This window comes from Bradyrhizobium sp. McL0615, from assembly GCF_049993905.1.
Lineage (GTDB): Bacteria > Pseudomonadota > Alphaproteobacteria > Rhizobiales > Xanthobacteraceae > Bradyrhizobium.
The window spans coordinates 5,240,503-5,296,842 of record NZ_CP188254.1; the positions used below are offsets into that span (position 1 = coordinate 5,240,503).

General features: G+C 63.8%; 53 protein-coding genes (2 of these 53 cut by a window edge). 23 read left to right on the plus strand and 30 right to left on the minus strand.

Annotated elements, in window-relative coordinates; translation table 11 throughout:
• The 5 genes from trpD to ACPPVP_RS24890 form a co-directional block, all read left to right on the plus strand.
• Positions 1-297: the 3' portion of an anthranilate phosphoribosyltransferase gene (gene trpD, locus ACPPVP_RS24870; RefSeq protein ID WP_426525372.1), read on the plus strand. 717 nt of this gene lie to the left of the window's left edge; 297 of the gene's 1,014 nt are visible here — the last part of the coding sequence; its start codon lies off the left edge, out of view; its stop codon occupies positions 295-297.
• A gap of 17 nt (positions 298-314) precedes the next feature.
• Entirely contained in the window at positions 315-1,136 is an 822-nt protein-coding gene (gene trpC, locus ACPPVP_RS24875) for an indole-3-glycerol phosphate synthase TrpC (RefSeq protein ID WP_426525374.1), read from the plus strand.
• A 3-nt stretch (positions 1,137-1,139) separates the two neighbouring features.
• A complete protein-coding gene (gene moaC / locus ACPPVP_RS24880; RefSeq protein ID WP_426525376.1) occupies positions 1,140-1,673 on the plus strand; it encodes a cyclic pyranopterin monophosphate synthase MoaC in 534 nt (177 codons plus the stop codon).
• A 105-nt stretch (positions 1,674-1,778) separates the two neighbouring features.
• Entirely contained in the window at positions 1,779-2,039 is a 261-nt protein-coding gene (locus tag ACPPVP_RS24885; RefSeq protein WP_426525378.1) for a hypothetical protein, read from the plus strand.
• Between the two features lie 286 nt (positions 2,040-2,325).
• Positions 2,326-5,049 carry a bifunctional diguanylate cyclase/phosphodiesterase gene (locus ACPPVP_RS24890; RefSeq protein ID WP_426525380.1) on the plus strand — a complete coding sequence of 908 codons (2,724 nt, stop codon included), beginning with the start codon at positions 2,326-2,328 and terminating at the stop codon, positions 5,047-5,049.
• 370 nt (positions 5,050-5,419) lie between these two features.
• Here the strand turns inward: ACPPVP_RS24890 and ACPPVP_RS24895 are convergent, their stop codons facing one another.
• Together ACPPVP_RS24895 and ACPPVP_RS24900 are read right to left on the minus strand one after the other, a co-directional pair.
• Positions 5,420-6,967, minus strand: coding sequence for a Do family serine endopeptidase (locus ACPPVP_RS24895; protein WP_426525382.1), 1,548 nt, complete (start codon positions 6,965-6,967; stop codon positions 5,420-5,422).
• Between the two features lie 1,107 nt (positions 6,968-8,074).
• Positions 8,075-9,070: a hypothetical protein gene (locus ACPPVP_RS24900; protein WP_426525383.1), complete on the minus strand. Its 996-nt coding sequence runs from the start codon at positions 9,068-9,070 to the stop codon at positions 8,075-8,077.
• A 139-nt stretch (positions 9,071-9,209) separates the two neighbouring features.
• On the opposite strand from ACPPVP_RS24900, the gene ACPPVP_RS24905 reads away from it, so the two are divergent.
• Together ACPPVP_RS24905 and ACPPVP_RS24910 are read left to right on the plus strand one after the other, a co-directional pair.
• The gene (locus tag ACPPVP_RS24905) at positions 9,210-9,380 is read left to right on the plus strand and encodes a hypothetical protein (RefSeq protein ID WP_426525385.1); all 171 of its coding nucleotides are present in this window, start codon (positions 9,210-9,212) and stop codon (positions 9,378-9,380) included.
• A gap of 232 nt (positions 9,381-9,612) precedes the next feature.
• A complete protein-coding gene (locus ACPPVP_RS24910) occupies positions 9,613-10,617 on the plus strand; it encodes a Bug family tripartite tricarboxylate transporter substrate binding protein (protein WP_426525387.1) in 1,005 nt (334 codons plus the stop codon).
• Between the two features lie 77 nt (positions 10,618-10,694).
• Here the strand turns inward: ACPPVP_RS24910 and ACPPVP_RS24915 are convergent, their stop codons facing one another.
• Together ACPPVP_RS24915 and ACPPVP_RS24920 are read right to left on the minus strand one after the other, a co-directional pair.
• Positions 10,695-12,029, minus strand: coding sequence for a S41 family peptidase (locus ACPPVP_RS24915; protein WP_426525389.1), 1,335 nt, complete (start codon positions 12,027-12,029; stop codon positions 10,695-10,697).
• A gap of 133 nt (positions 12,030-12,162) precedes the next feature.
• Positions 12,163-13,335 carry an NADH:flavin oxidoreductase/NADH oxidase gene (locus ACPPVP_RS24920; protein WP_426525391.1) on the minus strand — a complete coding sequence of 391 codons (1,173 nt, stop codon included), beginning with the start codon at positions 13,333-13,335 and terminating at the stop codon, positions 12,163-12,165.
• Positions 13,336-13,617: 282 nt separating this feature from the next.
• Here ACPPVP_RS24920 and ACPPVP_RS24925 point away from each other — a divergent pair, with 282 nt between their 5' ends.
• Positions 13,618-14,718: a rhomboid family intramembrane serine protease gene (locus ACPPVP_RS24925; protein ID WP_426525393.1), complete on the plus strand. Its 1,101-nt coding sequence runs from the start codon at positions 13,618-13,620 to the stop codon at positions 14,716-14,718.
• A 111-nt stretch (positions 14,719-14,829) separates the two neighbouring features.
• On the opposite strand, the gene ACPPVP_RS24930 is transcribed toward ACPPVP_RS24925, so the two are convergent.
• The gene (locus ACPPVP_RS24930; RefSeq protein WP_426525395.1) at positions 14,830-15,132 is read right to left on the minus strand and encodes a hypothetical protein; all 303 of its coding nucleotides are present in this window, start codon (positions 15,130-15,132) and stop codon (positions 14,830-14,832) included.
• Positions 15,133-15,260: 128 nt separating this feature from the next.
• Here ACPPVP_RS24930 and ACPPVP_RS24935 point away from each other — a divergent pair, with 128 nt between their 5' ends.
• From ACPPVP_RS24935 to ACPPVP_RS24955, 5 genes are all read left to right on the plus strand, one after another.
• Positions 15,261-15,884 (plus strand): HAD family hydrolase, encoded by a 624-nt coding sequence (locus ACPPVP_RS24935; RefSeq protein WP_426525397.1) that lies wholly within the window; start codon positions 15,261-15,263, stop codon positions 15,882-15,884.
• 11 nt (positions 15,885-15,895) lie between these two features.
• Positions 15,896-17,107 (plus strand): gephyrin-like molybdotransferase Glp, encoded by a 1,212-nt coding sequence (gene glp, locus ACPPVP_RS24940; protein ID WP_426525399.1) that lies wholly within the window; start codon positions 15,896-15,898, stop codon positions 17,105-17,107.
• Positions 17,108-17,319: 212 nt separating this feature from the next.
• Complete coding sequence (lexA, locus tag ACPPVP_RS24945) at positions 17,320-18,021, plus strand: transcriptional repressor LexA (protein ID WP_426525401.1); 702 nt, start codon at positions 17,320-17,322, stop codon at positions 18,019-18,021.
• A gap of 238 nt (positions 18,022-18,259) precedes the next feature.
• The gene (locus ACPPVP_RS24950; protein WP_426525403.1) at positions 18,260-18,679 is read left to right on the plus strand and encodes a hypothetical protein; all 420 of its coding nucleotides are present in this window, start codon (positions 18,260-18,262) and stop codon (positions 18,677-18,679) included.
• A 9-nt stretch (positions 18,680-18,688) separates the two neighbouring features.
• Positions 18,689-19,000, plus strand: coding sequence for a hypothetical protein (locus tag ACPPVP_RS24955; RefSeq protein WP_426525405.1), 312 nt, complete (start codon positions 18,689-18,691; stop codon positions 18,998-19,000).
• 7 nt (positions 19,001-19,007) lie between these two features.
• Here ACPPVP_RS24955 and ACPPVP_RS24960 read toward each other — a convergent pair whose 3' ends face one another.
• Positions 19,008-21,305 carry a ComEC/Rec2 family competence protein gene (locus ACPPVP_RS24960; RefSeq protein ID WP_426525407.1) on the minus strand — a complete coding sequence of 766 codons (2,298 nt, stop codon included), beginning with the start codon at positions 21,303-21,305 and terminating at the stop codon, positions 19,008-19,010.
• Between the two features lie 151 nt (positions 21,306-21,456).
• On the opposite strand from ACPPVP_RS24960, the gene ACPPVP_RS24965 reads away from it, so the two are divergent.
• Positions 21,457-21,717 carry a hypothetical protein gene (locus ACPPVP_RS24965; RefSeq protein WP_426525408.1) on the plus strand — a complete coding sequence of 87 codons (261 nt, stop codon included), beginning with the start codon at positions 21,457-21,459 and terminating at the stop codon, positions 21,715-21,717.
• 17 nt (positions 21,718-21,734) lie between these two features.
• Here the strand turns inward: ACPPVP_RS24965 and ACPPVP_RS24970 are convergent, their stop codons facing one another.
• From ACPPVP_RS24970 to ACPPVP_RS24980, 3 genes are all read right to left on the minus strand, one after another.
• Positions 21,735-22,139 carry a YybH family protein gene (locus tag ACPPVP_RS24970; protein WP_426525410.1) on the minus strand — a complete coding sequence of 135 codons (405 nt, stop codon included), beginning with the start codon at positions 22,137-22,139 and terminating at the stop codon, positions 21,735-21,737.
• Between the two features lie 133 nt (positions 22,140-22,272).
• On the minus strand, positions 22,273-23,955 hold the full coding sequence (locus ACPPVP_RS24975) for a glutamine--tRNA ligase/YqeY domain fusion protein (RefSeq protein WP_426525412.1): 1,683 nt from the start codon (positions 23,953-23,955) through the stop codon (positions 22,273-22,275).
• A 47-nt stretch (positions 23,956-24,002) separates the two neighbouring features.
• On the minus strand, positions 24,003-24,590 hold the full coding sequence (locus ACPPVP_RS24980; protein WP_426525414.1) for an NAD(P)H-dependent oxidoreductase: 588 nt from the start codon (positions 24,588-24,590) through the stop codon (positions 24,003-24,005).
• Between the two features lie 67 nt (positions 24,591-24,657).
• Between ACPPVP_RS24980 and gltX the strand changes: the two genes are divergently transcribed.
• Positions 24,658-26,085, plus strand: a complete 1,428-nt coding sequence (gltX, locus tag ACPPVP_RS24985; RefSeq protein ID WP_426525416.1) for a glutamate--tRNA ligase — start codon at positions 24,658-24,660, stop codon at positions 26,083-26,085.
• Between the two features lie 159 nt (positions 26,086-26,244).
• A complete protein-coding gene (gltA, locus tag ACPPVP_RS24990) occupies positions 26,245-27,549 on the plus strand; it encodes a citrate synthase (protein WP_426525418.1) in 1,305 nt (434 codons plus the stop codon).
• Between the two features lie 89 nt (positions 27,550-27,638).
• Here gltA and ACPPVP_RS24995 read toward each other — a convergent pair whose 3' ends face one another.
• A complete protein-coding gene (locus ACPPVP_RS24995; RefSeq protein WP_426525420.1) occupies positions 27,639-29,210 on the minus strand; it encodes a winged helix-turn-helix domain-containing tetratricopeptide repeat protein in 1,572 nt (523 codons plus the stop codon).
• A 440-nt stretch (positions 29,211-29,650) separates the two neighbouring features.
• Between ACPPVP_RS24995 and ACPPVP_RS25000 the strand changes: the two genes are divergently transcribed.
• Positions 29,651-30,055: a GFA family protein gene (locus ACPPVP_RS25000; RefSeq protein WP_426525422.1), complete on the plus strand. Its 405-nt coding sequence runs from the start codon at positions 29,651-29,653 to the stop codon at positions 30,053-30,055.
• Positions 30,056-30,227: 172 nt separating this feature from the next.
• Complete coding sequence (locus tag ACPPVP_RS25005; RefSeq protein WP_426525424.1) at positions 30,228-30,470, plus strand: hypothetical protein; 243 nt, start codon at positions 30,228-30,230, stop codon at positions 30,468-30,470.
• A gap of 150 nt (positions 30,471-30,620) precedes the next feature.
• On the opposite strand, the gene lpxB is transcribed toward ACPPVP_RS25005, so the two are convergent.
• The 19 genes from lpxB to ACPPVP_RS25100 form a co-directional block, all read right to left on the minus strand.
• Complete coding sequence (gene lpxB / locus ACPPVP_RS25010) at positions 30,621-31,784, minus strand: lipid-A-disaccharide synthase (protein WP_426538044.1); 1,164 nt, start codon at positions 31,782-31,784, stop codon at positions 30,621-30,623.
• 23 nt (positions 31,785-31,807) lie between these two features.
• Positions 31,808-32,665 carry an LpxI family protein gene (locus ACPPVP_RS25015; RefSeq protein WP_426525426.1) on the minus strand — a complete coding sequence of 286 codons (858 nt, stop codon included), beginning with the start codon at positions 32,663-32,665 and terminating at the stop codon, positions 31,808-31,810.
• Between the two features lie 19 nt (positions 32,666-32,684).
• Complete coding sequence (lpxA, locus tag ACPPVP_RS25020; protein WP_426525428.1) at positions 32,685-33,485, minus strand: acyl-ACP--UDP-N-acetylglucosamine O-acyltransferase; 801 nt, start codon at positions 33,483-33,485, stop codon at positions 32,685-32,687.
• 173 nt (positions 33,486-33,658) lie between these two features.
• Positions 33,659-34,012, minus strand: coding sequence for a hypothetical protein (locus ACPPVP_RS25025; RefSeq protein WP_426525430.1), 354 nt, complete (start codon positions 34,010-34,012; stop codon positions 33,659-33,661).
• Between the two features lie 82 nt (positions 34,013-34,094).
• Positions 34,095-34,730 (minus strand): histidine phosphatase family protein, encoded by a 636-nt coding sequence (locus tag ACPPVP_RS25030; RefSeq protein ID WP_426525432.1) that lies wholly within the window; start codon positions 34,728-34,730, stop codon positions 34,095-34,097.
• A 145-nt stretch (positions 34,731-34,875) separates the two neighbouring features.
• Complete coding sequence (fabZ, locus tag ACPPVP_RS25035) at positions 34,876-35,334, minus strand: 3-hydroxyacyl-ACP dehydratase FabZ (RefSeq protein ID WP_426525434.1); 459 nt, start codon at positions 35,332-35,334, stop codon at positions 34,876-34,878.
• Entirely contained in the window at positions 35,334-36,401 is a 1,068-nt protein-coding gene (gene lpxD / locus ACPPVP_RS25040; RefSeq protein ID WP_426525436.1) for a UDP-3-O-(3-hydroxymyristoyl)glucosamine N-acyltransferase, read from the minus strand. Before lpxD ends, fabZ begins: the two co-directional genes overlap by 1 nt.
• 128 nt (positions 36,402-36,529) lie before the next feature.
• Positions 36,530-39,097, minus strand: coding sequence for an outer membrane protein assembly factor BamA (gene bamA, locus ACPPVP_RS25045; protein ID WP_426525438.1), 2,568 nt, complete (start codon positions 39,095-39,097; stop codon positions 36,530-36,532).
• 172 nt (positions 39,098-39,269) lie between these two features.
• Positions 39,270-40,445, minus strand: coding sequence for an RIP metalloprotease RseP (gene rseP, locus ACPPVP_RS25050; protein WP_426525440.1), 1,176 nt, complete (start codon positions 40,443-40,445; stop codon positions 39,270-39,272).
• A 43-nt stretch (positions 40,446-40,488) separates the two neighbouring features.
• On the minus strand, positions 40,489-41,712 hold the full coding sequence (gene dxr, locus ACPPVP_RS25055; protein WP_426525442.1) for a 1-deoxy-D-xylulose-5-phosphate reductoisomerase: 1,224 nt from the start codon (positions 41,710-41,712) through the stop codon (positions 40,489-40,491).
• Positions 41,713-41,716: 4 nt separating this feature from the next.
• Positions 41,717-42,559 (minus strand): phosphatidate cytidylyltransferase, encoded by an 843-nt coding sequence (locus ACPPVP_RS25060; protein ID WP_426525444.1) that lies wholly within the window; start codon positions 42,557-42,559, stop codon positions 41,717-41,719.
• A complete protein-coding gene (locus ACPPVP_RS25065; RefSeq protein ID WP_426525445.1) occupies positions 42,556-43,311 on the minus strand; it encodes an isoprenyl transferase in 756 nt (251 codons plus the stop codon). The genes ACPPVP_RS25060 and ACPPVP_RS25065 overlap by 4 nt, the downstream gene beginning before the upstream one ends.
• 41 nt (positions 43,312-43,352) lie before the next feature.
• The gene (gene frr / locus ACPPVP_RS25070; RefSeq protein ID WP_426525447.1) at positions 43,353-43,916 is read right to left on the minus strand and encodes a ribosome recycling factor; all 564 of its coding nucleotides are present in this window, start codon (positions 43,914-43,916) and stop codon (positions 43,353-43,355) included.
• A gap of 67 nt (positions 43,917-43,983) precedes the next feature.
• A complete protein-coding gene (gene pyrH / locus ACPPVP_RS25075; protein ID WP_426525449.1) occupies positions 43,984-44,700 on the minus strand; it encodes a UMP kinase in 717 nt (238 codons plus the stop codon).
• Positions 44,701-44,735: 35 nt separating this feature from the next.
• A complete protein-coding gene (gene tsf, locus ACPPVP_RS25080; protein ID WP_426525451.1) occupies positions 44,736-45,689 on the minus strand; it encodes a translation elongation factor Ts in 954 nt (317 codons plus the stop codon).
• Positions 45,690-45,823: 134 nt separating this feature from the next.
• A complete protein-coding gene (locus tag ACPPVP_RS25085; protein ID WP_426525453.1) occupies positions 45,824-46,822 on the minus strand; it encodes a 30S ribosomal protein S2 in 999 nt (332 codons plus the stop codon).
• 327 nt (positions 46,823-47,149) lie between these two features.
• Complete coding sequence (locus tag ACPPVP_RS25090) at positions 47,150-47,491, minus strand: carboxymuconolactone decarboxylase family protein (protein WP_426525455.1); 342 nt, start codon at positions 47,489-47,491, stop codon at positions 47,150-47,152.
• A 120-nt stretch (positions 47,492-47,611) separates the two neighbouring features.
• Positions 47,612-49,168, minus strand: a complete 1,557-nt coding sequence (locus ACPPVP_RS25095) for an acyl-CoA synthetase (RefSeq protein ID WP_426525457.1) — start codon at positions 49,166-49,168, stop codon at positions 47,612-47,614.
• Complete coding sequence (locus tag ACPPVP_RS25100; protein ID WP_426525459.1) at positions 49,165-49,863, minus strand: TetR/AcrR family transcriptional regulator; 699 nt, start codon at positions 49,861-49,863, stop codon at positions 49,165-49,167. Before ACPPVP_RS25100 ends, ACPPVP_RS25095 begins: the two co-directional genes overlap by 4 nt.
• Positions 49,864-49,962: 99 nt before the next feature.
• Between ACPPVP_RS25100 and ACPPVP_RS25105 the strand changes: the two genes are divergently transcribed.
• Genes ACPPVP_RS25105 through ACPPVP_RS25125 form a run of 5 tightly spaced genes read left to right on the plus strand, consistent with a single transcriptional unit; the run spans position 49,963 to position 54,030 of the window.
• A complete protein-coding gene (locus ACPPVP_RS25105; RefSeq protein ID WP_426525461.1) occupies positions 49,963-51,147 on the plus strand; it encodes a lipid-transfer protein in 1,185 nt (394 codons plus the stop codon).
• 8 nt (positions 51,148-51,155) lie between these two features.
• On the plus strand, positions 51,156-51,611 hold the full coding sequence (locus ACPPVP_RS25110; protein WP_426525463.1) for a MaoC family dehydratase N-terminal domain-containing protein: 456 nt from the start codon (positions 51,156-51,158) through the stop codon (positions 51,609-51,611).
• Positions 51,608-52,024 (plus strand): MaoC/PaaZ C-terminal domain-containing protein, encoded by a 417-nt coding sequence (locus tag ACPPVP_RS25115; protein WP_426525465.1) that lies wholly within the window; start codon positions 51,608-51,610, stop codon positions 52,022-52,024. Before ACPPVP_RS25110 ends, ACPPVP_RS25115 begins: the two co-directional genes overlap by 4 nt.
• 17 nt (positions 52,025-52,041) lie before the next feature.
• Positions 52,042-52,869, plus strand: a complete 828-nt coding sequence (locus ACPPVP_RS25120; protein WP_426525467.1) for an SDR family NAD(P)-dependent oxidoreductase — start codon at positions 52,042-52,044, stop codon at positions 52,867-52,869.
• Positions 52,870-52,884: 15 nt separating this feature from the next.
• Positions 52,885-54,030: an acyl-CoA dehydrogenase family protein gene (locus ACPPVP_RS25125; protein WP_426525469.1), complete on the plus strand. Its 1,146-nt coding sequence runs from the start codon at positions 52,885-52,887 to the stop codon at positions 54,028-54,030.
• A 45-nt stretch (positions 54,031-54,075) separates the two neighbouring features.
• Here the strand turns inward: ACPPVP_RS25125 and ACPPVP_RS25130 are convergent, their stop codons facing one another.
• On the minus strand, positions 54,076-56,340 hold the 3' portion of the coding sequence (locus ACPPVP_RS25130) for a caspase family protein (protein ID WP_426525471.1). It continues 3 nt past the right edge of the window; 2,265 of the gene's 2,268 nt are visible here — the last part of the coding sequence; the start codon falls outside the window, past its right edge; the stop codon is at positions 54,076-54,078.

Genomic DNA, 56,340 nt, shown 5'->3' on the forward strand with positions numbered 1-56,340 from the left:
GACGACGGCAAGATCACCACGTTCGAGGTGACGCCGGAGGATGCAGGTCTCACGTGTTGCAATGGCGACGCGCTCAGGGGTGGCGATGCCGACGCCAACGCGGTGGCGCTCTCGAGCGTGCTCAACGGCAAGCCCAGCCCCTATCGCGACGTCGCTCTGTTGAACGCCGCGGCGGCGTTGATCGTGGCCGGCCGCGCCAAGGACTTGAAGGAAGGTGTCGCGATCGGCGCGAAATCGCTCGACAGCGGCGCGGCGGCGGCCCGGCTGAAACAACTGATCGCGGTTTCGCGCGGCTGACCGCAGGAGCGCCAGAGATGTCCGATATCCTGACCAAGATCGAGGCCTACAAGCGCGAGGAAATCGCCGCGGCCAAGCGGGCGCATCCGCTGTCCGAGGTCGAAGCCCGCGCCAAGGCAGCCTCGCCGCCGCGTGGTTTTCTGCGCGCGATCCGGGACAAGCTTTCGCGCGGCGACTATGCGCTGATCGCCGAGGTGAAGAAGGCCTCGCCGTCGAAGGGGCTCATTCGCGCCGATTTCGATCCGCCGGCGCTGGCCAAGGCCTATGAGGCCGGCGGCGCGGCGTGCCTCTCCGTATTGACGGATACCCCCTCCTTCCAGGGTCATCTCGACTTCATGGTGGCGGCGCGCGCGGCCGTCAATCTGCCGGTGCTGCGCAAGGACTTTTTGTTCGACACCTATCAGGTGGTGGAAGCCCGCGCTCATGGCGCCGACTGCATCCTGATCATCATGGACGCGCTCGACGACGCCACCGCCAGCGATCTCGAGGACGCGGCGATCGCGCTCGGCATGGACGTGCTGATCGAAATCCACGACCGCACCGAACTCGATCGCGCGCTGAAACTTCGCTCGCCGATGATCGGCGTCAACAATCGCAATCTGCGGACCTTCGAGACCACGCTGGCGACCAGCGAGGCGCTGGCGCCGCTGATCCCGCGCGACCGCCTGATGGTCGGCGAAAGCGGCATCTTTACGCCTGCGGACCTCGCCCGCCTCGAGCGCGTCGGCATGTCGACCTTCCTGGTCGGCGAAAGCCTGATGCGGCAGGCCGATGTGACCGCGGCAACCCGCGCTTTGCTGGCGCGCACCGATAACCCGCGCGCCACCGGGACCCGCTAGCAGATGGCCGACAAGACCTCGAAACACAAGGCGTCCAACGACAAGGCTTCCAAAGGCGGCTCCGCCCTCACCCATATCGATGCGTCGGGCGAAGCGCGGATGGTCGACGTCTCGGCCAAGACCGCGACCGAGCGTACCGCCGTCGCCGAAGGGCGCGTCGTCATGGGCAAGGCGACGTTTGAGCTGATCGTCTCCGGCAATGCCAAAAAGGGCGACGTGCTGGGCGCCGCCCGCATCGCCGGCATCATGGCCGCCAAGCGCACCTCGGAACTGATCCCGCTGTGCCACCCGCTGGCGCTGTCCAAGGTGAGACTCGACATCACGCCCGACAGAAAACTGCCCGGCTGCATCGTCCGCGCCACCGTCAAGGTCACCGGCCCCACGGGGGTCGAGATGGAAGCGCTGACGGCGGTGTCGGTCGCGTGCCTCACGATCTACGACATGATCAAGGCGGTCGAGCGCGGCGTTCGCATCGAAGGCATCCACCTCGTCGAGAAGATCGGCGGCAAATCCGGGCATTATCGCGCAGGACGATGAGCTGATCGGCCTCGCTATTGTCACGGGTGTGTGACCGTCGCAGCGAGGAATTCGCCCCGGGCTCGTGGGGTTGTCTCCTTCAGGACCTTCACGAGGAGGAATCCGATGTCGAGATACAGGTTTTTAGGCGCCGCGGCTGCGTTGGCGGTGATGACGGCACCTGCAACGGCCCAGCAGGTCATGGGCGAACCCGGCTATTGCGCGTTCTACTATCCAAACGCCAATTGCCAGAACAAGGGCCCGGGCAATCCCTATACCGGTGACTCCTGGCTGCGCCTCAACCAGGGCGGCTCCATGGTAGGCAGCCCTCAACCGGACCGCATCGTGAAAAAGCGTACGCATCGATCCCTGACATCCATGCAGTGACGGCGACGCCCGCTGTTGCGAATCCCCCAGCTCCCGCGACATCTGCTGTCGACCGGCGGACTGCCGCCTGATCCGCGGATTTTTTTCCGCGACCAAACCAAGCCGGTTCCATCGTCAAACGGCAGCCCCCCCCGTGGTTGCCGGCGGACCCCTCCGCCACCGCCTAATATTTCGTTAACCAGACTTCCTAACGTCAATTCCATCTCGGCGCGATATCGAAGCTACGGGCCGGGAGCTGAGAGAACTCCGCTTCCGGAAGTTCATTTCTCGGCAGCGATCGCGTTCCATGGCTTCGACCGGCACCACTTCGTTCAGGATTGCCTCCGCCTTTCGCGGCGGCCCGATCCGCTGGCTGATCGTGGGCGGCACGCTGCTGATCGTTGCGATCGCCATCGGCGCGACCGTCATGGCCGGCAATTTCCGCGAACGTGCGCTGCGCAACAGCGAACGCGAGCTGGAAAACACCGTGCTGCTGCTCGCCCGCCATTTCGACCAGCAACTCGAAGACTTCCAGGTCGTGCAGAAGGACCTGATCGCGTTCATGCGCTCCAGCGGGATTGCGACCGCGGAAAGCTACAAGCGCCGGATGTCCGGTCACGACATCCATCTGATGCTGAAATCCAAGATCGAGGCGCTGTCCTACGTCGGCGGCCTCAACATCTTCGACGCCGAAGGCAATTTGATCAACGCATCCGCCACCTGGCCGGCGCCACCGGTCAACGCGGCGGACCGCGCCTACTTCAAGACCTTCAGATCCAGCCCGCAATCGCCGGAGATGCTGGTCGAGCCGGTCTATAGCCGCCTCACCGGCGTCTGGACCACGGTAATCGCGCGCAAGGTCACCGGACCGAGAGGCGAATTCCTCGGCGTCATCGGTCGCGGCATCGAGCCCATCAACTTCGAAAGATTCTTCGCAACCGTGGCGCTCGGCCCGGGTGCCTCGATCGCCATGCTCCACAGCGACGGCACGCTGCTTGCCCGTTACCCGCATGTGGCTGACATGATCGGCCAGAACTTGAAGACCGGCCCGGCCGCCCAGCGGCAGATGTTCGAGCTGGCCCGCAGCACCTCGCGCCTCACCAGTCGGATCGACGGCGAGGACCGGCTGATCTCGTCCCGCGCGCTGACGAATTTCCCAGTCGTCATCGTCGCCACGACCACGACATCGGCCGCACTCGCGGACTGGCGCGAGCAGATCGGGATCCTGATCACGATCGCCGGACTTTCGGTGCTGGCGATCGCGGTCCTGCTGTTTCTCGTCGTCCGCAAGCTTTCGCATCAGCACCGCGCGTCCAAGCAACGGCTGTCGCTGGAAAAGCAACGCCTCGACACCGCCGTCAACAACATGACGCAAGGCCTCTTGCTGTTCGATGCGACGCAACATCTCGTCATCTGCAACAAGCGCTATCTCGAGATGTACGGCCTCTCGGCCGATATCGTGAAGCCGGGCTGCAGCTTCCGCGAGGTAATCGCCCACCGCAAGGACACCGGCTCGTTCGTCGGTGACATCGACCATTACGTCGAGGTGGTGATGCGCGACATCGCGCATCGGAACGCGATGGTCATATCGACACCCGACGGACGCTCGATCCAGATCGTCAACGAGCCGGTGCCGGACGGCGGATGGCTGGCGACCCATGAAGATATCACCGAGCGCCGGCGCGCCGAGGAACGCATCACCCACCTCGCCCATTACGACGCGCTGACCGAGCTGCCGAACCGCACCTTGTTCCACGAGCGGCTCAAGCGCGAATTGGTTCACGTCACGCCGGACCGGCAACTGGCGGTGCTCTATATCGACATCGACGAATTCAAGAGCGTCAACGACTCGCTCGGCCACATGATCGGCGACGAGCTGCTGAAATCGGTCGCCGCCAGCCTCGCTGGCTGCGCGCGCAAAACCGATTTCGTGGCCCGGCTCGGCGGCGACGAGTTCGCCATCATTCAGACCGGGATCGACGATATCGATGACGTGATGATGCTCGTCAGCCGCATCTTCCAGGCGATCCGCTCGCCCTATCAGTGCCTCGGCCATCAGGTGACCACCGACGCCAGTATCGGCATCGCGCTGGCGCCGCGTGACGGTTCCGATATCGACCGGATCCTGAAAAACGCGGATCTGGCGATGTACGCGGCCAAGGCCGCCGGCCGCCGCACCTATCGCTTCTTCGAAACCGACATGGAGGCCGAGGTCCGCGCCCGCCGCAGCCTGGAAATGGACCTGCGCCAGGCGCTCATTCACGGCGGCTTCGAGGTCTACTACCAGCCCTGTCTCGGCCTGCAGACCAACGCAATCACCGGCTGCGAGGCGCTGGTGCGTTGGCGCCATCCGCAGCGCGGCATGATTTCGCCCGCCGAGTTCATCCCGCTTGCCGAGGACACCGGCCTGATCAACCAACTCGGCGAGTGGGTGCTGACATCAGCCTGCAAGGAAGCCGTGAGCTGGCCCGGCAATGTCAGGCTCGCGGTCAACGTCTCGCCGGTTCAATTCAGGAGCGGCACGCTGGCGCTGAAGGTGATGGCGGCGCTGGCCGCATCCGGCCTCGCCGCCGACCGGCTGGAGCTCGAGATCACCGAGGCCGTGCTGATCCGCGACGACGAGGCGGCGCTCGCCGTTCTGCACGACCTCCGCGCCATCGGCGTTCGCATTGCGCTCGACGATTTCGGCACCGGCTATTCCTCGCTGAGCTATCTGCAGCGTTTTCCGTTCGACAAGATCAAGATCGACCGCTGCTTCATCACCGACATCGCCGAGCCGGAAGGCTCGTCCAGCATCGTGCAGGCGGTGGTGACCATCGCCGCCGACCGCCGCATGACGACGACCGCCGAAGGCGTCGAGACCGAGCAGCAACGCGATCTCCTGCGCGAACTCGGCTGTTCGGAAATGCAGGGCTATTTGTTCAGCCCGCCGAAGCCGGCGGCCGATATCAGGCCGCTGCTGTTTGCGGATCGGCCGGGCCCCGACGCGGTACAGCCGAGCCGGCGCAAGCCGGTGGCGCGGACGGCGTGAAGTGCAGGGCGCATGTCGGGGTCGCTTTGCAAGCTCTCTCCACGCAAACCATTCTCGGTCCAAGAGACAGATTTCTGATCACGATCATCCGAATACTCGACAAACCTCTTGTAGACCCAGCGCCCCCCACGGTTGCGCCGCCATACCATGCCCCAAACGAGCCGACCGGTAATCGATCGCCTCGGAATGATTATCCGCCAGAGATGCCAGGCATCGAACCACGCCTGTCCCAGACCCGAACGGACGGCAGAATGAGTATCGCTGCTGTTGGTCATTAGCGATCCGCGATATTCGAAGATGCTGAACCGGGCGTCGCGCCAACGGGCATGGCAGGCAGCGGCGAAAAGCCGCCGCCTGCCATTTGAGTTGCCTAGCCGTTTGCGAGCGGCACGGCGACGTAACGGGACGCGTCGCCCGAGCGAAGCCGCATCAGCACGCTGCTCTTCTTGTCGGCGCGCGCAGCTTCAAGCGCGTCGCCAACGTCGCCGGGCTTCGCGACGTTCTTTCCGGCAACCTCCAGAATAACGTCGCCCTTCTTTACCCCGCGATCGGCAGCCGCACTTTTCGGTTCGACCTTCGTGATGACGACGCCTTCCTTAGCCGCGCCGTCTGCCTTGTCCGCCGGAGCAAGCGTGAGGCCGAGGTGCGGAACGTCGGTACCCTTGCTCGAGCCTTTGCCCTCGCCTTCACTATCGGCCTTGGCTTGCCGATCATTCGGCAACTGGCCAAGGGTCAGGCTGACGACCTTGCTCTTGCCATTGCGCAGAACGTCCAGCTTGACCGTACTGCCAGGTGCAAAGCCGCCGATGATGCGGGCGAGTTCGCGGGCATCCTTGACCGACTGGCTATTTACCGCAGTGATGACGTCGCCCGCCTCGACGCCGGCTTTTGCTGCAGGTCCGTCCTTCTGCGGGTCAGCTACCAACGCACCCTGCGCTTGCTTCAAGCCCATGCCGTCGGCGATATCCTGAGTTACCGGCTGAACCTGAACACCGATCCAGCCGCGGCTGACGTTACCCTTGTCCTTCAGCTGAGCGACCACGTTCTTGACTGTCGTTGCCGGGATCGAAAATGCGATACCGACGCTGCCGCCGGATGGCGAATAGATCGCGGTGTTAACGCCGACGACCTCACCCTGCATGTTGAAGGCCGGGCCACCCGAATTGCCCTTGTTGACGGGCGCGTCGATCTGGATGAAATCGTCGTAAGGGCCGTTTCCGATGTCACGGCCGCTGGCCGAAACGATTCCGGCGGTTACGGTGCCACCGAGGCCAAACGGGTTGCCGACTGCAAGCACCCAATCGCCAATCCTGGCCTTGCCGGCCGAAAGCTTCGCAAACGCAAAATCCGAGCCGCCCTCGACCTTGATCAAGGCAAGGTCCGTCCGGGGGTCTGTCCCGACGACCTTCGCGGTGTAGGTCTTTCCGGCGTCCGTCGTTACCTCGACCTTGTCGGCTCCCTCAACGACATGGTTGTTGGTCACCGCGTACCCATCGGATGAAATGAAGAATCCGGAGCCCTGCCCCATCGTGCCGTGCCGGCCGTTACGTCCGGGATTTTCGCCGTTCGGGCCGCCGAACTCACGAAAGAAGCGCTCCATGGGCGAGCCCTGCTCGTCAGAATCGTCCTTGTTGCTGACGTCAGCGACCTTGTCCTTCATCGTGACCTTGACCGAGATCACCGACGGCTTCACCCGCTCCACCACATCGGCAAAGCCAAAGGGCTGCTGGGTGGCGCCCGATGCGGCGTTAGCAGCCTCGGCATGGGCCGCACTGCCAAAGACATCAATGCGATCGGGCGACGCGCTGAAGCCATACATCGCAAGCCCGGTCACGACCGATGCCATCAATGCCACTTTTCGTGCCGAGAACAGGGAACGCTTCCGCTGCCCGTGAGAAACAAGGTTACGTTGGTCCATCACAAAAAATCTCCAGGATGATGATTGAGCGCAAAGCCGCACGTCGCCGTAGATGGGGTTTCCCGCATTACACGATGCTGGCTTGGGAATTAATGTTTGGAAATGAACTTCCGAAATCGCCTAGCAGCCGGTGTAAAGTTTTTCGAGCGACGTTGTTATCGTCATTGCCAGCCACTCCATTCCTCGCTGAGAAGGAAGAACGGATTGCTTCCTTTCGCTCTTCGATCTATGGCGGACAAATCGTCGCTTGCGCTCCCTTGCGCAAACGCTTCGCGTTTGTTGCAGGCAGTGACGCGGAGAGTTCTTCGATTCAATCTTCAACCAGCCGAGAGGATATGCGTCCGCATTCCGCGATGGGAAAGCCCGGGACGCTTAAACGACGAGGCGGCGGATTACGCCTTCGGCTAATCCGTCCTGCGGTCGTGTCACTGTAACTCGTAGTTCAATTGTGAAATGGCACACAGACAAGAGTCGTTCGATCTGGTTGTGTTAGTTTGGTTGGTTGCCCTCGGTCGGCTTGGCCGGGAGCGTGTCACGCGGTCTCTAGAGCGGTTGTGCCATCAAGCACGCAACTCTGTTACGGGCCGTCCGTTTTCGTTTAAGGAGAATCGTCATGCGCGGTTTCAATCGCACGGCCACTGTGATGTGCGCCTCCCTTATTCTCGATTCCACCTTGAGCGGGTGAACCAAAGGTTTCGCGTGCGCTGAATAACCGCGTACAGGGATTTTCTGGGCCCCGCCGGCGACGGACGGGGCTTTTCCATTTCTTTTTTCTGCCCAGTGCTGACCGGCGGTGCCCCTGTGAAGAAGGACAGGGGTCATGTGGTACTTTTGGCCCGATTTAGCATTTGATCTTGTCAAGGGGCTGGTAGCCGGAGGTGCTTCTCTGGCGCTTCAAGCGGTCGCCCCTGCGACGCTTCGCGCCTTGAGGCGGTTTAGAGCACGTTGGTCCGCTCGGAAATCGGCAGGAAAGGCAGGCCGCAGCACCTCAGCAAGTGGCCCGCATGAGCCCCGCGATAAGCGGGGATAAACCAAAAGCCCGGATGTCGCTTCCGCCTTCGCTCCTTGAGCTACCGGCGGACAAGTCGCCCATCCGGGCTAAGCTTGCTAGAGCCGCGACTTCAGCGGCACCCGAAACGTCCGGAATCCCTCAAGCTCGGGAAACAGGTTGGCTACTTCGCGCGAGGCAAGCACGACGGCGGCCGGGACTTCGCCGCTGATCAGCCGGTCGATCGCGCTGGCTTTGACTTCGCTGAACTGGACTTCGGCGGCTCCCGCGGCCATCAGCGCGGCGCTGATGCGTCCGCTCGATGCGGATTGTTTCTCGGTGATCGCGATGCTCTTGTTGTTCAGGTCGGACAACGAATTGATCTCGGGGCGCGTCAGCACGAGCGCGACCAGATTGTCCTGATCATCGGGCGATGCGGCTGCGGTCTTTCCGATCTCCCTGGCCTTGTCGGACGCCTTGCCGGGAGCGGGCGCGGCCGGCGCGGCGGCAATATCGAGCGTCGCCGGCGGCGGTAGGGCGACCTCGGACTTCGGATCGGGCTTGACGTCGGATGTGGGTGCCTCGCCGGGCTGCGACGCGATGGCGGCTGCCTGCACCGGCTCCGGCTGGCCGGAGCTTTCCACCTTGGGCTCCGGCTTTTGAACTGCGGCGACGGTCTCACCCGCGGCATTTTCAGGGGTAACGGCCGCCGTGGCCGCCGGCATATCCTTCGCCGGCGCGGCGGGTGCGGGTTTGGCAACGGCGATCTTCTTGCTATTCGACGCCTTGTTGCCGGGCACCTTGCCATTCGACGCCGCCTTGCCGGCGTGCGGCGCGGTGCGGGCAGCCGGCGCGGCATGTTTTGCCAAACGCGGGCGGACCACGGGTTCAACCCGTTCGATTTCCGCCTCGCCCGGTACCGCGACGCTGATCTCGCGTTCCTCGTGACGCCGGGCAGACAGCGCCCGGTAAGACCAGTCCATGTAGGACTGGCACGCGCGGTTGCACGGCTGCCCGTCGATATAGATGACGCCGGGAGAATCGAGCGGATTGGCTTGGGTTCCCGTCGAACAGAGAAACAACATCAGGGCCGGCAAAGTCCATTTTCTCGACATGACTACTCCATTCGAACGCGCATGGTGTGCGCCCCGAGCTACGATTGGATCGAGATGGAGTTTCAAAAAAGAGGTCTTGTTGCCGGATCGTTGCGCTCATCCGGGCTATGCTTGCTGCAGTTAGTTTGTTGAGGACAAAATGAAGACTTACGAAGCAATGGTATGGGAAGACAATTTGGAGAAACCGGACCGCCGCGTGACTTTAGCTGCGGAAAGCCTGGACGATGCCAAAAGACAGCTTGAAGAAAAATTTGGTAAGGGCCACGTGTTCAACTTGCATAACGAGGAGGACGCGAAAAAGCCGCGCTAGCCGCGCCTCCGTGTGAATTTACGACGCATCGGCATCCCGTTCCAGGATCGTTCTTGCAGAACCAAAATCCCGGATATCGCTCCGCTCGTCCGGGCTACGCGCGCTGCGCCAGTATCCGGAAGGCCTTGTGTCATGACGATGATCCAGCCATGGATTAACCGTCCGCAACGCCATGATATGGATGTATTCTCGACTTGGGCGTGTCGCCGTCGCCTGCAACAGGGGTCATCGCATGGATGAATTGTCGCGCCGCAAGTTGGTGACGGTCGCCGCGATCACCATGGCATCCACCGTTACGCTCGCAGGCGCCTCGCTTATGTCGACCGCCCGTGCCGCTGACTTTCCGACGCGCTCCATCACGCTGGTCGTGCCGTACCCGGCCGGCGGCGGCGTCGATGCGATGGCGCGCGTGGTAGCGCAAAAGCTGTCGGACGCTTTCCGCCAGACCGTGACCGTCGACAATCGCGGCGGTGGCGGGGGCACCATCGGCACCCGCGCGGTCGCGCGCGCCGCGCCGGACGGCTACACGCTGCTGCTCGGCCACACCGGGACGCTGTCGATCAACCCAAGCCTCTACACCAGGCTCGACATGGATCCGCGCAAGGATTTCGCGCCGATCGGCCTCGTCGCCTCGATGCCGGTGGCCCTGCTCGCCCATCCGTCGTTTCCTGCGAAGACGGTCGCCGAATTGATCGCGCTTGCGCGCAAGGCACCGGGAACACTCAATATCGGCACGTCGCCGGTCGGCACCGGCGGTTACATGTGCGCCGAACTGTTCAAGGCCGAGGCCGGGATTGATATCGCGATCATCCCCTACAAGGGCACGGCACCGGTCATGAACGATCTGCTCGGCGGCCACGTGCTGGTCGCGTTCGGCGTGCTGCCGCCGGCACTGGGCAATATCGCGGCCGGCCAACTGCGCGCCATCGCCGTCACCAGCAAGACGCGCTTCTCGCTATTGCCGGACGTGGCGACTTTCGACGAGTCGGGACTGCCCGGCTTCGAAGCCGTGTTGCATTACGGGCTGCTTGCGCCGCACGGCACGCCACCTGAGATCATCGACATCCTCAGCGCCGAGCTGCGCAAACTCAACGACGATCCGGAGGTGCAGAAACGCATTCGTCTCGAAGGCGGCGATCCCCTCAGCTCGACGCCGGCCGAATATGCCGACGACATCGATCGGGAAGAAAAGAAGTGGAGCAAGCTCGTCCATCAGCTCGGGCTGAAGGTGGAATAGCGCCGGGTCTCCAACGCGCCACTGGTTCAGGCTTTGCCGATGGCGCGTCAAATTTCGCATTACGGTGTGTATGCACTCTAGTTCGGCACCGCCCGCTTCGCCATCGTCGGCGCGTTCGCGTTCACTGTCACGCCGCGCAGCAGGTTGAACGCCGCGTTCAGCGCCTTGTCGTCCTTCTCGTTCGGCGGGACCCAGGCTTGCGAGCCGGCCTGCTCGGCGCCGTCGGCTGCAAGGTGGCCGCGCATCGAGGATTCGCCCTTGAGTTCGGCACGGTTCTTCAGTTCATCCGGCACGTCCTGCAGCACTTCGACGTCGGGCGCGATGCCCTGGGCCTGGATCGAGCGGCCGGACGGCGTGAAGTAGCGTGCCGTGGTCAGCGCCAGCGCGCCATTGCCTGATCCGAGCGGGATGATGGTCTGCACCGAACCTTTGCCGAAGGTGCGGGTGCCGATCAGGGTCGCGCGCTTGTGGTCGCGCAGCGCGCCGGCCACGATCTCGGAGGCGGAAGCCGAGCCGCCGTTGATCAGCACCACCAGCGGCTTGCCCTTGGTGATGTCGCCGCCGCGCGCGGTGAAGCGCTGGGTTTCCTCCGCGGTGCGGCCGCGGGTCGAAACCACCTCGCCCCGCGACATGAAAGCGCTCGACACCGAAACGGCCTGGTCGAGCAATCCGCCGGGATTGTTGCGGAGGTCGACGACATAGCCCGCGAGCTTGTCGGCGGGAATATCCTTCGCAATGCTGGCGATCGCCTTCTTCAGGCCCTCGGTGGTCTGCTCGTTGAAGCGGGTGATCCTGATATAGCCGATATCGCCGCCGTCAGTCCTGTAGCGGACCGGCCGCACCCGGATGATCTCACGCATGATGGCGATATCGATCGGCGCGGCGGCGCCCTTGCGCGCAACCTTCAGCCGGATCTTGCTGTTGGCGGGGCCCTTCATCCGGCTCACCGCCTGTTCGAGGCTCATGCCCTGAATAACCTCGTCGTCGATCTGGGTGATCACGTCGCCCGACAGCATGCCGGCCTTGGCCGCGGGCGTATCGTCGATCGGCGTCACCACCTTGACGAGGCCGTCTTCCATCGTGACCTCGATGCCGAGCCCGCCGAACTCGCCGTGGGTGGTCTCCTGCATGTCGCTCCAGCCCTTCTCATTCATGTAGCGCGAATGAGGATCGAGCGCGGAGATCATGCCGTTGATGGCGCCTTCCATCAGCTTGGAATCGTCGGGCTTCTCGACGTAGCTGGTCTTGATCCGCTCGAACACGTTGCCGAACAAATTGAGCTGGGTGTAGGCGTCGGAACGGGCCGCGGCCTTTGCCGCCGCCACCAGACTGGTCCCCTGCGGTCCCGTCACGGCAACGGTCAGACACACACCCGTCACCGTGCCGAGAAGAAAGGCAAAATTCCTGCGCATGGTGGGGCGTCCCTTGTTTTTTCTGCGGACGCCCGAAGATTCCCGTGAATCGGCGCCCCTGTCCCGGCGCCACCAACTCACAATGGCTTTTTGGTCGGATCAAGGCACGCCGGCCCGGACCAATACGGCCTTGTCAGGAGGCTTTATCGGCTTCTTGCAGCCCGTTTTGCCAGGTCGAGGGCGGGGTTCCAAAACCGCGCTTGGCACGGGTGCCCAGCCAGTAGCCGAATTGCGGCGGAACGTTGCGGAATGCGCCCTCGACGCCGAGCTTGAGCGCGGCATCCATCGGCCAATTGGGATTGTTGAGGATTTCCCGGCCGACCGCGATCAGGTCGGCCTGGCGATCGCGCAGAATCTGCTCGGCCTGGTCGCCATGGATGATGAGACCTACCGCCATTGTCATGATGTCGGCATGGCGGCGGACATATTCCGACAGCGGCACCTGGTAGCTGTATTTTATTTCCTTGCCCAGGATCGGCGCCATTTCAGAGATGCCGCCGGACGAGCAGTCGATGACGTCGACGCCTCGCGTTTTCAGGATTTTTGCCAGCCGCGCGCTCTGCTCCGGACCCCATCCGGCGTTGTCTTCGACCGAGAGACGGACGAACAGCGGCTTGTGATCGGGCCAATACGTGCGCACGGCCTCGGTGATTTCGATGATGAAGCGCATGCGATTGGCTTCGGAGCCGCCATATTCGTCCGTGCGCGCGTTGGACCGCTCCGACAGGAATTGATGGACGAGATAGCCGTGTGCGCCGTGCAGTTCCAGCACATCGAAATCAGCTTCATGCGCGCGCCGCGCCGCGTTGCCCCAGGCCTGCACCAGGTCTTTCACCGCATGGCGTTCCAGCGCCTTCGGCACCGGCCATTTCTCGCTGTGGGCGACCGCGCTCGGGGCCACCGGCTGCCACGCGTCCCAATCCTCGATCTCAGGCGTCCGCTGCAATGGACGGTCGCCCTCCCACGGCCGGCTCGCGCGCGCCTTGCGGCCGGAATGGCCGAGCTGGATGCCGGCGACCGAATTCTGCTGCCTGATGAACTTGACAAGGCGGCCGAGCGGCTCGACGAAGGCGTCGTCCCAGATGCCGAGATCGCCGACCGTACCGCAGCCGCGCCGCTCAACCTTGGTCGATTCCACAACCACGAGGCCGGCGCCACCGGCGGCGAACTTGCCGGCGTTCATCAGGTGCCAGTCGGTCGGAAAGCCCTTCAGCGCCGAATATTGATGCATCGGCGGCACCACAATGCGGTTCTTCACCGTCACGCCGCGAATCGTCATAGGGGAAAACAGCAGCGTTTCGGACATGGTTCATTTCCTTGGGCTGTCGGACCTCGTTTCCCTTGCGGGCCGGTCTCTTGGGCGTAGAGAATATACGCGCCTGAGATGGTGTGAAGAGGTCTACCGAGGGGCAGCATTGCACGCCGGAGTAGCGAAGGCGCGCCGACTTGGTTAGGTTACCGCACCATCTGCCCCCGCCCGATCATGTTGCCCTCCGATGTCCATGTCCGACCTTTTCGACGCAACCGATCACCGGAAGCGGTTCGAATCCGTTCCCGCGCCATTGCATGAATTTCGGGGTGGCCGCAGATGAGGACAAGCGGCCTTGGTCAGGGGTTTTTCGAGATTCCCCATGCGGCAGTGTACACGCTGCTGACCGCAACCCTCGTCATCTCCGGCCTGCCCTTCATCCAGGCGGGCGGACCGAGCGCATCGGGCGAGCTATTGTACCGCTACGGCGCGATGTATTCGAGCGCGCTGGCGCGGCACGAATACTGGCGTCTGGTCGCTTACGGATTTCTGCATTTCGACTTCGTCCATCTCACGATGAACATGCTCTGCCTCGTGCTGTGGGGGGCGCATCTCGAAAAGCGCATCGGCTCGCTGTATTTCCTGATCGTCTATTTCAGCGCGATGATCCTCGGCGCGGTCATCGGAGACCTCACTTTTGCAGGCCCCTATCTCACGGTCGGCGCCTCAGGCGCGACGTCGGGTATTCTGGGAGCGCTGCTTTGCCTGTGGATCCTCGGCAAGGCCGGCCTCGATGCAAACTTCTTCGCAGTCAATATCGGATTGAACCTCGCGTTCGCCGTCGCCAACCCGAGGGTCAACTGGCGCATCCACCTTGGCGGGTTTGTCATGGGCCTTGTCGCCTGCGCGGTCCTCGACCTGATCGAAAAGATCAACGCGCGGCTGCTCCGCTGCAAATTCCCTGAATTCGTCAAGGTAAATCTGGCGATCCTCGCCTGCGCGGCAGCGATCTTGCTCTTTGGCAACCGGCTGTCGGCGGCAGCGGGTCCGGCAACGCCAACCATGGCGATCGCCTATGTTGTCGCGTGCTGTCTTGTCATCAAGCTTGCCGACACCGTGCTGTCGATGAAAAAGGGGCTTGCCGCCATCGTCGTTGCGCTGGCGCTGGCAAATGGCGCGTCCATCGGGCTCGGAGGCATGGTGTTTGCGGCACAGCTCGCTTCAAATTGTGCCACGCGCCGGCGGGGCGGATTCGCACCGATCCAGAGTTTTGTCGACGCAGCCTGTTCGAATCCCTGGCCGCCGATCGGGCTTGTCGCACTGGGCGCGGTTGCGCTGACGTACCTGATCTGCGCCAAGGCATTTCATCGCGGTATGGAAGACGTCGGATTTGTCGGCGCCTCGCTGCGCGCCGAGCGCAGCCGCCGTCGGGGGATCTGACCTCCGGGCCGAATACCGGCGACCGTGCGCTTCCGTTGCCGGTCGTTGCCTCGCATCCGGACATCATTGTCCCGGCACGGTGCCGGGAAGTGTCTTCTTATTATTATTTTATTATTGCTTTGCGGCGCCCTCGGCGGATTTGGCCTTCGGCTTGGCGGGCGGCGCCTTGGCGGCTGCTTTCGGCGGCGCGCTGTCGCTGCGCACCGTCCCCCACGGGTCTGTCTTCTGTTGTTCCGGTATGTTGCCGAGTGACCTCCGGTACGCCCGCTCGGCGTCCTTCTCGGCCGCGATTTCCGCTGGCGTCTTGGGTTTGTCCTCCTCGCCATATTTGGCGGGGCCCTTTTGGGCCAAGGCAGATCCCGTCAATAGCCCGATCACGGCGATGGCGCCCAGAACTTTGCCAACAGCTTGCATGCGACTACTCCCTGAAACAGGCGACAGCCTTAGCACAGCTTGCGCACGGGCTTAAGCGGCGGATTGGGCTTCGAAGCGAATCCCGGGGGCCCGTTGCTCAGCCCGGTCCAGTTTTGTAAACGATTGCCATGAATTTGCCCGCCCCCTCCTCCGTCGACGTCCTGCTGTTCGACCTCGGCCGTGTCGTGCTCGATATCAATTTCGATTCCGTAATGGCGAACTGGGCGGGGCACGCCGGCTGCGCGCCCGCCGACCTCGCCAGGCGTTTTGTCGTCGACAACAGCTTCAAACATCACGAGACCGGCCGGATCGACGACGCGGCGTTCTTTGCGGGCCTGCGCCAGTCGCTCGGCATCGGCCTCACCGACGCGCAGTTCCTGGAAGGCTGGAACGCGATCTTCAGCGGCGAGATGCCGGGCATTGCGCCGCTGCTGGCCGGCGCCGCACAACGCCTGCCGCTCTATGCGTTTTCCAACACCAATCCGGCCCATGTCGCGCATTTTTCGGAGGCCTATGCCGGCGTGCTCGGCCATTTCCGCGAGATATTCTTGTCCTCCAGCATCGGTTTGCGCAAACCCGACGCGGAGGCCTATGATCACGTGGTAAAGGCAATCGGCGTGCCAGCGTCGCGGATCCTGTTCTTCGACGACTCGGCCGCTAATATCGAAGGGGCGCGGGCGCGCGGCCTTTGTGCCATCCACGTGACATCGATGGATGACGTGGCACGGGCACTGACTGCACTCGAAGTCTAGGAGCTGTGCCCGTGGCCTTGATGCCCGTCGCCGATGCGCTTGCTGCGATCCTTGCGGGCGCCGAACCGTTGCCCGAAGAGGCCGTGGCGCTCGATGCCGCGCATCATCGCATCCTCGCGCGCGACGTCGCCGCGCGGCGGACGCAGCCGCCGCAGGCGATGTCGGCGATGGACGGCTACGCGGTGCGCGCGGCGGATGCCGCCGATCTCTCCGCTCGGCTGAAGGTGATCGGGGAGGTCGCCGCCGGCCGCCCGTTCGAGCGCCAGGTGGGCAAAGGCGAAGCGGTGCGGATCTTCACCGGCGGCGTGATCCCTGACAGGGCTGACGCCGTCATCATCCAGGAAGACACGACCGTCGACGGCGATCATATCACCATCACGGAAGCCGCCGTTTCCGGCCGGCATATCCGGCCCGCCGGCGTCGATTTCCGCGAGGGCGACGTGCTGCTCGCGCGCGGACGCCGCCTCACCGACCGCGACCTGTCGCTCGCCGCCGGCATGAACTATCCGGAGCTTGCGGTGCGCCGCCGCCCGAAAGTGGCCGTCCTCGGCACCGGCGACGAGCTGGTGATGCCCGGCATAACCCCCGGTCCCGGCCAGATCGTCTATTCCAACGGCTACGGGTTGCGGGCGCTGGCGCGCGCCGAGGGCGCCGAGGTGGTCGATCTCGGGATCGCCGCCGACACCGTCGCCGACACCGCGCAAGGCATCCGCCGGGCGCGGGAGGCGGATGCCGACATCCTGATCACCATGGGCGGCGCCTCGGTCGGCGACCATGACCTCGTCAAGCGGTCGCTGGAGGCCGAGGGCACGGCGATGGCGTTCTGGCGCATCGCGATGCGGCCGGGCAAGCCGATGATGCATGGCCGGCTCGGCGCGATGCGGGTGATCGGCCTGCCCGGCAATCCGGTCTCCTCCTATGTCTGCGGCTTCCTGTTTCTGGTGCCGTTGATTCGCGCATTATCGGGCCGCGACACCATCCATCATGTGCGCGAAAGCGCCGAACTGGGCCGCGACCTCGCCGCCAACGACCAGCGCGAGGATTATCTTCGGGCCCGCCTCGAAGTGCGCGACGATGGCACGCTGATTGCGGTGCCGGTGACCCACCAGGACTCATCGCTATTGGGGAATCTCGCTGCGGCACGGGCACTTGTGATACGTCCGCCGTTCGCGCCGGCAGCGGCCAAGGGTTCGCCTTGCGAACTGCTCCGGCTGCCGGAATGACACCCTGAACGACGCGCCTGGCGGGGTCTTCGGCCGAAGCCGCAATGCGTTCACCTGAAATTAAGTGGTTGCGGAACACATATCGAACATATAGTGTCCGTTCATGATTTGTTTCGACTGCTAGTGTCTGTGACTGGGAGTTTTGGGGACTCCCGCGATGGGCCCTGGAGATTCGAAACCGAAAGACTGTGCCAACCGGGGGAATGCTCGCGATGCTTACGCGCAAACAGTATGAACTTCTGCGTTTCATCAACGAACGGCTGAAAGAAGCCGGCGTACCGCCCTCCTTCGACGAGATGAAGGACGCGCTCGACCTGCGCTCGAAATCCGGAATCCACCGCCTCATTACGGCACTGGAGGAGCGCGGCTTCATCCGCCGCCTGCCCAACCGCGCCCGCGCCATCGAAGTCATCAAGCTGCCGGAGCTGGCTGCCGCCAGCAATGGCCGTCGCGGCTTCACGCCGAGCGTCATCGAAGGCACGCTCGGCAAGCGAACGGTGAGCACGCCTACTGCCGAGGACGACGGCAACCGCCCGGTGGCCGTGCCCGTGATGGGCCGGATCGCCGCCGGTACGCCGATCGAGGCGCTGCAGACCCGCAGCCACACCATCAGCGTGCCGCCCGACATGCTGGGCTCTGGCGAGCATTACGCGCTCGAAGTGCGCGGCGATTCCATGGTGGATGCCGGCATTCTCGACGGCGACATGGCGCTGATCCAGCGCAACGAGACCGCCGACACCGGCGACATCGTGGTGGCGCTGATCGACGAGGAGGAAGCCACCCTCAAGCGCTTCCGCCGCCGCGGCGCCTCGATCGCCCTGGAGCCCGCCAACGCCGCCTACGAAGTCCGCATCCTGCCGCCGAACCGGGTCCGGATTCAGGGCAAGTTGATCGGGCTTTATCGCAAATACTGACCGATTGGCCTTGCGGACACGACTGCGACGCCCCGGCCTTCGGCCGGGGTTTTTTGTACGCGCATGGAACCAAACTGCGTTAGCGCGTTTGTGATTTAAACGCAGTGCGCCAGCCGCAGAATTGCCTAGAAACAAGAAAACGCTGTGCGCCAAGTCCGCTCTAAATATGTCCACTCTGATAGGGGCCTGTGCCTCCTCCCAGACACGGGTCAGCTATCTCAATTGAGGGAGCCATCCGATGTGTGACTATAGCCTGCATGCTGTGAAGACGCGGCCTGCCGAGGTCGGCGAGACGCTGATCTCCACGACGTTCCGCGGTACATCGACCCGCGGCTTTGCGTCGGAACGCGAACCAGCAGTGGCGGTCTGCATGCTTCCCGGCACCGAACTCGCGTTCGCCCAGGACGTCAGATACGACAACCGCTGGATCTGGACCCGAACCACCGACTGGCGGGTCGGCAAGTTCAACCAGATCGAACCCGAAGTGGCCGATCGCCACCACGATGCGATCGAATTTCCGGACGGAAGCCATGTGCTGGTGACGCAGCTTTGCGAAGGCCAGCGCGCCACCGTGCTGCAATTGCCGGTGACCGAGGGCGAACGTGCGGCGAAGGTGACGGAAGCGGCGCCGCGAACCGAATCCATCGTGACCGGTTAAACGACGCGCATGAGATCCGCCGGTTCAGGCCGGCGGATCATCGTGATATGGTTTTTCGAGAAACCAGGCACCGAGGGGCTGTCGGTGGTCAACAAGGTTACATGGCAAAAAGCCGGACGCGTCAGCGAGCCCGGACGGTACATGTTTCGGTATGGCTGGCTCACCGTCACAGCCGAAGACCTCGCGGTCTGGCAGCGATTCCCGGAGGCGTCGTTCACGCTGGTCAACCTGCCATCGGACCCCAACTCACCCGAGGAGTTTCATCTGGGCGCGTTCGAGATACCGGCAGACCCTTCAAGTCCCTCGCTCGACGAGCATTGAAGGCCGTCTATTCCTCCGCCTGAAGATCGGCCTCGGCCGGGGTGGCGTCCACGGTGCGCGGCGGCACGACACGGGGAGCAAGCACGCTGGCGTCTGTATCGCCGTCGTCGGCCATCGCCGGCGACCAAGGGCGGTCGATCCCTCTCGGCTTCACCGCCTCGACGACAAGTCCCTCACGGCCGCGGCGCAGGGCCATCGCGCCCTGCCGCCGCAGCCGGTCGGCATCGATGACGGACGCCGCGCATGAAGCGGGCGCCTGCCGCAGCGTCACGATGAGTGCCGCGCGCTCGCAATCGTCCGAAAGCGCCTCGGGCCTGAATGCCTGTGCGACCAGGCCGCCGCCGGCGGATTGCATCACGCAGCCAAGATCGTCGCACGAGACGCCCGCGGTGAGCGAGGCGTCAGCCGCGGTTCGCGCGTCGGCATCCGCCGCCAGCCACTCCTTCAGCAGGAAAGAATCCCGGGAGCCTTTCACTGCATGCATCAGATGCAGCCGGCCGTCCTGGCCGCGAACGCCGACATTGCGGCCGTCGGCGGAGATCAAAATATCCGGCTGCGGCACCCTCGCCGCCCACAGCGCCGCCACCAGCACCAGCACGGCGCCCGACCAGCGCAGCGGCGTGCGCAACAGGCCGACCAGGATGATGCCCGCGCTGGCCGCGATCAGCGGGCCGATGCCGAACGCCGGCACCCGGCCGACCGCGCCGGGCAGCGCCGCGACCCATTGCGTCACAAAAATCATCCAGTCGATGCCGATGCCCATGAGCGCCCAGAACACGCCATCGAAGCCGAACGGCATAGCGAGGAGGCCGAGCAGGCCGGCCGGCATCACGACCGCCGACACTACCGGCATCGCTGCCAGATTGGCCAGCACGCCATAGGGCGTGACCCGGTGGAAGTGAAAGGCCGCGTACGGCGTGGTCGCGAGCCCCGCCACCAGTGAGGCCAGCAGCAGCATCGTGAGTTCGCGGCCGCCCCACAGCGCCGCACGCGCGCTCGCGCCATGATCGGGCGTCGCGAACAGGCGCGGCATGCCGATCTGCACCAGCGCGACCAAACCCAGTGTGGCGGCAAACGACATCTGGAAGCTCGGATGCACCAGCGCTTCCGGCGCCACCGTAAGCACGATCAAGGCGGCGACCGCGAGCGTGCGAAACGTGATGGCGCGGCGATCGACCATGACCGCGATCAGCACCACAGCCGTCATGAAGAACGAGCGCTGCGTCGCCACTTCCGCCCCCGACAGCAGCAGATAGAACGCGGCGGCGACGAGGGCTGCTACTGCCGACCATTTCTTGATGGCGTAGCCGACCGTGAGTGCGGGAAACAGCGCCAGCAGCGCCCGCACCGCGAAGAACACGACACCGGCGACGACCGCCATGTGATATCCGGAGATCGAGAGCACATGGCCGAGACCCGAGATGAACATGGCATCGTTCACCGGCTGTGAGATCGCATCGCGACGCCCGGTCAACAGCGCGGTGGCAATCGCGCGCTTGTCGCCTTCCAGCGTCGTCCTGATCCGCGCGTCGATCGTATCGCGCAGTCCCTGCATCACAGCCGAATAGCGCAGGCGCAACCCGCCGCCCGTGGCCGGCGGATCCGTGGTCTTGATCGCACCCATCACGAAGCCGGAAGCGCCGATGCCGGCAAAGAACATGTCGCGACTGAAATCGTAACTGCCCGGCCGCACCGGCGAAAGTGGCGGCAACAGCCGCGCCTTCAGCTCGACAAAACTGCCGACCTCGGGCGCCGTGCCTTTCTTCACCGACAGCCGCACGCGCTCCAGCTTTGTCGTTCCGCGCGCGCTTTCCATGGTGACGACGCGCAGGACAAAACGGTCGGTGCGCTCGCGGATGTCCCGCGTTTCGACAAAGCCCGTCAGCGACACCGAAAACATCGGCCGCGCCAGCACGCCATGGGCAATCCGCGCGGTCTTCCAGGTCGCGATCGCAAAGCCCGCCGCTACGGCCGCGATCATCACCGCGACGGGAAAGAACTTTTGCCGCCGCAACAACACCGCAACTGCGCAAAGCACGATCGCCAAAGCGGCGGCCACGGACAAAACCGGCTCATGATCGGCGGCAAAGTAAAACGCAATGCCGGTCCCGAACGCCACCGGCACCCAGGGCAACAGTCGGCCGGCGCCGGCTTCCGCGCGCGCCCAGGCGCGCAGGGTTTCGATCAACGGTGGCCAGAAGGCGGGACGCGATGGCGCAAGGCCGCCAATGGGCGCTGCCGCACGCGGCGGCCATGTTCCGGCGTAGCCCCGCTTCCGGCCCGAAATGTCGCCCTGCTCCGCCACGCAACCACACCTTATGATCTTGTGCAGATCGCAAGACTACCGGACGTGGCACGTCGCCGGGAACCAGAACGGATGCAGAAACCGGAAGAAATGCACATCGGCTGACGCTACACTGGAGCACGCTGGGAATCGGACAAAGGTCGGACATCACATGAAGCTTGCGGCCTGCATTTCGATTGCGCTGGCGATATCGGGTTTACCGTCCGCACGGGCTGCGCCCGAGCAATGCCGTTTCATCGAGGCGAGGCCGGAGCGCGAGGCATGCTATCAGCGCCAGGAAACGGCGCGGGCCGCCGCCCGGCAAAAGGCCGAGGCGGCGCAACAGGCCGCAGAGCCAAAGCCGTACGAGCCGATGTCGTCCGAAGATGCCCAGCTCGCAAAATCCATGCGCGGCATTTGCCGGGGCTGCTAAGGCGTCGCCGCGCGGGCCTATTGCGCTATCAGCGGCGTCTTCGACGACACGTGATGGCTGACGATCTTCCATTCGCCGGCTTCGCGAATGATGACCCAGGTGATTTTGACCTGCAGCGGCGCGGCATTCGCATCGACGACAAAAGTCGCCGTGCCCGCGACGTTGATCACGTCGCCCGCGGCGTGTGCGGTGCGGACATCGGTGAATTGAACAGATGGTGAAGACCAGCGCGGCAGCGCGTCGAAATAGGCCTGCACGCCATCATTGCCGCGGTAGAAGGTCGGGTTTGAACCGAAGAAGAATGCGTTCCGGGAGTACAGCGATGCGAGCGCGCTGGCGTCCAGTTTGCTGAACGCCGTCGCCCATCTGCCCATGATGGTGGAGACGATGTCGTCGGTCGGACTGCGCTCGGAGGATCCCATCGATACAGCCTCTCGGTCGACGCCTTGCGGAGAAATCGTAGGGTGGGCAAAGCGAAGCGTGCCCACCCTCACGAGCACGGCGCGGAATGGTGGGCACGGCGCAAACGCGCCTTTGCCCACCCTACGCCGTTGTTCACCCCTTGCCGCCGACTTCCTTTGCAAAGGTGTCGCGCAGGCCGATGGTGCGGTTGAACACCGGCTTGCCGGGCATCGAATCCTTGTCGCGCACGAAGTAGCCCTGGCGCTCGAACTGCATCACCTCGCCGGAATTATCCGATGCCACCGACGGCTCGATCCGCGCGTCGGGCAATATCTCCAGCGACTCCGGATTGAGGTCGGCGGCGAAATTCGCGGCGTTCGGGCTGGGGTTTGCGAACAGCTGGTTGTAGACGCGGATTTCCGCCGGCACCGACTGTGCGGCCGACAGCCAGTGCATGGTGGCCTTGACCTTGCGTCCATCCGGCGCGTTGCCGCCCTTGGTCGCGGGATCGTAGGTGCACCGCAGTTCGACAACCTCGCCCGCGTCGTTCTTGATGACACCGGAGCACTTGACGAAATAGGCGTAGCGCAGCCGCACCTCGTTGCCCGGCGACAGGCGGAAGAACTTTTTGGGCGGGTTCTCCATGAAATCGTCGCGCTCGATATAGAGCTCGCGGCCGAACGAAATCTTTCGCGTGCCCAACGAAGGATCGTCGGGATGGTTGACGGCCTCGAGCTCCTCGGTCTGGCCTTCCGGATAATTCTCGATCACGACCTTCAGGGGCCGCAACACCGCCATCCGCCGCTGCGCTGATTTGTTCAAGTGTTCGCGAATGCAGAACTCCAGCATGCCGACATCGACCACGCTGTTGGCTTTTGCCACGCCGATGCGCTTGACGAATTCGCGTACCGCGGCCGGCGGCACGCCGCGCCGCTTCAACCCGGCAATGGTCGGCATGCGCGGATCGTCCCAACCCAGGACGTGGCCATCGCGGACGAGCTGCGTCAGCACGCGCTTGGACAGCAGCGTGTAGGTCAGGTTCAGCCGGGCGAATTCGTACTGCCGCGGTTTCGACGGCACCGGCAGCTTGTCGAGCAGCCACTCATAAAGCGGCCGGTGATCCTCGAACTCGAGCGTGCAGATCGAATGCGTGATGCCTTCGATGGCGTCCGACTGGCCGTGGGCGTAATCGTAGCTCGGATAGATCGACCATTTGGTGCCGGTGCGCGGGTGCTCGGCATGCAGGATACGATACAGCACGGGGTCGCGCAGGTTGATGTTGCCGCTGGCCATGTCGATTTTGGCGCGCAGCACGCGCGTGCCGTTCGGAAACTCGCCGGCCTTCATGCGTCTGAAGAGGTCGAGGTTTTCGTCCACCGTGCGATCACGAAACGGCGAGTTCTTGCCGGGTTCCGTCAGCGTGCCGCGGCTGACGCGGATTTCCTCCTGCGACTGGTCGTCGACATAGGCGTGGCCTGCCTTGATCAGGCCTTCGGCCCAATCGTACAGGCGCTCGAAATAATCCGAGGCGTAATAGAGATCGGTTCCCCAGTCGTAACCGAGCCAGTGCACGTCGGCCTGGATGGAATCGATATATTCCTGCTCTTCCCGGGTCGGGTTGGTGTCGTCGAAGCGCAGATGGCACTTGCCGGCGAATTCCTGCGCGATGCCGAAATTAAGGGCAATCGACTTGGCATGGCCGATGTGCAGGTAGCCGTTCGGCTCCGGCGGAAATCGGGTCACGATCCGGCTGTGTTTTTTGGAAGAGAGATCGGCCTGCACGATGTCGCGGATGAAATCGCGCCCTGCCTCGGCCGTTGTCGTTTCAGTCGTCATCCTGCTTCCTTACGTCTTTCGTTCCTGTCACGGCGGTCTCTTCGCCCTCAGAGCCCGGCGATTTTTCTACGCACGCGTTCCGCAAACGCCTGCCGCGAGGCCGGCGTCGATCGATCCATATCATAATGCGCCAGATAGAATGATCGAACCCCGGGCCCGCACATCGGCTTCAAGGCGCGGAACAGCACCTTGCGGCCGGGGTCCTGCATCACGATGCGGGTGAGCCACCAGGGCGAGCCATAGGTCGTCACCACGCCGAAAAGCTTGATGTTGGTTAGCAGGGGCTCGATGCGTCCGCCATTCAAATCATGCGCAAAAGCCGTTCCCGGCGCCCAGACCCGGTCGAAATAGCCCTTCAACATGGCCGGCATCGAGAACCACCAGTGCGGAAAGCAGAAAATGATGCCGTCGGCCTGCCGCAATTGCCGAACCAGCGGAGCCACCTCCTGCTCGGCATAGGCCGGCTGATAGTAGCTCCGGCGCTCCGCCTCGGTCATGACAGGCGAAAACCGCTCCCGGTAAAGATCGGTCGCGACAACCTGGTGCCGCTCCTGCAGCTGGTCGACGATGATCCGGAACAAGGCGTGGTTATAGCTATCCGTCAGCGGATGGCTATGAACGACCTGGATTAGCATTGGTACAATCTCCCGGCCCTATGATACACGGTCGCCCACCAACCACCTTTCATATCCCGCGCGGTCAATGAACACCTCTTCCGTCGTCACACGCTTCGCCCCCTCGCCCACCGGCTTCCTCCACATCGGCGGCGCCCGGACCGCGCTGTTCAACTGGCTCTACGCCAAAAAGACCGGCGGCAAGATGCTGCTGCGGATCGAGGACACCGACCGCGAACGCTCGACCGAGCCGGCCATCGCCGCGATCCTGGATGGCCTGAAATGGCTGGAGCTCGATTGGGACGGCGACGTCATCTACCAGTTCAGCCGCGCCGCCCGCCACCGCGAGGTCGCCGAGCAACTGCTGGCCAGCGGCAAGGCTTACCGCTGCTACGCCACCGCGGAGGAACTGACGGCGATGCGCGAGAAGGCGCGCGCCGAGGGCCGCACCCGCCTCTATGACGGGCTGTGGCGCGACCGTGATCCCTCCGAGGCGCCCGCCGGCATGAAGCCGACCATCCGCCTGAAGGCACAGCAGACCGGCGAGACCGTGATCGAGGACCAGGTTCAGGGCCGCGTGGTCTGGCAGAACGAGAACCTCGACGATCTCGTGCTGCTGCGCGGCGACGGCAACCCGACCTACATGCTGGCGGTCGTGGTCGACGACCATGACATGGGCGTCACCCATGTGATCCGCGGCGACGACCATCTGATCAACGCGGCGCGGCAGAAGCAGATCTATGATGCGCTCGGATGGGACATTCCGAACATGTCCCACATCCCGCTGATCCACGGGCCGGACGGCGCAAAACTCTCGAAGCGCCACGGCGCGCTCGGCGTCGAGGCCTACCGCGCCATGGGCTATCTGCCGGCGGCGCTGCGCAATTATCTGGTCCGGCTCGGCTGGAGCCATGGCGACCAGGAAATCTTCTCGACGCAGGAAATGATCGACGCCTTCGATCTGCCCGCGATCGGCCGCTCCGCGGCACGGTTCGATTTCGCCAAGCTGGAAAACCTCAACGGCCACTACATCCGTCACGCCGACGACCGCGAACTGGTGTCCCAGTTCGAGAGCGTGCTGGATTACCTCCCGGAAGGCGCCGAGCTGAAGCCAAAACTCAACGCCACGACGCGCGACCAACTGCTTCGCGCCATGCCGAGTCTGAAGGAGCGCGCCAAGACCCTGATCGAGCTGATATCGGGCGCCTACTTCATCTTTGCCGACCGTCCGCTCGAGGTCGAGCCGAAGGCGGCCGCCCTGCTGACGCCGGAGACCCGCATCCTGATCGGCCAACTCCGGACCGCGCTGGAAGCCGTCACCGACTGGCGCGCCGAGACGACGGAAGCCGCCATGCGGAATTTCGCAGAGCAGAACAACCTCAAGCTCGGCGCCGTCGCCCAGCCACTCCGGGTGGCGCTGACCGGACGCACGACCTCGCCGGGCATTTTCGATGTTCTGGCGGTCCTGGGGCGGGAGGAATGCCTGGCCCGTCTTGCGGATCAGGTGGCCGGCTGACGCCCCTACCATATGGGGACCGCGGCCATCTTGCAGTGCACAGGGCAATAAGCTACGCCTTTGACGCCGCTTCTATAGTACCCGGCTTCCCTTGCTGCTGCCGCAAAATGGCACCAGGGTCGGCGCGGTTTTTCGTAACGATTTCATCGGGGATTCACGATGGACGCAAAATCCAGCAACACGACTGCAACGCTCACGGTAGGTAACAAGACCTACGATTTCCCGATCCTCAGCGGCACGGTGGGGCCCGATGTCATCGACATCGCCAAGCTCTACGCCCAGGCCGGGATGTTCACCTACGACCCCGGCTTCACCTCGACCGGCAGCTGCCAGTCGAAGATCACCTATATCGACGGCGATGCCGGCGTTCTCGAATACCGCGGCTACCCGATCGAGCAGCTCGCCGAAAAGGGCGACTTCCTCGAAACCTGCTACCTGCTGCTTTACGGGGAGCTTCCGACGCCCGCCCAGAAGCAGGATTTCGACAGCCGAGTGATCCATCACACCATGGTTCACGAGCAGATGGCCCGCTTCTTCCAGGGTTTTCGCCGCGACGCCCATCCGATGGCGATCATGGTCGCCGCCGTCGGCGCGCTCGCCGCGTTCTATCACGACAGCACCGACATCAACGATCCGAAGCAGCGCATGATCGCCTCGATGCGCATGATCGCGAAGGTGCCGACACTGGCCGCGATGGCCTTCAAATACACCATCGGCCAGCCCTTCATGTATCCGAAGAACTCGCTCTCGTTTGCCGAGAACTTCCTGCACATGTGCTTCGCGGTGCCCTGCGAGGACTACAAGATCAATCCGGTGCTGGCTGACGCGCTCGACAAGATATTCATCCTGCACGCCGACCATGAGCAGAACGCCTCGACCTCGACGGTACGTATCGCCGGCTCTTCGGGCGCCAACCCGTTCGCCTGTATCGCCGCCGGCATCGCCTGCCTGTGGGGCCCGGCGCATGGCGGCGCCAACGAAGCCGCGCTTGCGATGCTCGCGGACATCGGTTCGGTCGACAAGATCCCCGAGTTCATCAAGAAGGTGAAGGACAAGAACTCAGAAGTCCGCCTGATGGGCTTCGGCCACCGCGTCTACAAGAACTACGATCCGCGCGCCAAGATCATGCAGAAGATGTGTCACGCCGTGCTGGCCGAGACCGGCCATGGCGACGACCCGATGCTGAAGGTCGCACTCGAGCTGGAAAAGATCGCGCTTTCCGACCAGTACTTCATCGACCGCAAGCTCTACCCGAACGTCGACTTCTATTCGGGCATCACGCTGAAGGCGATGGGCTTCCCGACCTCGATGTTCACCGTGCTGTTCGCGGTCGCCCGCACCGTCGGCTGGATCAGCCAGTGGAGCGAGATGATCGAGGACCCGCAGCAGAAGATCGGCCGTCCGCGCCAGCTCTATACGGGCGTCGCGCGCCGCGACTATGTGGCGATGGACAAGCGGAAGTAAGTCCCGGCCTCAAGGCCTTGGAAGCGGCGTCATCGCAAGATGGCGCCGCTTTCGTTTGAGGGAACCGAGACCGCACGCGACGCGGCCGATCATTCGGGAATTCCCGCGAGCCGTAGCCCCTCAACGAGATGAGCGACATCCTCCTGTCGGCGGAATGGTGCGAGTTCGCCTACGCCCGACAGTCGAAATGTTGGATCAAGGCTGAGGATTCTGCGAGCTACAGATCCGGCTTGATCGAGCTTGCCTTGGAGGGCCAGGGAACAAGCAAGAAGACGCAGCGCACCCAAATGGCCATTTGTAAGCTGCACCGCCTCGCTTGCGAGTCGCTCCGCCGTCTCGAACCGGCCCAGGAAGAAATTCGCGGTGCCGACCATTGAAATCATGATCCGCCGGTTGGGATCGCGCGGACTGAGCCTCATGGCCCGATTCTGATGTTCGATCGCGACATCGTGGTGCCCCATGTAGAGTCTTACCCAACCACTGACGCTCCATGCGAACGCGGAATTCGGATTGAGCTCAACTGCCTGGTCTGCCAACGACGCCGCGGCATCCAGTTCACCGCCCAGGAAGCCGAGAACCAACGCACCCGCTGCAAGCGCGACCTCGTCATCACTTCCGAAGGTGACTGCAAGCCGGGCCAACCTCACGGCCTCGGCTGTTTCTTGCTGAGGATCAATCATCCAGTGAGGGTGCTTCTTTGCGTTTATGCAGAGAGCAGCGCGCGCATAGGCGCCACCATAATGAGGATCGAGCTCAATCGCCTTATAGGCGAGGCGCAGCGCTTCCTCGTTTGCTTCCCGATCGCCATGCCGCCACACTGCGTTGGCCCGCAGGACGTAGTCATAGGCATCGAGCTTGTCCGTCGGCTTTCGTTGCGAGAGAAGAGCTTGCTCAAATTGGAGCCGCATATCCACGGTTACGGCGATGCGTTCGGTGACGCGATCCTGCAGCGCGAATATGTCGTCAAGCTCGCCGTCGAACTGGTCTGCCCACAAGTGGACGCTGGTTGCCGCTTCGATCAACTGTCCCGTAATGCGCACGCGGCGGCCTGCCTTGCGCACGCTGCCTTCGACCACATAGCGTACGCCCAGTTCGCGGCCGACCTGCTTGATGTCGACCGCCTTGCCCTTATAGGTGAAGCTCGAATTGCGGGCTATGACGAACAGCGACCTGAACCGCGACAATGCGGTGATGATGTTCTCCGACATCCCGTCAGCGAAATAATCCTGTTCCTGGTCGCCCGACATGTTTTGGAAGGGCAGCACCGCAATCGAGGGTTTATCGGGGAGTGCCAATGCCTGTTTCGGCGATTGAACGAGACCGTTGGCAGCTGCTTCATCGGCAGGATTCTCGGCTTCCTGCACCTGTCCGACGAAGCGGAATCCCCTCCGTGGCAACGTCTTGATCAGGCGTTGCCCCTCCCCGGAATCGCCGATTGCAGTCCGGACGACGTTCAGGCGCGTCGTCAGCGCTGCATCCGACACACTCCGCCCCTTCCAGATCGCGTTGATCAGGTCGTCCTTGCTGACGACGCGCTCCCTGTTGCGGATCAGGTAATCGAGGAGGTCGAAGACCTGTGGCGCAATGGAGACCACCTCCACCCCGCGACGCAATTCGCGCCGGTCGGTGTCGAATACATAGTCCTGGAAGTGATAGCGCAAGACGCCAATCCCTTGGACAATCACCGGCTCCGTCTGGACTGTTCAGAGTATGCCGCCGATGAGAAAAATGTAAGCTGGATATCCGGGCGTCACCCTCTGGGGCCCGGCGCATGGCGGCGCCGTCGGCTGGATCGGCCAGTGGAGCGAGACGATCGAGGACCCGCAGCAGAAGATCGGCCGTCCGCGCCAGCTCTACACCGGCGTAGCCCGCGGCGATTACGTGGCGATGGACAAGCGGAAGTAAGCGCTGCTCGCATGACAAATCAAAATCCGGATGCGATCGTCGCGTCCGGCTTTCGTGTTTTGGAAGGTAGGCTCCGAGCTATCCGCGTCATTGCGAGCGCAGCGAAGCAATCCATCGTGCCGCAATTGGAAATTGTGGATTGCGTCGCTGCGCTCGCAATGACGGCGTCGGAGCCGGATTTTTCTCGGGAGGCACCATGCTTGCTGGAAACTGCCTGTGCGGGAGCGTGGCGTACGAAGTCGACGCCGATCCCGGGCCGATCGTTCATTGCCATTGCCGCACCTGCCGCAAGACACATGGGTCGGCCTTTTCGACCGTGACCAACGTCCCCCGCGACCGCTTTCGCTGGATCAGGGGCGAAGGCCTGCTCAAGGGTTTTGAATCCTCGCCCGGCAAGACGCGGTATTTCTGCACCCAATGTGGCTCGCATATCGTCGCCGCGCGCGAGGGCAAGGACACCATCCTGCTTCGGATGGGCTGCCTCGATACGCCGATTGCCGCACGGCCCAGAATGCACATCTGGCGATCGGATGGCGCGTCGTGGTTCGATCCCAAGGATCAATTGCCGGAGTGGCCGGAAGGCACGCCGCCACAGGCGTAGTGCGGCGAAAATTTTCGCCACACTGTGACACACTGTGAATCGAATAAATGCACTACACCGTAGTTCCAAACTTGCTCGCCGCGTGACGCCTATCACGTACTTATCCGTACACCCCGGTCATTCTCTTTCTCCTGAGCTGCATGGTGCAGCCACACCGACCGGGATGACGGACATGAAAACCTCACGCATCGCTCTGTTCGCTTTGGCAGCCATCATTGGAAGCGGCTCGCTGGTCAGCTCAGCGCAGCAGGCGGCAGCTGGAAGTCTCGACTTCTTGAATCGGATGAATCCGCAGTACACGAACTGCGTCGCCACGACACGCGCCAATATAGCTCCGCAGTATCGCGACACGCGCGCCGTTCATGACGGCATCATCGACAACTGTTCTCGGAGATTTCCTCCGTTCGGCAAGTAACAAGCTCAATGTCTGAAAGCCGAAATACGTAAATACGGTGATTCAATTGCCCAGCCTGCGTAGGGTGGGCAAAGCACAGCGTGCTCACCCTTTCACTGCACGCGGAGAGCGTTGGTGGGCACGCTTCGCTTTGCCCACCCTACAAAACTCCTACCCCCGCCGCGCCTGCCACATCGTCGACAGCACGATATCGGCGGCGCGCGCGCTCGGCGGCTGGTTACCGGTCGACAGGATCGCGTCGATCTTGCCGAACGCCTCCAGCTGCGTTCGACGCAGGTCGCTGTCGCTCAACACCTCGCGCAGCGCGGCTGCGAGTTTTTCCGGCGTGCAGTCCTCCTGCAGGAATTCGGGAATGACGTTCTCGCCGATCACGAGATTGGCCAGGATCACCGAGTTCACCTTGATGGCGCGGCGCAGGATCCAGGCCTCCACCGAGCCGGTCCGGTAGGCCGTCACCATCGGTACATTGGCCAAGGCCAGTTCGAGCGTCACCGTGCCGGATTTGGCCAACGCCGCGTGCGCGATCCGGAACTTGGCGCGCTTCTCCTGTTCGCCGATCACGACCTGGGGCTGCACCGGCCAGGTCTTCACCGCATCCACGACCGCTTCCTGCAGATGCGGCATGGTCGGCAGCACCAGTTCGAACGGTACGCCCTGCTCCTGCAGCCGCGCCACCGCCTGGCCGAACACGGCCATGTGGTGTCGGATTTCGCTGCGCCGGCTTCCCGGCAGCACCAGCAGCACCGGTGGCGATTCCGCCCGCCGCGTGGCTTCCTCGGCGTTCGGGCGCAGCGATGACAGCTGCTCGGTCAGGGGATGGCCGACATAGCTGCAGGGCGGCCCGTGCAGCCTGCGATAGGCCTCAGGCTCGAACGGCAGCAGCGCCAGCACGTGATCGACATATTTCAGCATCGCGCGCGCCCGGCCGGGCCGCCACGCCCACACCGAGGGCGAGACATAGTTGACGATCGGGATCCTGGAATCCTTGGCGCGAACGCGTTTGGCGACGCGGTGGGTGAAGTCCGGACTGTCGATGATGACGAGAATATCCGGTGTCGCTTCCGTCACCGCGATGGCCGTTTCCTTGATCAGCCCGAGGATCTTCGGCAGATCCCTGACGACGGCCGCGAGCCCAATGATCGACAGTTCTTCGATCGGAAACAGCGACTCCAGGCCCTCGCGCGCCATCGCGCGGCCGCCGATGCCTTCGAACCGCACCCCGTCGCCAAGGCGCTGGCGCAGCACTTTCATCAAATTGGCGCCGAGGCGATCGCCGGACTCTTCCGTCGCAATCAGAAATATCCGTCGCTCCATCCCGGCGGTGGCGCGAGACGGCGTCACGCGCGTAAGCCTTGGATGAACAGGCCGGCGCGATCAGCAGCCTCGATCATGGCTTGCGAGTCGGCGGCAATCGTATGGCCGGCGATCACGGCAATGCCGGCGAGCCCGGCGCCCGCTGCGCCTTCGATGGTTCTAATGCCCACGGCCGGCAGGTCGAAGCGCAAATCCTGGCCGCTCTTGGGCGCCTTCACCAGCACGCCGCGGCCGGATTTGGCGCGAATGCGCCCGGCCTCACGCAGCCGCGCCACGCGCGCCAACAGCCCGTCGGTGCCCTCGATGTCCTCAACCGCGACCACGTGCCCATCGATCACCACCACGGCCTGGCCGATGTCGAAGGGGCCGAGCGCCCCGAGCACCTCCCGCCCCCTGGCGATATCGGCTGTGGCAGCGGGATCGGGCGCGGCGCGGGCAATGTTTCCCTCCGGCATCAGAATGTCGGGCGCGACATCCCGGATGCCGACCATCCGGAAACCGTCCTGTTCGAGGATGCGGCCGATCCCGGACAACAGATGATCGTCACCGCCGCGAAACGCCGCCCAGACGCGGCCGAGGACGCGGACCGTTCCCCAGTCCAGCCGGATTTCCGACAGCGCCGGGCGCAGCAGCGTGCCGATGAAGATCAGGTCGCGGCAGCCCTCGCTGCGGAACAGTTTTGTGGCGCGGCCGAGTTGTCCGACCGAAATCCAGTGATGGCGGAAGCGCTCGACGCGATCAGGATCACAGGCGCCGCGGAGCGCGAACAGCACCGGCGCGATCCCGCGCTGGCTAAGCGACTCCGCCACCGCAAACGGCATGGCGCCACCGCCGGCGATAACGCCGACCGGCGATGAAATGTCAGAAGCCGCTGAATTCATGGCTGCGGCGATCCCGTCATCAATGCTTGTTGCCGTCGTCGGCGGGCAGGCAGAGCGCGCGTTTGCCTTGCGCGATGAAGGTAAGGATTTCGGCGATCGCCGGATCCTCTCCGGCCAGCGGCTGCACTGCATTCAGCCGCTCGGCAAAGATGCCGGGCCCGTGAAACAGTTGTTGGTAGAACGAGCGCACCTTGGCGAGCCGCTCCTTGGTGAACTGGCGGCGCTTCATGCCGATGATGTTCAGCCCTTCGAGGCTCGCATATTGTCCATTGGCGAGCCCGAATGGAATGATGTCGCCGCGCACGCCGCAGACGCCGCCAACCATCACCTGCGGCCCGATCCGGGTAAACTGGTGCACGGCGGAGAGCCCGCCGATATAGACGAAATCGCCGATCTCGCAGTGACCGCCGAGCGTTGCCGAGGTCGCAAAGATCGCGTTATTGCCCACCGTGCAATCATGACCGACATGGCTGTTGTTCATGAAGTAGCCGCGGTCGCCGACCCGCGTCAGGCCGCCGCCTTTCACGGTGCCGACATTCATGGTCACGCCTTCACGAATGGTGCAGCCGGAGCCGATTTCGAGCCGCGTCGGCTCGCCGCGATAGCTCAGATCTTGCGGCGCCCCTCCGAGCACGGCGAAAGGCGAAATCGTGCAATCAGCGCCGATGGACGTATGACCCATCACCTGCACATGCGCGATCAGTTTGCAGTTCTCGCCGATAACGACGTTGGGCCCGATGATGCAATAGGGACCGATTGTGGTCCCCTCGCCGATCACAGCGCCATCCTCAACCCGCGCGGTTGGATCGATCGTACCCATCAAGCAGCCCAGCCCATCGATTGGACGCGAATATCACGCGTTTTCGGGTGGTTAGCGCGGCTCATCATGGCTGTCCAGTGACGTATGGTTACGTCATGTGTCGGGCGCACCCGCCCCGTAAACCATCGGCCGCCGACCCAATTCCCGCAGCCGAACACCGAGGCGAGCCGCCGTCACGTCATGCTGCCGGGCAGAAAGCAGCGGATCGAAATCCCGTGCGCGTCCTTGACCGGCCACACCATCGTCCGGCCGGCGCGATTTGGCACGGTGATGACAGCATCGTCGGGCACGTCGATCCACTGGCCCTCGAGCCGGACACGATAGTGACCGTCCTTCGATTCCCAATCGACATCGGAAACGACGGAGCCATCGGCATCCGAACAGCATAGCCCCTTCTTGCTTCTGAGGCTGTCGAACCAAGGCTTGAGCGGGGAGCTGGCGTAGCGGCCATCATCACGGGCCGTTGCACTTCCGGCGAAGAGCGCGGCTGAGGCGATCAGCGCCACGGAGGCTGTGAGAACTTTCATGCGGCCCGTCTCCGCAACCCACTATTCCACCGGAACTACAAACCTGCTGGCGGGCCGAAGTTCCGTCGTGTCGAAACCAAATCTAGCTGCCGGCGCGTGCGATCCATTCGCTCGCCTGCACGCGCGCGATCAGGACGGCGGGGCCAGAGGCGCCGGTCTTGTAGACGAGCGCCTCGCCTTCGCGGATATCGGCGAATTCCTTGCCGAAGGCATCGGTGACGTTGGTCTTGTGGGTCACCGCCAGATTATTGAGGCCCGCCTTGGGAGGCGCGTTCACCAGATCGCGCACGGCGCGTCCAATCTTGCCGTTCTTGCCGTCCGGATTGGCCATCCCCGACGAACTGCCCGCGCCGCTGTCGGTCAATGCGTCCACCGGAGAGACGTCCTTGCCGCCAAGCAGCTTGCCGGTCTCTACGGCGCGATTGAGCTGGCTCGTATAGACTTCGCCGATCGGCACGCCGAGCTTCTTCAGCGCTTCGCCAAGCTGGCGCGCCATGTGGCGACCCGTTTCGTTCAATTGCCGCTGCGCGGTCATGTCGTCGAACTTGAAGGGGTAGACATCCTTCTGGCTGTCGTCGGTGGCGCCGTGTCGAAACACCAGGACGTAGCCACCGGCCTTGAGAGACGCGACCAGGCCGTCAAGATCAGCCGCGTGGCTTGGCGACGGCATCGCCAGAAAAATGACCAAACACGAAATGATGGACACAAGCCTGTTCACGGATGCCTCCGTTGAAAAAGCGTGACCCCAGGCCGGAGCTATCAGGCAAATTTCGTCAATCGAGCTCGGCGTGGGTTCCACTACCAGTGATTGAGCAAAGACAGCAGGAAGACGTCGGTTGTATGACGGACGGATTCAATCTGATTCAATCGGTCAGCATCGCGCCGACATCGGCCTCCGCGACCACGGTGCCATTCACCTTGGCGTCACCGTGAAACCACCACATCGTCTTGCGGCGGCCGATCGAGCGCATGTGATACTCGATGGTGTCGCCGGGCATCACCGGTTTACGGAATTTGCACTTGTCGATGGTGAGGAAATAGACCGCGCGCGGCTTCTCGGTGCCCTCGACCGACTTGATGCCGATGACGCCGGCGGTCTGCGCCATGGCCTCGATCATCATCACGCCGGGATAGACCGGACGCTCGGGAAAATGGCCGAGAAACGGCGGCTCGTTGAAGGTGACGTTCTTGATGCCGATGCCTGAGTAATCGGTCCGGATCTGGATTACCCGGTCGATCAGCAGCATCGGATAACGGTGCGGGAGCGTCTTGAGAATCTCGTTGATATCCACGAGTTCGAATCTGACCGCGGCCTCCTCCATCACTCCCGCCCCTCGCCTTTCGGATCGGCCGTGCCGCCCTGCGCCAGTCGCTCCACCGCAACAATCTCCCTGAACCACTGCTTGGTCGGTTTGGCAAAATGACCGCCCCAGCGGCCATTGGGTGGAATGTCGTCCTTGACCGCACTCATGGCCGTTACCTGGGCGCCGTCGCCGATCTTGAGGTGGTTGTTGATGCCCACCTTCGCCCCCAGCGCGACGTTGTCACCGATCGTCAGGCTGCCCGCGAGCCCGATCTGGGCCGCGAGCAGGCAGTGCCTGCCGATGGTTACATTGTGGCCGATCTGGACCTGATTGTCGATTTTGGTGCCCTCGCCGATCACCGTATCCCGCAGGCTGCCGCGGTCGATGGTGGTGCCGGCGCCGACCTCGACATTGTTCTGGATCAGGACGCGGCCGGTCTGCGGCACCTTGATGTGGCCCTCGGGGCCGAAGAAGATGAAGCCATAGCCGTCCTGCCCGATGCTGCAGGCAGGATGGATCAGGACATTATTGCCAATCAGGGCGAACTGGATCGCGGTGCGGGCGCCGACATTGCAGTCGCGGCCGATCTTGACGTCGGCGCCGATCACCGCGCCTACTCCGATCACGGTCCCGGCGCCGATCTCGACCCTGGGGCCGATCACCGCGAGCGGATCGACGATGACGCCGTCTTCCAGGTGGGCGGACGGGTCGATGATCGCCGATGGCGCGATGCCGTCATTGTCGAACCAGGATTGCGGGCGAAGCGCGTCGGCGTGCCATTCGCGCGCCAGCTTGACGAAGGCGCGGAACGGCTGCGTGGCCCGCAGCACGGCCACATGGGCAGGCACCTGGGCCTCGAAACGCGGGCTGGCCAGACATGCGCCGGCCTTGGTCGCCTTGAGCTGATTGACGTATTTGAGATTGTCGAAAAACGCCAGATGCATGGGACCGGCTTCGTCGAGCGACGCGAGGCCCTTGATCACCTGACCGCCCCGTGCGGGGTCGACCAATACCGACCCCGTCAACGCGGCCAGTTCGGCCAGCGTCGAGGAAGGAGGTTGCTTGAAGAATATCGGCTGCGCCATTCCACCCGTCGCAGTTCGGCCGGCCTTCACATCAGAAGCGCCGGCTCCGAAGAAACGGAGCCGGCCCCTCTTCTAGTTCCGAGGCGTTCTCGTCACGCGGACCTGACGTCCGTTCGCTTCAAGCTACCTTAGAACGATGTGCCGCCGCCAAACTTGAATTGCTGCACGCGGTCAAACTGACCCTTCGTAAGCGGAACCGCATAATCGAAGCGCAGCGGACCGAACGGCGAAGCCCAGATGATGCCGACACCCACCGAGGTGCGGACCAGGTTGCCGTCGTCATACTGCAGTCCCAAGCAGGTTCCGGGAGCCGCCGCCGTCGTGTTCGTCGCCTGCGTCGGCTTGATGCAACCGGGCACGTTGACCTCACCCGTCGCCGCCCACGACGTCGGGCCCTTGTAGTCCCAAAGTCCGCCGGCGTCGGCATAGACCGAGCCCTTGAGCCCGACTTCCTTCGGCAGGAACCAGAACGGCATCTGCAATTCCAGCGAAGCGCCCCAGTACTTGGTGCCGCCGAGCGCGTCACGCGTGCCGTAAGGGTTGATGTCGCGCGGACCGATGCCGTTCGGGGCAAAACCGCGAACCAGGTTCGGACCCATCTGGAAGTGATCGAGCATGCGCAGCTCGCTGCCGCCAAACTGGTTCAGCATGCCGCCCTGGAGATGGATCAGGCCGACGATATCGGCAACCAGCGGGGTGTAGTACTTCGCGTCGACCGCCGACTTGATGTACTTCACGTCGCCGCCGACGCCAGCGAAGTCCTGCTTCCAGTCGATCAGCAAGCCGTCGGTCGGGTTCTTGTTGTTGTCCAGCGTGTTGTAGTTCAGCGAGTAGCCAACCGACGAGGTCAGCGCCTTGCCGCTCTGCAGTTCCTTGCGGACTGGCAGCGAAGCTTCGCCGTCGCTGTAGCACCACAGGCCCATGGCGGAGGTGTCGGTGGCGGTTTGTCCACCTGCTGTGATCGATCCGCCGGCGGGAGCCCCCGCAATATTCGCAAATGCCGGCGATGGATTGAATGCGAGCAGCCCGTTATTCGGATTGTTGTTACAGTTCGCCAGCTGGTTCGGCAGCGAGATTTGCTGCTGATAGATCGAGTAGCGCACCTGCAGCGCGAGATCTTCCCGCAGCGTGAAGCCGAGCCGCGGGCTGAAGCCCAGCGTCTTGGTGCCGTAGGCGATGTAGCTGTTGGCTAGTTGCTCGCGATAGAACAAGTCGAGGCCGAGCGCGACACGATAGTCGAACAGATAGGGGTCGACGAACGACAGCGAACCGCCGCGCGCGTACTGACCGTAGGTCACGGCCGCCTTCGCATACAGGCCACGGCCCAGGAAGTTGCGCTCGGAAATGCTGACTTCGGCCAGCGCACCGTCGGTGGTCGAGTAGCCGCCCGACACCGAGAAGTCGCCGGTCGACTTCTCTTCGAGGTCGACGACCAGAATCACGCGATCGGTCGACGAACCGGGCTCGGTCAGGATCTTCACGCTCTTGAAGAAGTCGAGGTTCTTCAGACGGCGCTCGGCACGATCGACCAGCGCACGGTTGTAGGCGTCGCCTTCGGACAGGTCGAACTCGCGGCGGATCACGTAATCGCGGGTACGGGTGTTGCCGCGGACGTTGATGCGCTCGATATAGGTTCGCGGGCCCTCATCGACGGCAAACACGATCGAAACGGTGTGCGCTTCGAAATTGCGGTCGCCGCGCGGACGCACCACGGCGAAGGCGTAGCCGCGCCGCGAGGCCTCGATCTGCATTTCCTCGACGGATTTCTCAAGCGCCTCGGCATTGTAGACCGAGCCGACGCTGACGCGCGAGAAGCTGCGCATCGAGGCGGTATCGAGGGTCGCGATGGAGGTCTGGAAGTCGACGGAGGCCACGCGATATTGCTGCCCCTCCTCGATCTTGAAGGTGACGAGGAAGCCCTTCTTGTCCGGGTCATACTCGGTCAGAGCCGCGATCACCTGCACGTCGGCGTAACCGTTCTTGAGGTAGAAGCGGCGAATCAGGTCGCGGTCGGCCTCGACGCGGTCGGGATCGTAGACGTCGGCGCCGCCGAGGAAGCTCAGCAGGTTGGATTCGCGCGTCTTGATGATGTCCTTCAGGCGATAGGACGAATAGGCGACGTTGCCGACGAACTCGATCGACCTGACGCCGGTCTTGGTGCCCTCGGTGACCGTGAAAATCAGGTCGACGCGGTTGTTCGGCTGCTCGATGATTTCAGGGGTCACACGAACGTCGTAGCGGCCGGAGCGCCGGTAGATTTCGGCGATGCGCTGGGCGTCCGACTGAACCATCGGGCGCGAGAAGGTGCCGCGCGGCTTGGACTGGATTTCAGCCGAAAGCTGCTCGTCCTTGACCTTCTTGTTGCCTTCGAAGGCGATGCGCCCGATCACGGCGTTTTCGACCACGGTCACGACCAGCCGGCCGCCTGCCTGGTTGATTCGCACGTCCTGGAACAGGCCGGTTTCGATCAGGGCCTTGAGGCCGTCGTCGATCTGGGCCTGCCCGAGCCGGCCACCAGGGCCCGGCTTGAAGTAGGAGCGGATGGTTTCCACCTCGACACGCCGGTTCCCCTCAACGGCGATCGACGCCACGGTCTGGGCAGTAGCCGGTACGGACACCAGCGCGCCAGCCATCGGCACGGCAACCATGATCAGAGTGCCCAGTAGAGCCCCCCGCACTCGCATTCCCAACATCATGCGCAACGCGCCCTCGTCATTGCACTGCCGGTCCGACCCCTACGAGCCGGCAGAATCCCAAAGTTGCACTGCTTGTAACCAATTTCGAGAGGGCGGCAAACCAGACATCGCGGTGCGATTCCATTTTCATTCCAAGACGTTGCCAATGGGCAACGTCACAAAAAAGCCGCTTCTACGATCTCCCGAACAGCCCCTTCAGCCAGGGCACCTGATGGAAGTCGTTATAGAAAGCGAACACCATCAACATCAGAACCAGAACCAGCCCCACGCGGAACCCGTATTCCTGCGACTTTTCTGACAGTGGACGCCCCCGCAGCACCTCAGCCGCGTAGAACAAAAGGTGGCCGCCATCGAGCAGGGGCACCGGGAACAGATTCAGCAACCCGATCGAAATGGACAGCACCGCCGCCAGATGAAGCAGGGGTATCAGCCCCAGCGTGGCGACCTGCCCCGAAATCTGCGCGATCCGAATCGGCCCGCCGATCTGGTCCGCGCTCGCCCGGCCGGTGAAGATGTTGCCGATATAGGACAGCGTCTGGTCGATGACGAACCAGGTTTCCTTGATTCCCAGCCAAAGCGCGCTGGCCGGATCGACCTTCTCGGTGGTCACTTCGCCCGGCGAGGTTGCACGGGTGATGCCGAGAATCCCGAGCCGCTGCGTGTTTCCGAACGGATCCTTCACTTCGCGCAGTTCCGGCGTGCCCTTCAACTGCAGCGTGGAATCGCCGCGCTTGACGGTGAAGGTCAGGGTGTCGCCGGCACGGACGCTGACGAGGCGCTGCATGTCGGAGAACGTGCCGATCTTCTTGCCGTCGATCGCGGTCACGATGTCGCCGACCTGGAAGCCCGCCCGCTCGGCGGCGCTTGAGGCTTCGATCTTGTCGACGCGCGCGGTCGTGCTCGGCTTGCCGAAGAAGGTGAAAAGGCAGGTGAAAATGACGATCGCCAGAATGAAATTCGCGACCGGACCGGCGGCGACGATGGCCGCGCGTGCGCCGACTTTCTTGTGATGGAAGCTGCCCGCCCGCTCCTCCTCGGTCATGCCGGCGAGCGTTTCGGCCGAGGCCGGCATCGAGGCTTCCGATTCGTCGCCGAAGAACTTCACATAGCCGCCGAGCGGGATCGCGGAGATCTTCCACCGCGTGCCATGGCGGTCGTTGAAGCCGACGAGTTCCGGCCCGAAGCCGAGCGAGAACGTCAGCACTTTCACGCCAGCCCATCGGGCGACCAGGAAGTGGCCGAGTTCATGGAAGAACACGACGATCGTCAGGACAAACAGGAAGGGAATGATGTAGCCGACGAGCCCATGGCCCAACGTACTGAAACTATGTAGAAAAAACTCTGTCATCAGGTTCCCCTCGACAAGAGCCGACGGCTCCGTCCCCAACCCTCTAGGATGCCTTTAAGGCAATTTGAGGCAATAGGGAGGCGGCTCTATTTCGCGCTTTATGGTCAACAGCAATCGCGTCGTCGGCCGAGCTCAAAGGCGCAAGGTTCCCGGCGCGAATCCAGTCGTTGATGGTGGCTTCGACGAGGCGCGCAATCGAACCGAACTTGATCTGTCCGGCAATAAACGCCGCCACCGCCACCTCATTGGCAGCGTTGAACACCGTGGTCGCACCACGGCCGGTACGTAAGGCCTCGTAGGCCAGCCGCAAGCCCGGGAACCGCTCGAAATCCGGTGCCTCGAAGGTCAGCTGCCCGATTTTCGCAAGATCGAGCCTCGCCGAGGGGCCGACGATTCGGTCGGGCCATCCAAGGCAGTGGGCAATCGGAATGCGCATGTCGGGCGCGCCGAGCTGGGCAACGACGGAGCGATCGGAGAATTCGACCATGCCGTGGATGATCGACTGCGGATGCACGAGAACGTCGATCTCGTCGGCGCTCAGCGCGAACAGATAGGAAGCTTCGATGACTTCCAGGCCCTTGTTCATCATCGAGGCCGAATCGATGGTGATCTTCTGGCCCATGCTCCAGTTCGGATGTTTGAGCGCCTGCGCCAGCGTCGCCTGTTCGATGTCGGTGGCGGCCCAGGTGCGGAACGGACCGCCGGAGGCGGTGATGATCACGCGCACCAGTTCCTCGCGGTTGCCGGAAGACAGCGCCTGAAACAATGCGTTGTGTTCGGAATCGGCCGGCAGGATGCAGGCCCCTGCTTTCGCCGCGCGCTGCATGAAGAAATCGCCGGCGCAGACCAGGCATTCCTTGTTGGCCAATGCGACCGTTGCGCCGCGATCGACCGCCGCCAAAGCGGGCTTCAACCCGGCCGCACCGCTCACCGCCGCCATCACCCAGTCGGCGGGACGCGCGGCAGCCTCGATGATCGCGCTTTCGCCGGCGCCGCATTCGATGCCAGTGCCTGCGAGTGCATCCTTCAGTTCGCCAAGCCGCGCCGGATCGGCGATCGCCGCGAAGCGTGCGCCGAATTCTCTGGCGAGTTTGGCCAGCGCGTCGACATTGGAATTCGCCGTCAGCGCCTCGACGGAATAGCGGTCGCGCGCGCCGCGCAGTAAATCCATGGTGCTGTCGCCGATGGAACCGGTCGCGCCCAGCACCGTCACGGTGCGGGCATCTGCCAGCGGGACCTTGTTGTTACGCAATGGAACTGCGCTCATAATTTCACCAAACCATAAGACCGCGGCCGACGCCATCGGCGCCACCCCGCAAAAGACCGAAAAGAGCCGCCACGACGACGGCTGCGACAAATCCATCCAGGCGATCCATTAGCCCGCCGTGGCCTGGAATAATGTGACTTGAGTCCTTTACGCCAAAACGGCGCTTCACGGCGGATTCGAAGAGATCGCCGAGCTGGGAGACAACCGAAAGCGCCCCGGAAAGCATCAACAACGGCCCTACTCTGCCCAGATCGAACGCGGCAAATCCGCACGCCACGGCGAGGCTCGCGGCCAACCCGCCGACGGCGCCCGCCCAGGTCTTTTTCGGGCTGACGCGCGGCCAAAGTTTAGGCCCGCCAATGCCGCGGCCTGCAAAGTAGCCGCCGCTATCGGTCACCCATACGATCAGCAGCACGAACATCAGCGCGGCGAATCCCTTGACGGGATCGAGACGCACCAGCACCGAGGCGATTTCGGCCGCCGCCGCATACAAAAATCCCGCCGCGGCCCAGTTTCGCCGCTCCGGCGTGATCGCCACCACCGCAACGAAGCCGGCCGCCAGTACGATCAGCGCGGCATCGAGTCGGCCAATCGCAAAGCAAAGCCCGGCGACCGCAAGCGCAACAACACCCGGCACCGTCACGCGGGCGGCGCCGGCAAGACCCACGATCGCGAGCCATTCCACGAACAAGCCGATGGCCGCCAACGTCACCAGCAGAGTCCAGAGCCAGCCGCCCGCATAGGCGATCGCGACCGCAAGCGGGATCAGCACGGCGGCTGCGGCAATGCGCATGACGAGATTGCGCGAATCGGGCGCTGCCGCCGGCGCGGCCTTGTCCTCGGTCACGATCCGGTTTTCGCAGCCAGACCGCCGAAACGGCGTTCCCGCCTGGCATATTCGGCAATGGCGCTTTCCAGCGCATCCTTGTCGAAATCCGGCCAGTGGATCGGCACGAAAACGAGTTCGCTATAGGCCGCCTGCCACATCAGAAAGTTCGACAGCCGCTGCTCCCCGCTGGTGCGGATGATCAGGTCGGGATCGGGAATGTCGGGCGCATCGAGATAGCGGCCGAGCGTATCGGCGTCGATCGATGCCGGATCGCGCTTGCCCTCCGCCACTTCGCGCGCCAGCTTTTGCGCGGCGTTTGCGATTTCCTGCCGCGATCCGTAGTTGAACGCGACCACGAGATTGAGCTTGGTATTGGCCCGGGTCAGTTCCTCGGCTTCGTTCAGCAGCGTGCAGATATCCGGCTCCAGCCCTGCCCGCTCCCCGATCACGCGCACCCGCACGCCGTCGCGATGCAGCGTCGCCAGATCGTTGCGGATGAAACGGCGCAGCAGTCCGAACAGATCGCCGATTTCGGTCGCCGGCCGCGACCAGTTTTCCGAGCTGAACGAAAAGATCGTGAGGTAAAGCACGCCGAGTTCATGGGCGGCACGGACCACGCGGCGCAGCGCCTCGACGCCGCGGCGATGGCCTTCGGCACGCGGCAGGCCGCGCGCGGCCGCCCAGCGCCCGTTTCCGTCCATGATGATCGCCACATGCAGGGGAACGGATCGATCTGATCCTTCCGGTGCGGGGGCGGCGGCGTTCGGCATTATCTGAATTCCAGAGCCATCTTGATTCTTGGACGTTGCCGTCAAACGGTGAGGATTTCCTTTTCCTTCGCCGCAAGCAACTGATCGATTTCCGCAATCGTGCCGTCGGTCGCCTTTTGCACCTCGTTGGCGAGCCGTTCCTGATCGTCTTCGGAAATCTCGTGATTCTTCTCGAGCTTCTTGACGATATCCAGCCCGTCGCGACGGACATGGCGCACCGCCACCTTGGCGGCTTCGGCATATTTGTGCGCGACTTTCACCAGTTCCTTGCGCCGCTCCTCGTTGAGCTCGGGAATCCGCAGGCGCAACACCTGGCCTTCGGTCGCGGGCGACAGGCCGAGGTTGGAATCGACGATCGCCTTTTCGACGGCCTTCACCATCGACTTGTCCCACACCTGCACGGAAAGCAGGCGCGGCTCGGGCACGCTGACGGTTGCGAGCTGGTTGAGCGGCATATGCGAGCCATAGGCCTCGACCTGCACCGGCTCCAGCATGGAAGCCGCCGCGCGCCCGGTTCGCAAGCCGCCTAGTTCGTGCTTGAGCGACTGGGTGGCGCCTTGCATCCGGCGCTTCAACTCATTGATGTCAAAACCAGGCGTGGGCATAACGCTCTCCCTTAGAAAACCAACCGCCGGCGTCTTTCAGGCCCGCGATCGAAGCAGCACCGGCACGTCAGCCGGCGACAACCGTGCCGTGGCCGGTCCCGCGCAGCATCGCGCCGATCGAACCCGGCTCGGCGATCGAGAATACGATGATAGGCAGCGACGTCTCGCGGGCAAGCGCGAATGCGGTCGCATCCATCACCTTGTAGTCCCCGGCAATTGCCTGCGAATGCGTCAGGCGGTCGAAACGCTTGGCCGACGGGTCCTTTTTGGGATCGGCGCTGTAAACGCCATCGACATTGGTGGCCTTGAGCACGGCCTGCGCCCCGATCTCGGCCGCCCGCAACACCGCCGTGGTGTCGGTGGTGAAGAACGGATTGCCGGTTCCGCCGCCGAGCAGCACGATTCGGCCCTCGGCGAGGTATTTGTGCGCTGCACTGCGGGTGAACAGCTCGGAAATCTCGGGCATTACGAACGCCGACAGTGTCCGCGCCGGCGTTCCCTTGCGCTCGATCGCGGCCTCCAGCGCCAGGCAGTTCATCATGGTGGCGAGCATGCCCATGGTGTCGCCGGTCGGGCGCGAAACGCCGCGCGAGGAGACTTCGACGCCGCGAACGATGTTGCCGCCGCCGATCACGACGGCCACTTCGACACCGAGCTTCTGGGCCGCGATCAAATCGTCGGCAATGCGGTCAACGGTGGGTTGGTCGATGCCGAAGGAATGGCTGCCGGCGAGATACTCGCCGGAGAGCTTGATCACGACGCGACGATAGACCGGCTCAGCCATGATGCGATCGCTCTCCTTCCAACGAAAGTCGCGGCTTATGCGACCGCTTCGGGATCTCCAGGCTTCTTCTGTCCGCTGGCCGCCGCGACCTCGGCCGCGAAATCGGATTCCTGCTTCTCGATTCCCTCACCGAGAGCATAGCGCACAAATCCGGCAATCTTCACAGGCGCGCCGATTTTGCCCTCGGCTTCCTTCACCGCCTGGGCGACCGACTTGCCCTTTTCGTCGTGGATGAACGCCTGCTCCAGCAGGCAGACTTCCTTGTAATAGGTCTTCAGGCCGGACTCGACGATCTTCTCGATCACGTTCTCCGGCTTGCCCTGCTGGCGATACTTGTCGGCCAGCACGTCCTTTTCGCGCGTCACGATCGCCGGGTCGAGGCCGGACGGATCCAGCGCCTGCGGATTGGTCGCCGCCACGTGCATGGCCAGCTGACGGCCGAGCTGCGCGAGCTCATCGGTCTTGCCGGCGGATTCCAGCGCGACCAGCACGCCCATCTTGCCGGCGCCGTCGATCACAGCACCATGAACGTAGCTCGACACCACGCCCTGGCTGACTTCGAGCGAAGTCGCACGGCGCAGCGACATGTTCTCGCCGATGGTCGCGATGGCGTCCGAAATCGCGGTCTCGACGGTGACGCTGCCGACCTTGGCCGCCTTGATCGTCTCGACGTTAGCGCCATTGTGCAGCGCGACCTGGGCGATCATCTTGACGAGGCCCTGGAACTGCTCGTTGCGGGCCACGAAATCGGTCTCGGAGTTGACTTCGACCACAACGCCCTTGGCACCCGAGGTCAGCGCGCCGATCAGGCCTTCCGCCGCGACGCGGCCGGCCTTCTTGGCGGCCTTCGACAGGCCCTTCTTGCGCAGCCAATCCTGCGCGGCCGGCATGTCGCCGCTGGTTTCGGTGAGCGCTGCCTTGCAGTCCATCATGCCTGCGCCGGTCGACTCGCGCAGTTCCTTGACCATCGCCGCAGTGATCGTTGCCATCGTCGAATATCCTTCTTGCCTGTTAGCCGCGGGCGCGGCGCGCAATTTGCGCCGGGCCGCCGTCAGCTCCAGGGAATGTCGTAATCTGGGGAGCAAAACCGGTGGCCGGAAGACCCGGCCACGCGGCGTACCAATTATTCCGCTTCCGCGGTCAGCGTCTTGGCCTGGGCAACCCAGGCATCGGCGCGGCTCGGAAGACCGACCTCTTCACCGATCTTGTGCGCGGTATCGTGGTCGAGCTCGGCGAGCTGCCAGTAGTGGAAGATGCCGAGGTCGTTGAGCTTCTTCTCGATCGCACCCGAGACGCCGGTGAGCTTCTTGAGGTTGTCGGCGGTACCGCGCGGACCGGCCAGACCCTGGAAGCCGGTGGGCTGGGGCGCTGCCGGAATTTCCTCGCGGGCCGGCTGAGCGGAGGCGCCGACGTCGATGCCGTGGTCGCCCTGGGCGCGCGAGATGCCGTCGATGGCGGCGCGGGCAATCAGGTCGCAATACAGCGAAATGGCGCGGCCGGCGTCGTCATTGCCCGGCACCACGTAGGTGATGCCCTTGGGGTCGGAATTGGTATCGACGATCGCGGCGACGGGAATGTTGAGCCGCTGCGCTTCCTGGATCGCAATGTCTTCCTTGTTGGTGTCGATCACGAAGATCATGTCGGGAAGACCGCCCATGTCCTTGATGCCGCCGAGCGAGCGGTCGAGCTTGTCGCGCTCGCGCTGCAGCGTCAGCCGCTCCTTCTTGGTGTACGAGCTGGCCTCGCCCCCCGCCAGCACCTCATCGAGGTGACGCAGGCGCTTGATCGAACCGGAGATCGTCTTCCAGTTGGTCAGGGTGCCGCCGAGCCAGCGCGAATTGACGAAATACTGCGCCGAACGCTTGGCAGCCTCGGCAACGCCGTCCTGCGCCTGGCGCTTGGTGCCGACGAACAGGATACGGCCGCCCTTGGCGACGGTGTCACTGACCGCCTTCAGCGCGGTGTGCAGCAACGGCACGGTCTGGGCGAGATCGATGATGTGGATGTTGTTGCGGGCACCGAAAATGAACTCCGCCATTTTCGGATTCCAGCGGTGCGATTGGTGGCCAAAGTGCACGCCAGCTTCAAGCAACTGACGCATAGAAAAATCGGGTAGCGACATAGTGATGATTCTCCGGTTGGTTCCTCCGGAAACGTGTGAGCAGACGAGCCTTATGGCCCGGCTGCCACCGGACGGCCTTTTGAGCCATGTTTCCGTGTGAGATGGCGCGGTGTATAGCCGGATTCTAGCCAGAAGCAAGGAAATACGGCCGGTTTCTCAGGTAGGCGGCCGCGCGGCGCATCAAGGCATCCCGGTCGTTCCCCCTGCGCGAGGCCAGAATACAAAAAGTGCGAAAACAACCCCATGCAAAGTAGAAATACCCAATTTTGGCGGTATTATAGAACCTCCGAGATCCTTATTTCGGGCCCGCCCTTCGGCGCTGCTGCCTCACGCCGCCTTCTCGTCCTCATCGAAGATGCGTAGCGCCATCAGCGAGTGCGCCAGCGTTCCTCCGGCTTTGACGGCCGCGGCAACGAACGCCGCCTCCGCGATCTCCTGTTTGGTCGCACCGTTGGCACGGGCCTGCCTGGTATGGGCGTCGATGCAGTAAGCGCACTGCGTGGTGAACGCGACGCCGAGCGCGATCAGCTCGCGGTATTTCCTCGGAATGATCCCGTCCTCACGTTCCATGGAATGATGGAACGCCATGAACGCGCTACCCTCCTTGGCCGCAAGGCCGAGGAGATCGGGAATGCCGGTCAGGTCTTCACGGCGCTGGTATTGGCTCATGGAAAATTACCCTCTGTTCAGCTGTGACGACTGATAGAGGGCGCGGGAACGGAAAACGGTTCGCGGCTTTGTGAACCTTTTTGAAATTATGGCGGACCGGCGCTCGCGCCAATCGCAGCCTCAACTCACCATGCGCTGGCGGTTTTCCCAATACGGCTTGCGCAATTCGCGCTTGAGGATCTTCCCCGCGCCGGACAGCGGCAGCGGGGTCTGCGTGACCTCGACACTGCGCGGGCATTTGTAGCCTGCGATCAGCGTCTTGCAGAAATCCATCAACTCGTCGGGGGCTGCCATCGCGCCTGCCCTGACCACGACGATGGCGTGCACCTGCTCGCCCCAGCGCTCGCTCGGGATACCGATCACGGCGCATTGCGCCACCGACGGATGCTGCGCTAGCGCGTTCTCGACCTCGGCCGAGTAGACGTTCTCGCCGCCGGAGATGATCATGTCCTTGACGCGATCGACCACGTAGACGAAGCCGTCCTCGTCCATGTAGCCACCGTCGCCGGTATGCATCCAGCCATCGATGACAGCCTTGGCGGTTTCTTCCGGCCGCTCCCAATAACCCATCATGACGTTGTCGCCGCGCACCGCGATTTCGCCGACGATGCCCGTCGGCACCCTCTTGTCGTCGGCGTCGACGATCTTGACCTCACAGCCAAGCGTCGGGCGGCCGGCGCCGCGATGCCGGCCCTTGGCACGGCCGTCGCCGATATGCTCGTTCCAGTGCAGGATTGTTGCGATTGGAGACAGTTCTGTCATGCCATAGGCTTGCGTGAACTGCACCTTGGGCAAGGCCTTCATGGCGCGGCTGAGCACCGCATCGCTGATGACGGAGGCGCCGTAGGCGATCCCCGACAGCGACGACAGGTCGTAATCGCCGAGTTTCGGATGATCGACGAACATCTGGATCATGGTCGGCACCAGCAGAACGTCGGTGACGCGGTCACGCTGGATCGCCGACGCCACGCCATCGGGCGTAAAGCCCTGGATGACGACATTCGAGCCGCCGCTCAGCAACACCGAATACATCGCAGCGCCATTGGCGAGGTGAAACATCGGCGCCGCATGCAGGTAGACCGTGCTGCTCGGCCAGAGGCCTTCGCCCAGCGCATTGAGCGCATTGACCATCAGATTGCCGTGGCTGAGCATGACGCCCTTCGAGCGCCCCGTAGTGCCGCCGGTGTAGAAGATGCCCGCGAGATCACCGCTCTCGCGCATCGCATCCGGTATCGGCGCGCTGCGCTCGATCAGCTTTTCGTAATTGTCCATGCCGGCTGGCGTATCGCCATCATCGGCATAAATCAGCTTGAGGCCCGGGATCGTATTGGCAAGCGTGGCGGCCACGGCGGCGAAGGCCTTGTCGACGAACAGGATGCCGGCGCGGCAGTCGCGCATGGCGTCTTCGTTCTCCAGCGGGCTCCAGCGGATGTTGAGCGGCACAATCACGGTGCCGGACCAGCCGGCTGCGAGATAAAGCTCGAGATAGCGATCGGAATTGAGCGACAGCATCGCGACGCGGTCGCCGGGTTGGGCGCCGAGGGCGCGGATACCGGCCGCCAGCCGCGCCACGCGGTCGCCGACCTCGCGCCAGTTCTTACGCCGATCGCCATAGACGATGGCAAGGCCGTTCGGATTGATCTGCAGCGCGCGCCGCAGTCCGTGCGTGATGTTCATCGTAAATCTCCCCGTGACTTGCGTTTCCTGACCGGCGGTTTGTCCGCCTTTTTCCGTGTGGATTTGATCGCGAGCCCTTCGGTGAGGCGGATCGCGAATTCGCCGGCGATGGCGTCCGCTTCGAGCGCCCCGCTCGGTTGGTACCAGTGACCGATCCAGTTCAGCGCGCCTGCAATCGCAAACGCCGAAAGCTTGACGTCGCAAGGCCTGACCGATCCGTCCTTGATCCCCTGCCCGATATAGTCGCGAAAGGCCCGGTCGATCTTCTTCTTGGCGAGGCGAACGATTTTGCGGTTGTGCTCGGTGAGGTCGCGGACGTCGAAGCGCACCAGGCTCTTGCCGTAGTCGGTGGTCATGGTCTCGGCGTAGCCGATAATCAGCTTACGCAATTTCTGCAGCCCGGTGCCACCGGCAGCGGCGATTTCATCGATGCGCTCGTCGACGCGTTCGGCGCCGATCGCCCAGCATTCGTAGAGGATCTCGTCCTTGCTGCGGAAATAATTGTAGAGCGCGGGCTTGGTGATGTTCAGCCGCTCGGCCACATGGTTGAGCGTGGTGCCGTGATAGCCCTGCTCGAGGAACAGCGCCACGGCGGTACGCAGCACGGCTTCGCGCTTCTCGTCGCGGGCGCGACGGCGGCTTTCGAACGGCGTCCACGGCGACTGGCCGGTCGGGGAAGAGGCTGATCCGTCCATGCTTGAAAATGTCCCGGCGCGGTTGACTTGGCGGCGAAGCTGTCCGTATATTACCCACGGGTAAGAAAAAGTCCAATGGGTAATTTAAGGGAGCGCACCATGACATCGAGCGTCTATGTTGCCGGCGTCGGCATGATCCCCTTCGTCAAGCCGGGCGCGAACGCGCCCTACCCGGTGATGGGCGCGGAAGCGACCGGGCTCGCGCTCGCGGACGCCGGCGTCAGCTACGACATGATCCAGCAAGCCTATGTCGGCTATGTCTACGGCGACTCCACCTGCGGACAGCGCGCGCTCTACCAGGTCGGCATGAGCGGCATTCCCATCATCAACGTGAACAACAATTGCTCGACCGGCTCGACCGCCCTGTTCATGGCGCGACAGGCGATCGAATCCGGCGCGCTCGACTGCGTGCTGGCGCTCGGCTTCGAACAGATGAAGCCCGGCGCGCTCGGCGCCGTCTTCACCGATCGGCCCAGCGCATTCGAAGAGTTCGACGCGGCCGCCGACCAGCTCGTCGATGCCCCCGGCGTGCCGCTGGCGTTGCGTTATTTCGGCGGCGCCGGCCTCAGTCACATGAAGAAATACGGCACGCCGCTGTCATCGTTCGCGAAAGTCCGCGCCAAGGCGAGTCGACACGCCAGGAACAATCCGCTGGCGCTGTTCCGCAAGGAAGTCACTGCCGACGACGTCATGAACGATCAGGTGATCTGGCCCGGCGTCATGACCCGCCTGATGGCCTGCCCGCCGACCTGCGGCGCCGCGGCTGCCGTACTGGTGTCGGAGAGGTTCGCCGGCAAGCATGGCCTGAACAAGAAAGTCCGGATCGCCGCGCAGGCGATGACGACAGACACGGCCTCGACCTTCAACGCCGGCGACATGATGAAGGTTGTCGGCTTCGACATGACGCAAAGCGCGGCCAACAAGGTGTATGAGGCCGCCGGCGTCGGGCCCGAGGATATCGACGTCGTCGAACTGCACGACTGTTTCGCGCACAATGAGCTGATCACCTATGAGGCCCTCGGCCTCTGTCCCGAAGGCGGCGCGGAACGCTTCATCGACAACGGTGACAACACCTATGGCGGCAGGTTCGTCACCAATCCGTCCGGCGGACTGCTGTCCAAGGGCCACCCGCTCGGCGCCACCGGCCTTGCGCAATGCTACGAGCTGACGCGCCAGTTGCGCGGCACCGCCGACGCCACGCAGGTCGATGGCGCCCGCCGTGGATTGCAGCACAATCTCGGTCTCGGCGGCGCCTGCGTCGTCACCCTTTACGAACGCACCTGAGGCCGGACATGGTCGATCATTCCGTTGTCGGGCGCAGCCTTGCGCCGGTTACCGCACATGTCGAAGCCGGGCGGCTGCGGTTCTTCCGCGAGACGCTCGGCGAGAGTAATCCTGTTTACACGGATGCCGGCGCTGCGAAAGCTGCCGGCTACGCCGCAATACCGGTGCCGCCGACCTATCTCTTTTGCCTGGAAATGATGGACGCCGAACAGGCCTTCGAATTCCTGGACGTGCTTGGTGCCGACCTTAAGCAGGTGCTGCACGGCGAACAGCGCTTCACCTACCGGGCTCCCGTCCAGGTCGGCGATACGCTGCGCTTCGAGCCGCGCATCGCCAGCATTACCGACAAGAAGGGCGGCGCCATGACGCTGGCCGTCGTCGAAACCTGGGTCACCAACCAGCACGGGGTCCACGTCGCGGACTGCTCCCGCACGGTCGTGGTGCTGAACAAGGTGGCCGCATGAGCGAGACTTTGAACCGTCAGCTCGCGGTTGGCGACCGCGTCTTGCACAAGCAATTCCCGCCGATCAGCCGTCACAAGCTCGCGCTCTATTGCGGCGCGTCGGGGGATCACAATCCGATTCACGTCGATCTGGATTTCGCCAAGGCCGCAGGATATCCCGATGTCTTCGCGCACGGCATGTTCGTGATGGCCTGCCTCGGCCAGGCACTGACCGACGCGATCGCTCCCCCGCGGCTGCGCAGCTTTGCAACCCGCTTCGTCGCCATCACCCAACTCGGTGCGAGCCTGACCTGCGAGGGCCATGTCGCCGAGCTCGTCGAACACAATGGCGAGCGCTGCGCGAAACTTGCGCTGACAACCAAGGACGAGAACGGCGACGTCAAACTTGCCGGCGAAGCCGTCATCGCCATCTAACACCAGAAGGATTCCAAATGGCCAAGCTCAAGGGAAAGGTCGCCCTGATCACCGGATCAGGCCGCGGCATCGGACGGGCCATCGCCCTGAAACTCGCCAGCGAAGGCGCGCGCGTCGTCGTCAACGACCTTGATGCGGCGCCGGGCGACGCCGTGGCTGACGAGATCAAGGCGGCCGGCGGCGAGGCCATCGCGGTCAACGGCAGCGTCGCCGAACCGGGCTTTGCCGATCGGTTCATCAAGGCCGCCACCGATACTTTCGGCGGGCTCGACATCATCGTCAACAATGCCGGCTACACTTGGGACTCGACGATCCAGAAGATGACGGACGAGCAGTTCCAGGCCATGCTCGACGTCCACCTCGTGGCCCCCTTCCGGATCTTGCGCGCGGCTGCCGAGCCGATCCGGATCATGGCGAAGAAGGAAGCCGAGGCCGGCCGCGAGGTGTTCCGCAAGGTCGTCAACATCTCCTCGATTGCCGGGCTTTACGGCAATGCCGGGCAGGCAAGCTATTCGTCGGCCAAGGCGTCCCTGATCGGACTGACGCGCACGATGTGCAAGGAATGGGGGCGCTACAAGGTGAACGTCAATTGCGTCGCCTTCGGCCTGATCAACACCCGCCTCACCCAGCCGATCGAGGCGCAGCAAAAGACCATCGACGTGGCTGGTCGCGACATCAAGGTCGGGGTCCAGCCGCAGATGCTCGACGCCATGGCCCGGATGATCCCGCTCGGACGCGGCGGCACGCCTGAGGAAGCGGCGGACGCCGTTTATTTGTTCTGCAGTCCGGAATCCAATTATATCAGCGGCCAGGTGATCGTCGCCGGCGGCGGTCTGATCGTTTGATGTGAGGGTTGTCCGATGCAATATCGTTCATCCTGGATGACCGACGAACTGGACGTGTTTCGCGACCAGTTCCGCAAATTTCTCGCCAAGGATCTGGCGCCGCACGCCGACAAATGGCGCACGCAGAAAATGGTCGATCGTTCCGCCTGGCGGGCGCTGGGTGAAATGGGCGCCTTGCTGCCGAGCGTGCCGGAAGCCTATGGCGGCCTCGGCGCCACCTTCGCCTACGATGCCGCCATCCTCGAGGACATCGAGAGCGTGGTGCCGGAAGTCACGACCGGCGTCTCCGTGCACAGCGCCATCGTCGCGCACTACATCCTGAACTACGGCTCCGAGGAGCAGAAGCTGCGCTGGCTGCCGAAAATGGCGAGCGGCGAGTTCGTTGGCGCCATTGCCATGACCGAGCCCGGCACCGGCTCCGACCTGCAGGGCGTGCGGACCACCGCGCGCAAGCAGGGCAACAACTACGTCATCAACGGTCAGAAGACCTTCATCACCAACGGCCAGGCCGCCGACCTGATCATCGTCGTGGCGCGCACCGGCGGACCCGGCGCCAAGGGACTCTCGCTGATCGTGCTCGAGACCGCGGGCAACGAGGGATTCCGGCGCGGCCGCAACCTCGACAAGATCGGCCTGCACGCGTCAGACACGTCCGAATTGTTCTTCGACAATGCGGTGGCGCCGCCGGAGAACCTGCTGGGTGCCGAGGAAGGCAACGGTTTCGTCCAGTTGATGCAGCAATTGCCGCAGGAACGCCTGTCGCTTGCCGTCGGCGCCGTGGCTTCGATGGAGCGCGCGGTCAAGCTGACGGCTGACTACACCAGGGAACGCCAGGCGTTCGGCAAGCCCATCATCGAATTCCAGAACACCGCGTTCAAACTGGCGGAACGCAAGACCGAGGCCATGATCGCGCGCGTCTTCGTCGACTGGTGCATCGAACGCCTTGTCGCCGGCGAACTCGACACCGTCACGGCCTCGATGGCGAAATGGTGGTGTTCGGAAAAGCAGGTCGAGACCGCGGACGAATGCCTGCAGCTCCACGGCGGCTACGGTTACATGCAGGAATATCCGATCTCGCGGATGTTCGTGGACGCACGGATCCAGAAGATCTACGGCGGCACCAACGAGATCATGAAGCTGCTGATCGCGCGGTCGCTGTAGCCCGGCGCCGGCAAAGACGCCGGCGCGGATCTGGCCCGTTAACAATCAGCATCGAACGCCCGGCGCGCACTTCTTGGCCGCCGCCGGAGCCGGACGCGGCGGTGGCGCAGCCATCCGGGGCGGTGGGGCCGCCATACGCGGTGGTGGCGGCGCGGCCATCCGTGGGGGTGGAGCGGCCATCCTTGGTGGCGGCGACGGCGCGGCCATCCGCGGCGGTGGGGCGGCCATCCTTGGCGGTGGTGCCGGAGCGACGCGAGTTACCGGAGGTGGCGGGGGCCTTGCCGCGTGTACTGCGGCCGGCGGCGGCGCTCGCCGCAGCTCAGGCTGCAATTGAGGTTTCGGGGCAATCGCAGCGGCGGGCCTTGGCGGCGCGGAGGCGCCGGGTGGCGGGGTTGCGACCCTCGGCTGTCCAGCCGGAGCGGCGGGAGCAATGGTCCCGATCGCGGGCCTCGCGCCGGCACCGCCCGGAGCGAGAGGTGCGGGCCTGGCATTCGGATTGGCCGCGCCTGGCGATACCGCAGCACTCGGAGGCGGCGGTGGGGCACCCTTGGTGCCCGGAACCGGCAGCGTATTGGTCCTCGACAAGGGCTGTGTCGAAGGCAGTGCGCCCGGCGCATTGGCCGGCAGCGTCGCGTTCGGCCTTCCGGCCTGCCCCGCGCCGGGCAAAACAGCCTTTGTGGCAGGATTGATCGCGGCGCTCGGCGGCACCGGCGCCTTGCCCTGCTGGATCAGCGTCGCCCTCTGCGCCACCGCAGGCGGCAGTGTCGGCGTGGCGCCACCCTGCGCCGGCGCCACCGGCGAGCCGGGGCGTCCGCCAGCCTTGGTGCCAAGTCCGGTGCCAAGTCCGCCCACCGGGGCAGCTGGCTGTGGCGGCCGGTTGATCACGTTGTTGATGACGGTCCTGTTGTGGATGTTGGCAAAGATGATGTTGTTCGGCGGCGGCGCAACATAGATCGGAGCCCGCACATAGACCGGAATCGGCACAAAGAACGGCTGCGGCAGGATGAACAGCCCGATCGGTGGTGGCGGCGGCTCCAATATCACGAAATCGTCCGGCGGCGGCGGCAGGTAGTAGACCGGCGCAGGCGGCGGCGGCAGAAAATCGAATTCGGGATCGCCGAAGGCCAGCACCGGCCGGTCGACATAGATGAACTCTTCCGGCGGCGGCGGCGGCACGTCGTAGTCGATGACGTCAAATGACGGCGGCGGCTCCTGCGGCGCGGTGAGGATGGCAAGCCGGCGGCGCGCATCTGCGGCATGCGGCCCGCGCGGGTAGCGTTGCAGATACGACCAATAGGCGTTCGGCGTGTCGGCGCGATAGCTGCGGCGCCAGGTGATCGCCTCGCGACGCGCCGCCGCAATCGCCCTCACCCGCTTCGCCATGGGATCATCGGGATAGGCGCCGAGAAAATCCTCATAGGCCGGCAGCGTGTCGCGCTCCAGCGCCGCGGCATAGGCGTCCCGCACACCGAGCTCGCGGATCGGCTTGCTGCGGGCGGCGGCGGCCTGATCCGGCGCCGGTGCTGCGGGCGCATCCGGTGCACGCTCGAAGAACGTGAAGGCCGCGTCGACCTTCTGGTTGTCCCAGGGCACCTGCGCGCCCTTGCTCGTCTCGTTGACGCGAAGCCGCACGCGATTGAAAACTTCAGGCAGCGGCAATCCGCCGGTCCGGATCATCTCGGCCAGCGACTGGGCGTAGGCGCCGTACGGTCCCTGCTCGGCCGGCGCGACCGTTCCGGGCGCCGCGTTGAACGCGATCAGCATGTGCGGGTCCGCTTCCACCAGGGCGAGGCCGCTGGCGATCTGTCCGTTGACGAAAGGCTGCTGGCGCGCCGCGTCCAGCACGACGATGCCGGCCTTCAGCGGCAGCGAGGCGAGCTGGCGGATATAATCGCCGGTCCGCAGCGCCTCGATCGGCACATCGGTATCGCGGTTGATCGCGGAATCGACCGGCACGAAATAGTTCTCGCCGGCCAATTGCAGCCCGTAACCGGCCAGATACACCATCGCGACCGTGTCCGGCCCCGAGGCTTCGGCCTTGTTGATGAAGTCGCGGAAACTCTTGCGCAGCGTGTCGCCATCGAGATCGCGGGCGCCGATCACGTCGAAGCCGGCCGCCTGCAAGGTCTGCGCGATCAGGCCGGCATCGTTGGCCGCCGTCGCCAGCGGCGATTTCGCATAGGCGCCATTGCCGACCACCAGCGCAATGCGCTTTTCCGGCGCTTGCGCGGCGGCTCTGCTCAAATGTCCCGCCAGTCCCGATATCGCGACGAGACACGCCGAGAGAATCGACAAATTTCTTACTACTCG

What these genes read in the sequence shown, in the direction of transcription:
- ACPPVP_RS24965 (WP_426525408.1), top strand. Translation starts at nt 21,457, where the DNA reads ATGAAGCTTGCGGCCTGCATTTCGATTGCGCTGGCGATATCGGGTTTA.
- ACPPVP_RS25120 (WP_426525467.1), top strand. Translation starts at nt 52,042, where the DNA reads ATGGCCAAGCTCAAGGGAAAGGTCGCCCTGATCACCGGATCAGGCCGC.
- ACPPVP_RS24890 (WP_426525380.1), top strand. Translation starts at nt 2,326, where the DNA reads ATGGCTTCGACCGGCACCACTTCGTTCAGGATTGCCTCCGCCTTTCGC.
- ACPPVP_RS25095 (WP_426525457.1), bottom strand. Translation starts at nt 49,168, where the DNA reads ATGAACATCACGCACGGACTGCGGCGCGCGCTGCAGATCAATCCGAAC.
- rseP (WP_426525440.1), bottom strand. Translation starts at nt 40,445, where the DNA reads ATGACAGAGTTTTTTCTACATAGTTTCAGTACGTTGGGCCATGGGCTC.
- dxr (WP_426525442.1), bottom strand. Translation starts at nt 41,712, where the DNA reads ATGAGCGCAGTTCCATTGCGTAACAACAAGGTCCCGCTGGCAGATGCC.
- ACPPVP_RS25085 (WP_426525453.1), bottom strand. Translation starts at nt 46,822, where the DNA reads ATGTCGCTACCCGATTTTTCTATGCGTCAGTTGCTTGAAGCTGGCGTG.
- ACPPVP_RS24950 (WP_426525403.1), top strand. Translation starts at nt 18,260, where the DNA reads ATGTGTGACTATAGCCTGCATGCTGTGAAGACGCGGCCTGCCGAGGTC.
- ACPPVP_RS24980 (WP_426525414.1), bottom strand. Translation starts at nt 24,590, where the DNA reads ATGCTAATCCAGGTCGTTCATAGCCATCCGCTGACGGATAGCTATAAC.
- trpC (WP_426525374.1), top strand. Translation starts at nt 315, where the DNA reads ATGTCCGATATCCTGACCAAGATCGAGGCCTACAAGCGCGAGGAAATC.
- ACPPVP_RS24920 (WP_426525391.1), bottom strand. Translation starts at nt 13,335, where the DNA reads ATGTCCGAAACGCTGCTGTTTTCCCCTATGACGATTCGCGGCGTGACG.
- ACPPVP_RS25000 (WP_426525422.1), top strand. Translation starts at nt 29,651, where the DNA reads ATGCTTGCTGGAAACTGCCTGTGCGGGAGCGTGGCGTACGAAGTCGAC.
- ACPPVP_RS25115 (WP_426525465.1), top strand. Translation starts at nt 51,608, where the DNA reads ATGAGCGAGACTTTGAACCGTCAGCTCGCGGTTGGCGACCGCGTCTTG.
- ACPPVP_RS24930 (WP_426525395.1), bottom strand. Translation starts at nt 15,132, where the DNA reads ATGCAAGCTGTTGGCAAAGTTCTGGGCGCCATCGCCGTGATCGGGCTA.
- ACPPVP_RS24935 (WP_426525397.1), top strand. Translation starts at nt 15,261, where the DNA reads ATGAATTTGCCCGCCCCCTCCTCCGTCGACGTCCTGCTGTTCGACCTC.
- lpxB (WP_426538044.1), bottom strand. Translation starts at nt 31,784, where the DNA reads ATGGAGCGACGGATATTTCTGATTGCGACGGAAGAGTCCGGCGATCGC.
- ACPPVP_RS24910 (WP_426525387.1), top strand. Translation starts at nt 9,613, where the DNA reads ATGGATGAATTGTCGCGCCGCAAGTTGGTGACGGTCGCCGCGATCACC.
- ACPPVP_RS25110 (WP_426525463.1), top strand. Translation starts at nt 51,156, where the DNA reads ATGGTCGATCATTCCGTTGTCGGGCGCAGCCTTGCGCCGGTTACCGCA.
- lexA (WP_426525401.1), top strand. Translation starts at nt 17,320, where the DNA reads ATGCTTACGCGCAAACAGTATGAACTTCTGCGTTTCATCAACGAACGG.
- ACPPVP_RS25005 (WP_426525424.1), top strand. Translation starts at nt 30,228, where the DNA reads ATGAAAACCTCACGCATCGCTCTGTTCGCTTTGGCAGCCATCATTGGA.
- frr (WP_426525447.1), bottom strand. Translation starts at nt 43,916, where the DNA reads ATGCCCACGCCTGGTTTTGACATCAATGAGTTGAAGCGCCGGATGCAA.
- ACPPVP_RS24955 (WP_426525405.1), top strand. Translation starts at nt 18,689, where the DNA reads ATGAGATCCGCCGGTTCAGGCCGGCGGATCATCGTGATATGGTTTTTC.
- bamA (WP_426525438.1), bottom strand. Translation starts at nt 39,097, where the DNA reads ATGATGTTGGGAATGCGAGTGCGGGGGGCTCTACTGGGCACTCTGATC.
- moaC (WP_426525376.1), top strand. Translation starts at nt 1,140, where the DNA reads ATGGCCGACAAGACCTCGAAACACAAGGCGTCCAACGACAAGGCTTCC.
- ACPPVP_RS24905 (WP_426525385.1), top strand. Translation starts at nt 9,210, where the DNA reads ATGAAGACTTACGAAGCAATGGTATGGGAAGACAATTTGGAGAAACCG.
- ACPPVP_RS24885 (WP_426525378.1), top strand. Translation starts at nt 1,779, where the DNA reads ATGTCGAGATACAGGTTTTTAGGCGCCGCGGCTGCGTTGGCGGTGATG.
- gltA (WP_426525418.1), top strand. Translation starts at nt 26,245, where the DNA reads ATGGACGCAAAATCCAGCAACACGACTGCAACGCTCACGGTAGGTAAC.
- ACPPVP_RS24895 (WP_426525382.1), bottom strand. Translation starts at nt 6,967, where the DNA reads ATGGACCAACGTAACCTTGTTTCTCACGGGCAGCGGAAGCGTTCCCTG.
- ACPPVP_RS25125 (WP_426525469.1), top strand. Translation starts at nt 52,885, where the DNA reads ATGCAATATCGTTCATCCTGGATGACCGACGAACTGGACGTGTTTCGC.
- ACPPVP_RS25105 (WP_426525461.1), top strand. Translation starts at nt 49,963, where the DNA reads ATGACATCGAGCGTCTATGTTGCCGGCGTCGGCATGATCCCCTTCGTC.
- ACPPVP_RS25065 (WP_426525445.1), bottom strand. Translation starts at nt 43,311, where the DNA reads ATGCCGAACGCCGCCGCCCCCGCACCGGAAGGATCAGATCGATCCGTT.
- ACPPVP_RS24915 (WP_426525389.1), bottom strand. Translation starts at nt 12,029, where the DNA reads ATGCGCAGGAATTTTGCCTTTCTTCTCGGCACGGTGACGGGTGTGTGT.
- lpxA (WP_426525428.1), bottom strand. Translation starts at nt 33,485, where the DNA reads ATGGGTACGATCGATCCAACCGCGCGGGTTGAGGATGGCGCTGTGATC.
- ACPPVP_RS25025 (WP_426525430.1), bottom strand. Translation starts at nt 34,012, where the DNA reads ATGAAAGTTCTCACAGCCTCCGTGGCGCTGATCGCCTCAGCCGCGCTC.
- ACPPVP_RS25015 (WP_426525426.1), bottom strand. Translation starts at nt 32,665, where the DNA reads ATGAATTCAGCGGCTTCTGACATTTCATCGCCGGTCGGCGTTATCGCC.
- pyrH (WP_426525449.1), bottom strand. Translation starts at nt 44,700, where the DNA reads ATGGCTGAGCCGGTCTATCGTCGCGTCGTGATCAAGCTCTCCGGCGAG.
- gltX (WP_426525416.1), top strand. Translation starts at nt 24,658, where the DNA reads ATGAACACCTCTTCCGTCGTCACACGCTTCGCCCCCTCGCCCACCGGC.
- ACPPVP_RS25090 (WP_426525455.1), bottom strand. Translation starts at nt 47,491, where the DNA reads ATGAGCCAATACCAGCGCCGTGAAGACCTGACCGGCATTCCCGATCTC.
- lpxD (WP_426525436.1), bottom strand. Translation starts at nt 36,401, where the DNA reads ATGGCGCAGCCGATATTCTTCAAGCAACCTCCTTCCTCGACGCTGGCC.
- ACPPVP_RS25100 (WP_426525459.1), bottom strand. Translation starts at nt 49,863, where the DNA reads ATGGACGGATCAGCCTCTTCCCCGACCGGCCAGTCGCCGTGGACGCCG.
- fabZ (WP_426525434.1), bottom strand. Translation starts at nt 35,334, where the DNA reads ATGGAGGAGGCCGCGGTCAGATTCGAACTCGTGGATATCAACGAGATT.
- tsf (WP_426525451.1), bottom strand. Translation starts at nt 45,689, where the DNA reads ATGGCAACGATCACTGCGGCGATGGTCAAGGAACTGCGCGAGTCGACC.
- ACPPVP_RS24900 (WP_426525383.1), bottom strand. Translation starts at nt 9,070, where the DNA reads ATGTCGAGAAAATGGACTTTGCCGGCCCTGATGTTGTTTCTCTGTTCG.
- ACPPVP_RS24925 (WP_426525393.1), top strand. Translation starts at nt 13,618, where the DNA reads ATGAGGACAAGCGGCCTTGGTCAGGGGTTTTTCGAGATTCCCCATGCG.
- ACPPVP_RS24970 (WP_426525410.1), bottom strand. Translation starts at nt 22,139, where the DNA reads ATGGGATCCTCCGAGCGCAGTCCGACCGACGACATCGTCTCCACCATC.
- ACPPVP_RS24975 (WP_426525412.1), bottom strand. Translation starts at nt 23,955, where the DNA reads ATGACGACTGAAACGACAACGGCCGAGGCAGGGCGCGATTTCATCCGC.